The 56682-nt window shown below is 68.2% G+C and carries 57 protein-coding genes, 1 tRNA gene and 1 pseudogene (1 of these 59 running past the window's edge); 27 read left to right on the forward strand and 32 right to left on the reverse strand.

The annotated features are described in order from the left end of the window. The first annotated feature begins 67 nt into the window (after positions 1 to 67). A complete protein-coding gene (locus tag MSG_RS19500; protein WP_096442163.1) occupies positions 68 to 1267 on the forward strand; it encodes a DUF6542 domain-containing protein in 1200 nt (399 codons plus the stop codon). Here the strand turns inward: MSG_RS19500 and MSG_RS19505 are convergent. Then, on the reverse strand, positions 1264 to 2271 hold the full coding sequence (locus MSG_RS19505) for a 4-hydroxy-3-methylbut-2-enyl diphosphate reductase (RefSeq protein WP_096444682.1): 1008 nt from the start codon (positions 2269 to 2271) through the stop codon (positions 1264 to 1266). The two genes, MSG_RS19500 and MSG_RS19505, sit on opposite strands and share 4 nt — an antisense overlap. Before the next feature lie 89 nt (positions 2272 to 2360). On the opposite strand from MSG_RS19505, the gene MSG_RS19510 reads away from it, so the two are divergent. The 4 genes from MSG_RS19510 (at position 2361) to MSG_RS19525 (ending at position 5607) form a co-directional block, all read left to right on the forward strand. Then, the gene (locus MSG_RS19510; protein ID WP_096442165.1) at positions 2361 to 2954 is read left to right on the forward strand and encodes a lipid droplet-associated protein; all 594 of its coding nucleotides are present in this window, start codon (positions 2361 to 2363) and stop codon (positions 2952 to 2954) included. Next, positions 2951 to 4213 (forward strand): exodeoxyribonuclease VII large subunit, encoded by a 1263-nt coding sequence (gene xseA, locus MSG_RS19515; RefSeq protein ID WP_096442167.1) that lies wholly within the window; start codon positions 2951 to 2953, stop codon positions 4211 to 4213. Before MSG_RS19510 ends, xseA begins: the two co-directional genes overlap by 4 nt. Then, positions 4203 to 4451, forward strand: coding sequence for an exodeoxyribonuclease VII small subunit (locus tag MSG_RS19520; protein ID WP_096442169.1), 249 nt, complete (start codon positions 4203 to 4205; stop codon positions 4449 to 4451). The genes xseA and MSG_RS19520 overlap by 11 nt, the downstream gene beginning before the upstream one ends. A gap of 61 nt (positions 4452 to 4512) precedes the next feature. Then, positions 4513 to 5607, forward strand: coding sequence for a 3-beta-hydroxysteroid dehydrogenase (locus MSG_RS19525; protein WP_096442170.1), 1095 nt, complete (start codon positions 4513 to 4515; stop codon positions 5605 to 5607). Here the strand turns inward: MSG_RS19525 and MSG_RS19530 are convergent. Continuing rightward, positions 5604 to 6401: a dienelactone hydrolase family protein gene (locus MSG_RS19530; RefSeq protein ID WP_096442172.1), complete on the reverse strand. Its 798-nt coding sequence runs from the start codon at positions 6399 to 6401 to the stop codon at positions 5604 to 5606. The genes MSG_RS19525 and MSG_RS19530 overlap by 4 nt on opposite strands. Before the next feature lie 25 nt (positions 6402 to 6426). Then, on the reverse strand, positions 6427 to 7098 hold the full coding sequence (locus MSG_RS19535; protein ID WP_096442174.1) for a DUF4245 domain-containing protein: 672 nt from the start codon (positions 7096 to 7098) through the stop codon (positions 6427 to 6429). Positions 7099 to 7178: 80 nt separating this feature from the next. Here MSG_RS19535 and glpX point away from each other — a divergent pair, with 80 nt between their 5' ends. The 3 genes from glpX to MSG_RS19550 are packed head-to-tail and all read left to right on the forward strand — an operon-like array spanning position 7179 to position 10681. Beyond that, positions 7179 to 8252 (forward strand): class II fructose-bisphosphatase, encoded by a 1074-nt coding sequence (glpX, locus tag MSG_RS19540; protein ID WP_105886898.1) that lies wholly within the window; start codon positions 7179 to 7181, stop codon positions 8250 to 8252. A gap of 48 nt (positions 8253 to 8300) precedes the next feature. Then, positions 8301 to 9722: a class II fumarate hydratase gene (locus MSG_RS19545; protein ID WP_096442176.1), complete on the forward strand. Its 1422-nt coding sequence runs from the start codon at positions 8301 to 8303 to the stop codon at positions 9720 to 9722. Further along, entirely contained in the window at positions 9719 to 10681 is a 963-nt protein-coding gene (locus tag MSG_RS19550) for a hypothetical protein (RefSeq protein WP_096442178.1), read from the forward strand. Before MSG_RS19545 ends, MSG_RS19550 begins: the two co-directional genes overlap by 4 nt. 13 nt (positions 10682 to 10694) lie before the next feature. On the opposite strand, the gene MSG_RS19555 is transcribed toward MSG_RS19550, so the two are convergent. The 5 genes from MSG_RS19555 to MSG_RS19575 form a co-directional block, all read right to left on the reverse strand. Then, positions 10695 to 12218: an adenylate/guanylate cyclase domain-containing protein gene (locus MSG_RS19555; protein ID WP_096442180.1), complete on the reverse strand. Its 1524-nt coding sequence runs from the start codon at positions 12216 to 12218 to the stop codon at positions 10695 to 10697. Beyond that, the gene (locus MSG_RS19560; protein ID WP_096442182.1) at positions 12219 to 13094 is read right to left on the reverse strand and encodes a polysaccharide deacetylase family protein; all 876 of its coding nucleotides are present in this window, start codon (positions 13092 to 13094) and stop codon (positions 12219 to 12221) included. 82 nt (positions 13095 to 13176) lie between these two features. Then, positions 13177 to 14478 carry a PhoH family protein gene (locus MSG_RS19565; RefSeq protein WP_096442184.1) on the reverse strand — a complete coding sequence of 434 codons (1302 nt, stop codon included), beginning with the start codon at positions 14476 to 14478 and terminating at the stop codon, positions 13177 to 13179. Between the two features lie 227 nt (positions 14479 to 14705). After that, a complete protein-coding gene (locus MSG_RS19570; protein ID WP_096442186.1) occupies positions 14706 to 15533 on the reverse strand; it encodes an acyl-ACP desaturase in 828 nt (275 codons plus the stop codon). A 114-nt stretch (positions 15534 to 15647) separates the two neighbouring features. Continuing rightward, positions 15648 to 17117 (reverse strand): glycine hydroxymethyltransferase, encoded by a 1470-nt coding sequence (locus tag MSG_RS19575; protein ID WP_096442188.1) that lies wholly within the window; start codon positions 17115 to 17117, stop codon positions 15648 to 15650. Positions 17118 to 17256: 139 nt separating this feature from the next. On the opposite strand from MSG_RS19575, the gene coaA reads away from it, so the two are divergent. Next, entirely contained in the window at positions 17257 to 18195 is a 939-nt protein-coding gene (gene coaA / locus MSG_RS19580; RefSeq protein ID WP_096442190.1) for a type I pantothenate kinase, read from the forward strand. A gap of 72 nt (positions 18196 to 18267) precedes the next feature. Here the strand turns inward: coaA and MSG_RS19585 are convergent, their stop codons facing one another. After that, a complete protein-coding gene (locus MSG_RS19585; RefSeq protein WP_096442192.1) occupies positions 18268 to 18684 on the reverse strand; it encodes a hypothetical protein in 417 nt (138 codons plus the stop codon). 323 nt (positions 18685 to 19007) lie between these two features. Between MSG_RS19585 and ctaD the strand changes: the two genes are divergently transcribed. Then, complete coding sequence (gene ctaD, locus MSG_RS19590) at positions 19008 to 20741, forward strand: aa3-type cytochrome oxidase subunit I (RefSeq protein WP_096442194.1); 1734 nt, start codon at positions 19008 to 19010, stop codon at positions 20739 to 20741. A 16-nt stretch (positions 20742 to 20757) separates the two neighbouring features. Here the strand turns inward: ctaD and MSG_RS19595 are convergent, their stop codons facing one another. After that, positions 20758 to 21546 carry a (2Z,6E)-farnesyl diphosphate synthase gene (locus MSG_RS19595; protein ID WP_096442196.1) on the reverse strand — a complete coding sequence of 263 codons (789 nt, stop codon included), beginning with the start codon at positions 21544 to 21546 and terminating at the stop codon, positions 20758 to 20760. Between the two features lie 108 nt (positions 21547 to 21654). Here MSG_RS19595 and trhA point away from each other — a divergent pair, with 108 nt between their 5' ends. Then, positions 21655 to 22392, forward strand: a complete 738-nt coding sequence (gene trhA, locus MSG_RS19600; protein WP_096444684.1) for a PAQR family membrane homeostasis protein TrhA — start codon at positions 21655 to 21657, stop codon at positions 22390 to 22392. A 4-nt stretch (positions 22393 to 22396) separates the two neighbouring features. Here the strand turns inward: trhA and MSG_RS19605 are convergent, their stop codons facing one another. Genes MSG_RS19605 through mca form a run of 4 tightly spaced genes read right to left on the reverse strand, consistent with a single transcriptional unit; the run spans position 22397 to position 25956 of the window. Continuing rightward, entirely contained in the window at positions 22397 to 22780 is a 384-nt protein-coding gene (locus tag MSG_RS19605) for a nuclear transport factor 2 family protein (RefSeq protein ID WP_096442198.1), read from the reverse strand. Between the two features lie 14 nt (positions 22781 to 22794). Further along, positions 22795 to 24813 carry a thioredoxin domain-containing protein gene (locus MSG_RS19610; protein WP_096442200.1) on the reverse strand — a complete coding sequence of 673 codons (2019 nt, stop codon included), beginning with the start codon at positions 24811 to 24813 and terminating at the stop codon, positions 22795 to 22797. Next, positions 24800 to 25087: a hypothetical protein gene (locus MSG_RS19615; RefSeq protein ID WP_096442202.1), complete on the reverse strand. Its 288-nt coding sequence runs from the start codon at positions 25085 to 25087 to the stop codon at positions 24800 to 24802. The genes MSG_RS19610 and MSG_RS19615 overlap by 14 nt, the downstream gene beginning before the upstream one ends. Beyond that, positions 25084 to 25956 carry a mycothiol conjugate amidase Mca gene (gene mca, locus MSG_RS19620; protein ID WP_096442204.1) on the reverse strand — a complete coding sequence of 291 codons (873 nt, stop codon included), beginning with the start codon at positions 25954 to 25956 and terminating at the stop codon, positions 25084 to 25086. The genes MSG_RS19615 and mca overlap by 4 nt, the downstream gene beginning before the upstream one ends. Positions 25957 to 26083: 127 nt before the next feature. On the opposite strand from mca, the gene MSG_RS19625 reads away from it, so the two are divergent. Together MSG_RS19625 and greA are read left to right on the forward strand one after the other, a co-directional pair. After that, positions 26084 to 26518 carry a DUF4307 domain-containing protein gene (locus MSG_RS19625; RefSeq protein ID WP_096442206.1) on the forward strand — a complete coding sequence of 145 codons (435 nt, stop codon included), beginning with the start codon at positions 26084 to 26086 and terminating at the stop codon, positions 26516 to 26518. Between the two features lie 212 nt (positions 26519 to 26730). Next, positions 26731 to 27225 (forward strand): transcription elongation factor GreA, encoded by a 495-nt coding sequence (greA, locus tag MSG_RS19630; RefSeq protein ID WP_096442208.1) that lies wholly within the window; start codon positions 26731 to 26733, stop codon positions 27223 to 27225. Between the two features lie 70 nt (positions 27226 to 27295). Here the strand turns inward: greA and MSG_RS19635 are convergent, their stop codons facing one another. From MSG_RS19635 to MSG_RS19650, 4 genes are all read right to left on the reverse strand, one after another. Continuing rightward, on the reverse strand, positions 27296 to 28462 hold the full coding sequence (locus tag MSG_RS19635; RefSeq protein WP_096442210.1) for a cystathionine gamma-synthase: 1167 nt from the start codon (positions 28460 to 28462) through the stop codon (positions 27296 to 27298). A 45-nt stretch (positions 28463 to 28507) separates the two neighbouring features. Beyond that, entirely contained in the window at positions 28508 to 29182 is a 675-nt protein-coding gene (locus MSG_RS19640; protein ID WP_096442212.1) for an RDD family protein, read from the reverse strand. A gap of 90 nt (positions 29183 to 29272) precedes the next feature. After that, complete coding sequence (locus MSG_RS19645; RefSeq protein WP_096442214.1) at positions 29273 to 30679, reverse strand: cystathionine beta-synthase; 1407 nt, start codon at positions 30677 to 30679, stop codon at positions 29273 to 29275. Between the two features lie 95 nt (positions 30680 to 30774). Then, the gene (locus tag MSG_RS19650; protein WP_096442216.1) at positions 30775 to 31842 is read right to left on the reverse strand and encodes an alpha/beta hydrolase; all 1068 of its coding nucleotides are present in this window, start codon (positions 31840 to 31842) and stop codon (positions 30775 to 30777) included. A 241-nt stretch (positions 31843 to 32083) separates the two neighbouring features. Between MSG_RS19650 and MSG_RS19655 the strand changes: the two genes are divergently transcribed. Further along, complete coding sequence (locus MSG_RS19655; RefSeq protein WP_096444685.1) at positions 32084 to 33049, forward strand: SGNH/GDSL hydrolase family protein; 966 nt, start codon at positions 32084 to 32086, stop codon at positions 33047 to 33049. 92 nt (positions 33050 to 33141) lie between these two features. Then, entirely contained in the window at positions 33142 to 34359 is a 1218-nt protein-coding gene (locus MSG_RS19660; RefSeq protein ID WP_096442218.1) for an acetyl-CoA C-acetyltransferase, read from the forward strand. Positions 34360 to 34545: 186 nt separating this feature from the next. On the opposite strand, the gene MSG_RS19665 is transcribed toward MSG_RS19660, so the two are convergent. Beyond that, the gene (locus MSG_RS19665) at positions 34546 to 35394 is read right to left on the reverse strand and encodes a Bax inhibitor-1/YccA family protein (RefSeq protein WP_096442220.1); all 849 of its coding nucleotides are present in this window, start codon (positions 35392 to 35394) and stop codon (positions 34546 to 34548) included. A gap of 259 nt (positions 35395 to 35653) precedes the next feature. Between MSG_RS19665 and MSG_RS19670 the strand changes: the two genes are divergently transcribed. Genes MSG_RS19670 through MSG_RS19680 form a run of 3 tightly spaced genes read left to right on the forward strand, consistent with a single transcriptional unit; the run spans position 35654 to position 39282 of the window. Beyond that, positions 35654 to 36727 (forward strand): enoyl-CoA hydratase/isomerase family protein, encoded by a 1074-nt coding sequence (locus MSG_RS19670; RefSeq protein WP_232011087.1) that lies wholly within the window; start codon positions 35654 to 35656, stop codon positions 36725 to 36727. A gap of 14 nt (positions 36728 to 36741) precedes the next feature. After that, the gene (locus MSG_RS19675; protein WP_096442224.1) at positions 36742 to 37524 is read left to right on the forward strand and encodes an enoyl-CoA hydratase; all 783 of its coding nucleotides are present in this window, start codon (positions 36742 to 36744) and stop codon (positions 37522 to 37524) included. A gap of 9 nt (positions 37525 to 37533) precedes the next feature. Continuing rightward, positions 37534 to 39282 (forward strand): alpha/beta hydrolase, encoded by a 1749-nt coding sequence (locus MSG_RS19680; RefSeq protein ID WP_096442226.1) that lies wholly within the window; start codon positions 37534 to 37536, stop codon positions 39280 to 39282. Positions 39283 to 39288: 6 nt separating this feature from the next. On the opposite strand, the gene MSG_RS19685 is transcribed toward MSG_RS19680, so the two are convergent. Both MSG_RS19685 and MSG_RS19690 read right to left on the reverse strand, forming a co-directional pair. Further along, positions 39289 to 39717: a rhodanese-like domain-containing protein gene (locus tag MSG_RS19685; RefSeq protein ID WP_096442228.1), complete on the reverse strand. Its 429-nt coding sequence runs from the start codon at positions 39715 to 39717 to the stop codon at positions 39289 to 39291. After that, positions 39717 to 40301, reverse strand: a complete 585-nt coding sequence (locus MSG_RS19690; RefSeq protein ID WP_096442230.1) for a cupin domain-containing protein — start codon at positions 40299 to 40301, stop codon at positions 39717 to 39719. The genes MSG_RS19685 and MSG_RS19690 overlap by 1 nt, the downstream gene beginning before the upstream one ends. Before the next feature lie 152 nt (positions 40302 to 40453). Between MSG_RS19690 and lpqV the strand changes: the two genes are divergently transcribed. After that, a complete protein-coding gene (gene lpqV, locus MSG_RS19695; RefSeq protein WP_096442232.1) occupies positions 40454 to 40873 on the forward strand; it encodes a lipoprotein LpqV in 420 nt (139 codons plus the stop codon). 91 nt (positions 40874 to 40964) lie between these two features. Beyond that, positions 40965 to 42008 (forward strand): patatin-like phospholipase family protein, encoded by a 1044-nt coding sequence (locus MSG_RS19700; protein WP_232011088.1) that lies wholly within the window; start codon positions 40965 to 40967, stop codon positions 42006 to 42008. Here MSG_RS19700 and MSG_RS19705 read toward each other — a convergent pair whose 3' ends face one another. The 8 genes from MSG_RS19705 to MSG_RS19740 form a co-directional block, all read right to left on the reverse strand. Further along, positions 42009 to 42878: a patatin-like phospholipase family protein gene (locus MSG_RS19705; protein ID WP_096442236.1), complete on the reverse strand. Its 870-nt coding sequence runs from the start codon at positions 42876 to 42878 to the stop codon at positions 42009 to 42011. Position 42879: 1 nt separating this feature from the next. Beyond that, positions 42880 to 43761 (reverse strand): class II glutamine amidotransferase, encoded by an 882-nt coding sequence (locus tag MSG_RS19710; RefSeq protein ID WP_096442238.1) that lies wholly within the window; start codon positions 43759 to 43761, stop codon positions 42880 to 42882. 45 nt (positions 43762 to 43806) lie between these two features. Further along, entirely contained in the window at positions 43807 to 45438 is a 1632-nt protein-coding gene (locus tag MSG_RS19715) for a fatty acid--CoA ligase (RefSeq protein WP_096442240.1), read from the reverse strand. A gap of 144 nt (positions 45439 to 45582) precedes the next feature. Next, entirely contained in the window at positions 45583 to 46728 is a 1146-nt protein-coding gene (locus MSG_RS19720) for a YncE family protein (protein WP_096442242.1), read from the reverse strand. Between the two features lie 416 nt (positions 46729 to 47144). Further along, a complete protein-coding gene (locus tag MSG_RS19725; protein ID WP_096442244.1) occupies positions 47145 to 47927 on the reverse strand; it encodes a DUF427 domain-containing protein in 783 nt (260 codons plus the stop codon). 6 nt (positions 47928 to 47933) lie between these two features. Beyond that, positions 47934 to 48206: a DUF6295 family protein gene (locus MSG_RS19730; protein ID WP_096444686.1), complete on the reverse strand. Its 273-nt coding sequence runs from the start codon at positions 48204 to 48206 to the stop codon at positions 47934 to 47936. A 9-nt stretch (positions 48207 to 48215) separates the two neighbouring features. Next, a complete protein-coding gene (locus MSG_RS19735) occupies positions 48216 to 48971 on the reverse strand; it encodes a dienelactone hydrolase family protein (RefSeq protein WP_096442246.1) in 756 nt (251 codons plus the stop codon). Between the two features lie 104 nt (positions 48972 to 49075). After that, a complete protein-coding gene (locus tag MSG_RS19740) occupies positions 49076 to 49858 on the reverse strand; it encodes a hypothetical protein (protein ID WP_096442248.1) in 783 nt (260 codons plus the stop codon). A gap of 87 nt (positions 49859 to 49945) precedes the next feature. On the opposite strand from MSG_RS19740, the gene MSG_RS19745 reads away from it, so the two are divergent. Continuing rightward, complete coding sequence (locus MSG_RS19745) at positions 49946 to 51181, forward strand: methyltransferase domain-containing protein (RefSeq protein WP_096442250.1); 1236 nt, start codon at positions 49946 to 49948, stop codon at positions 51179 to 51181. 162 nt (positions 51182 to 51343) lie between these two features. Beyond that, a complete protein-coding gene (locus tag MSG_RS19750) occupies positions 51344 to 51679 on the forward strand; it encodes a DUF732 domain-containing protein (RefSeq protein ID WP_096442252.1) in 336 nt (111 codons plus the stop codon). Between the two features lie 86 nt (positions 51680 to 51765). Here the strand turns inward: MSG_RS19750 and MSG_RS19755 are convergent. Next, a tRNA-Leu gene (locus MSG_RS19755) sits at positions 51766 to 51839 on the reverse strand. Positions 51840 to 52200: 361 nt separating this feature from the next. On the opposite strand from MSG_RS19755, the gene MSG_RS19760 reads away from it, so the two are divergent. The 4 genes from MSG_RS19760 to MSG_RS19775 all read left to right on the forward strand — a co-directional run bounded on the left by MSG_RS19760 (position 52201) and on the right by MSG_RS19775 (position 55035). Next, entirely contained in the window at positions 52201 to 53052 is an 852-nt protein-coding gene (locus MSG_RS19760) for a PE/PPE C-terminal domain-containing protein (RefSeq protein ID WP_096442254.1), read from the forward strand. A 67-nt stretch (positions 53053 to 53119) separates the two neighbouring features. Next, entirely contained in the window at positions 53120 to 54262 is a 1143-nt protein-coding gene (locus tag MSG_RS19765) for a PPE family protein, SVP subgroup (protein ID WP_096442256.1), read from the forward strand. 141 nt (positions 54263 to 54403) lie between these two features. Then, entirely contained in the window at positions 54404 to 54700 is a 297-nt protein-coding gene (locus MSG_RS19770) for a WXG100 family type VII secretion target (protein WP_096442258.1), read from the forward strand. Between the two features lie 50 nt (positions 54701 to 54750). Continuing rightward, entirely contained in the window at positions 54751 to 55035 is a 285-nt protein-coding gene (locus MSG_RS19775) for a WXG100 family type VII secretion target (RefSeq protein ID WP_066824871.1), read from the forward strand. Here MSG_RS19775 and MSG_RS26245 read toward each other — a convergent pair. Both MSG_RS26245 and MSG_RS26250 read right to left on the reverse strand, forming a co-directional pair. Next, entirely contained in the window at positions 54942 to 55607 is a 666-nt protein-coding gene (locus MSG_RS26245) for a PPE family protein, SVP subgroup (RefSeq protein WP_308737798.1), read from the reverse strand. The two genes, MSG_RS19775 and MSG_RS26245, sit on opposite strands and share 94 nt — an antisense overlap. Before the next feature lie 418 nt (positions 55608 to 56025). Further along, positions 56026 to 56451: pseudogene (locus MSG_RS26250) on the reverse strand (PPE family protein); the annotation flags it as partial. 104 nt (positions 56452 to 56555) lie between these two features. Here MSG_RS26250 and MSG_RS19785 point away from each other — a divergent pair. Then, a protein-coding gene (locus MSG_RS19785) for a hypothetical protein (protein ID WP_096442260.1) crosses the window boundary here: on the forward strand, positions 56556 to 56682 show its 5' portion. Its footprint extends 98 nt past the window's final position; only the first 127 of its 225 coding nucleotides appear in the window; its start codon is at positions 56556 to 56558; its stop codon lies beyond the right edge, outside the window.

The raw sequence follows: 56682 nt of genomic DNA on the forward strand, positions 1-56682 counted from the left end.
GTGGCACGCACGGTGTCTTGACAAGCTATTTACGAGCGTTTGGCCGCATTCCCGGTACGGTCTACATGTGTCAGCACAGCGGGGAAGCTCGGCAGTAGAAGCTGCCCATCGCTCGATCTACCCGAACATCGCGGGTGTGCCGTGGTGGACGGCTCTGCTCATCGCCGTCACCACCACCGCCATCGGGTACGGCATCGACGCGGGATCCGGCCACAAGCAGCTGACCAGCGTCTTCGCCGGGTTCTATATAGCCGGCTGCGTGGTGGCGGTGCTGGCCGTGCGCCAGGAGGGGCTGTTCACCGCGATCATCCAGCCGCCGCTGATCCTGTTCTGCGCGGTCCCGGGCGCCTACTGGCTGTTCCACGGCGGCCAGCTCGGCGGCCTGAAAGACCTACTGATCAACTGCGGCTACCCGCTGATCGAACGTTTCCCGCTGATGCTTGGCACCGCCGGCGGCATCCTGCTGATCGGCCTGGTGAGGTGGTACTTCGGGAAGTCCTACCGCCCGGGCGCCGCCGAAGGCACGGCCGACGCGACCGCCCACCCGGCGGGCGCGAAGTCCTTCTTCCTCAGCGGCGTCGGCGAAAAATTGAACTCCCTGCTCGGCGTCGCCGCGCCGTCGCACGAGGGCGCAGACGACGACGGCGAGGCTTCGGCCGACGCGAAGCGGGACCGTTCGACGCGCACCTCGCAGCGACGGGCTCCCGCCACCGGCCGGGGGACAGGCAACGGGCGGGCCGGCACCCGCTCCGCCCGCGCCGGCTCCCGGCACACCCGCCCGTCGCTGGACGACGACCAGGACCCCGCGGCCGAGCCCCGGCGCCGCCGGCGCCCGGCGCCACCCCGCGATTTCGATCCCGCCGACGACCCGCGCCGGTCGCGCCGGCGGCCAAGGCCGCAGGATGATTCGGACCCGCGCGGCCAGTCGCCACGCCAGGGCCGCGAGCGCGGCTACCGCGAACCTTACGAGCGCTCCGCGCCGCGCAGCGGCCGCTTCGACGGCTACAACAGGTACGAGTCCGGAGGGGCGAGGCGGTTCGCCCCGTACGAGGGATACGACCCCTACGACGCGCCTTCGGAGCCGCGCCGCCGTCGGCCCACACCGAACGGGACCAACGGCTCGGGCCCGACGCACCACCCGATCTCGCAGGTTCGGTACCGCGGTTCGGGCCCGGACGAGGAGCGCACGGAACGCCCCAGCCGGCCGCGGGCACACGGCCGCTCGCAGAGCCCGTCGCGGGCGGATTCCAGGGAATACGACGTCTAGCTGGATTCCAACAGCGATCGGATCTCGCGGGGCAGCGCGAATACCAGCGTCTCCTGCGCCGTCGTGACCGGCTGCACCACGCCGTAGCCGTGTTCGGCGAGCCGCTCCAGCACCCCGCGCACCAGCACCTCGGGCACGGACGCCCCCGACGTCACACCGATCGTCGTGACGCCCGCCAACCATGCCGGGTCGATGTCGTCGGCCCAGTCGACCAGGTACGCCGCCTGCGCTCCGCCGCCCAACGCCACCTCGACCAGCCGCACCGAGTTCGACGAATTGCGCGACCCCACGACGATGACCAGCTGGCACTCGGGGGCCATTGCCTTGACCGCGACCTGCCGGTTCTGCGTGGCGTAGCAGATGTCGTCGCTGGGCGGGTCCTGCAGCTTGGGGAACCGCTGCCGCAGCCGCTCGACGATCTCCATGGTCTCGTCGACCGACAGCGTGGTCTGCGACAGCCAGACCACCTTGTTCTCGTCCCGGACGGTCACGTCGTCCACCGACGCGACGCCGTCGACCAGCTGCACATGGTCGGGTGCCTCCCCCGCCGTGCCGATGACCTCCTCGTGACCCTCGTGGCCGATCAACAGGATGTCGTAATCGTTGCGGGCGAAACGCCGGGCCTCGTTGTGCACCTTGGTGACCAGCGGGCAGGTGGCATCGATGGTGTGCAGGTTGCGCGCGGCGGCCGCGGCGTGCACCGTCGGCGCCACGCCGTGCGCGGAGAACACCACGATGGCACCCTCGGGGACCTCGTCGGTCTCCTCGACGAACACCGCGCCCGCCTTTTCCAGCGTGCCGACCACGTGCCGGTTGTGCACGATTTCGTGCCGCACGTAGACGGGGGCGCCGTGCTTCTGCAGGGCGCGCTCCACCGTCTCGACGGCACGGTCCACCCCCGCGCAGTAACCGCGCGGCTCCGCCAGCAACACCCGCTTACCGATCGGATCGTTGGCTACCGAGCTGGACGCGCCGGGAATCCCCATGTCGACTGTCGGCGGCATGACGTCCAGCGTACTTTCCACCGACACGGGCCCGCCAGCTCGCGCCGGTGGGCTTGGCGTTAGCCGCGGCTTAAGGCAATCTTGGACCCATGGCTACGGCACCGTATGGAGTTCGGCTACTGGTCGGGGCGGCTGCGGTCGCCGTCGAGGAGACGATCAGGCTGCCGAAGACGATCCTGATGTACCCGATGACGTTAGCCAGTCAGGCGGCCCACATCGTGATGCGGTTTCAGCAGAATCTGGCGGAGCTGGTGATCAAGGGCGACAGCACCTTGGAGTCCATCTTCCCGCCCAGGGACGAGAAGCCGGAATGGGCGACGTTCGACGAGGACCTGGACGACGCGATCGACGGGGCCGCCGCCATCCCCGCGGAGCTGCCCGACGGCGCCGGCGGCGATCGCCGGGCCGAGGGGCGGTTCGCCCTGTACTCCGTGGCCGACGCCGCACAGGACGCCGGCGCGCCGGCCAAGCCGCCACGGCAAGCCAAGGAGTCGGTGCCCGAGCCCCCGGTGGCGGCCGAGCTCGACTATCCGACGCTGACGCTGGCGCAGCTGCGGGCCCGCCTGCAATCGCTGGGTGTCGACGAGCTCGAGGCCCTGCTCGCCTACGAGCAGGCCACCAGGGCCCGCGCTCCGTTCGAGACGCTGCTGGCCAACAGGATCACCCGCGCGACCGCGAAGTGACCCGACCGGCGAACTCGGAGGCGAACTCGGCCGAGAACCCCTATCCGGTTCGCGCAGTGGCGATCCGGGTCGCCGGCTGGATCGACAAACTGGGCACCGTGTGGGTGGAGGGGCAGCTGGCCCAGATCAACCTGCGGCCCGACTCCAAGACCGTGTTCATGGTGCTGCGTGACCCGGCCGCCGACATGTCGCTGACCGTGACCTGTCCGCGTGACTTGGTGCTGAGCGCCCCGGTGAAGTTGACCGAGGGTACCCAGGTCGTCGTCTGCGGCAAGCCGTCGTTCTACACCGGCCGCGGCACGTTCTCGTTGCGCCTGTCCGAGATTCGTGCCGTCGGCATGGGCGAGCTGCTGGCGCGCATCGAGCGGCTGCGCCGCCTGCTGGACGCCGAAGGACTCTTCGACCCTCGGTTGAAGCGACCAATCCCGTTCCTGCCCAACATGATCGGCCTGATCACCGGTCGCGCCAGCGCAGCCGAGCGCGACGTGACGACGGTCGCCGCCGCGCGCTGGCCCGCGGTGCGGTTCGCCGTGCGCAACACCGTCGTGCAGGGACCCAACGCGGTCGTGCAGATCGTCGAGGCGCTGCGCGAACTCGACCGCCACCCGCACGTCGACGTGATCGTGGTGGCCCGAGGGGGCGGCAGCGTCGAGGATCTGCTGCCGTTTTCCGACGAGACGCTGTGCCGGGCCATCGCGGCCTGCCGCACCCCGGTGATCAGCGCCGTCGGCCACGAGCCCGACAACCCGCTGTGCGACCTGGTGGCCGACCTGCGCGCGGCCACCCCCACCGACGCCGCCAAGAAGATGGTGCCGGACACCGCCGCCGAGCAGCGGATGGTTGCCGACCTGCGCCGGCGCAGCGCCCAGGCGCTGCGCAACTGGGTCTCCCGCGAGCAACGAGCCCTCACCCAACTGCGCAGCCGCCCGGTGCTCGCCGAACCTCTGAGCGCCCTGAGCGCCCGGGCCGACGAGATCCACCGGGCGCGCTCGGCGGCCCGCCGCGACATCACCCGGCTGATCGCGGCCGAGACCGAGCGGGTGGGCCATCTGGGCGCCCGGCTGGCCACCCTGGGCCCGGCCGCCACCTTGGCCCGCGGCTACGCTGTCGTGCAGGCGGTCGCCGCGGGCGACGGCACCGCCGAATCGCTGCGGGTGCTGCGCTCGGTGCACGAGGCACCCGCCGGCGCCCGGCTGCGGGTGCGGGTTTCCGACGGCGCCGTCGCCGCGGTGAGCGAAGGACTGACCGATGGTCACTGACGACGAGGACGGCGCGGCCCGACAGGTGACGCCCATTAGTCAATTGGGGTACGAGGCCTGCCGCGACGAGCTGATCGATGTCGTGCGGCAGCTCGAGCAGGGCGGCCTGGATCTCGATGCCTCGCTAAAGCTGTGGGAAAGAGGCGAAGAGCTGGCGAAACGGTGCGAGGAGCACTTGGCCGGCGCCCGCCAGCGAGTCGAGGACGCACTGGCGGCCGGGCAGTCCGAGGGCGGCTGAATGACGTTGTCCCGCCCCGTACGACAGCAGACGTTTTATCGAATTGGAACACGTTTCAGTTATGCTTCCAGCCATGGGTGATTCATCTCTGACGACCGAATTGGGTCGCGTCCTGGTCACCGGGGGTTCGGGGTTTGTCGGCGCCAACCTGGTGACCACGTTGCTCGACCGCGGACATCGGGTGCGTGCCTTCGACCGTGCCCCCTCCCCGGTGCCGCCGCATCCGCAGCTGGAGGTGTTGCAGGGCGACATCACCGACGCGGCGGTCTGTGCCACGGCGGCGGACGGCATCGACACGGTCTTCCACACCGCGGCGATCATCGAGCTGATGGGTGGCGCATCGGTGACCGACGAATACCGCCAGCGCAGCTTCGCGATCAACGTCGGCGGCACCGAAAACCTCGTTCGCGCCGGGCAGGCCGCGGGCGTGCAGCGATTCGTCTACACCTCGTCCAACAGCGTGGTGATGGGCGGGCAGAACATTGCGGGCGGCAACGAGACGCTGCCCTACACCACTCGGTTCAACGATCTCTATACCGAGACCAAGGTCGTCGCCGAACGATTCGTGTTGTCCGAGAACGGTGTTGGCGGCATGCTGACGTGCGCGATCCGTCCCAGCGGTATCTGGGGCCGCGGCGACCAGACGATGTTTCGCAAGCTGTTCGAGAGCGTGATCGCCGGGCATGTCAAGGTGCTGGTCGGCCGCAAGTCCGCCCGGCTGGACAACTCCTATGTGCACAACCTGATTCACGGTTTCATCCTGGCCGCGCAGCATCTGGTGCCCGGCGGCACCGCACCCGGTCAGGCGTATTTCATCAACGATGACGATCCGATCAACATGTTCGAATTCGCCCGGCCGGTCGTCGAGGCCTGCGGCGTGAACTGGCCGCGGGTGCGGGTCAACGGGCCCTTGGTTCACGCGGCCATGACGGCCTGGCAGCGATTGCACTTCCGGTTCGGGATACCGGCGCCGCTGCTCGAACCGCTCGCCGTCGAACGACTGTATCTGGACAACTACTTCTCGATAGCCAAGGCGACGCGAGACTTGGGCTATCGGCCCCTGTTCACCACCAAGCAGGCCCTCGACGAGTGCCTGCCCTACTACTTGGACATGTTCGCGCAGATGAAGCGACAGCTCGAGCCGGCGGTGCGTTAAGTCAGTCGCGCGGTGAGGAATTCGACGACCCGCTTGCGGGCTTCGTAGGCGGGGTGGCCGTCCACCTCGCGAACCTCGGTGGTCAGCACCGAATGTGCCGCCTTGGTGAAGCCGTGCGCGTTGCCCGGGCTCGAGTCGATCTCGATCACCTCGAACGCGTCGCCCAGCCGCTCCTTGAGCACCGCGAACCGTTCGGCCGGCACCACCGGATCCTCGCTGAACCGTAAACCCATGGCGCACAAGCCTTGACCGGTCGCGCGATCGGCAACGGTGGCCAGCTCCGCCTCGCTCAGGCCCGGGTCGCGCCGGCGGGCGCGCCCCAGCGGCAGCGGCACCGACGGCTGGGAAAGCACCGGGGCCAGCACGCTGTCGTCCACGGCGGCGGCCAGCGCGAAGCCGCCGGTGAAGCACTGTCCGATCACGCCGACGCCCTTGCCGGGTGTGGACGCGTTGAGGTCGCGGGCCAGCGCGCGCAGGAACAGCGACACCGGCCGTTGTTTGTTGGTCGCGAAGGCCGCGAATTCCCTTGCCACACATGCCCGTGTCAGGCTGGCCGCGATGGAGCTGGTCGTCTTGGCCCGGCCCGGCTCGCCAAACAGCGAGGGTATGGCGACGGTGAAGCCGTTGTCCACCAGGTGATTACCCAGGCCCAGCACGCCGGGGTGAATGCCCGGTATCTCGGGAATCAGCAGCACTCCCGGGCCGGTGCCCTTGCGGTAGACGTCGTGGGTGTATCCGCCGCCGGCGAACGGGGCCACGGCCCAGCCGGACAGGTCTGCTTCGGGTGCAGTCACGCGAGTCCCCGCTTTCGGTGGTCGGCTACCGGGATGCTAGCGGGCGCTGCGACTGGGTCGCCAGCGCCAGCGTACGAAACTGCTCAGTGTTTCCGGCGCCGGTGATCGCGATCTGGGTGGCGCCGGATGCCGCAGAGAGCCGCGCGGTCCACACCGGTTCGGTATCGGCGCCGCTTTGGCCGGCACCGCGGTACACCACCCAGGCGATGCCCGCGACGTCCACCGTCCCCGTGGGATACGCCGACGGGTGAATCGATCCGACCAGCTTGTCCTCGTCGGCGTTGCTCTGAGTCAGGCTCAGGTACATCCCGGTCGGGCTGATGTATCCCACATTCGAGGTGGTCGCGGTGACCCGCTGGCCGTCGGCCGTCCGCCCGTTCTGGATGCTGCCGCGGCCGCCGGAGTTGGCCTGCCAGCCGCCGGGCAATTCGGGCAGCCGGATCGGAAAGCCCAGCACCTGGGCGTCCGCCTGCAGCGCGGCGGGGGCGTCATAGGACGGGATGGTGCCGTGGGTCGAGCCGCCGGGCTCAAACGAGCACATCCCGACCAGGCCGGCCAGCACGACGCAGCCGATCAGCAACGGCACCAGCGACCAGAACATGTCGCGGCCGTCCTGCAACAGCCGGGATTTGGCGGGTCTGGCGACGGGAGTCGGCTCGCCGGCTGCATCGGCGTTCGGCTGCGGCTCCTCGGTCACCCCCTAAGTATCCCAGCCCGCGATCCGCAGCCGCAGCCCAGCTCCAGCGCACCGATCTGACTCTGGGACAATCAGCAACCATGACAGCTGAAGGCCAGGGCTCGTTGGGAGCCGGTTCGCCGGCCGCGGTGCGTCCGCGTCGAGAAGCACCCGACCGCAACCTCGCCTTGGAATTGGTGCGGGTCACCGAGGCCGGCGCCATGGCCGCAGGTCGCTGGGTCGGCCGCGGCGACAAGGAGGGCGGTGACGGCGCCGCGGTCGACGCGATCCGGGAGCTGGTGAGTTCCGTCTCGATGCGCGGCGTGGTCGTGATCGGCGAGGGCGAAAAGGACGAGGCGCCGATGCTGTTCAACGGCGAGGAGGTCGGCAACGGCGACGGCCCGGAGTGCGACTTCGCGGTCGACCCCGTCGACGGCACCACGCTGATGAGCAAGGGCATGCCCAACGCCATCTCGGTGCTGGCCGTGGCCGATCGCGGCGCCATGTTCGACCCGTCGGCGGTGTTCTACATGAACAAGATCGCCGTCGGCCCCGAGGCCGCCCACGTGCTGGACATCACGGCGCCGATCGCCGACAACGTCCGGGCGGTCGCGCGGGTCAAGGAGTTGTCGGTGCGCGACATGACGGTGTGCATCCTCGACCGGCCGCGGCACGCGCAGCTGATCGAGGACGTGCGCGCCACCGGGGCGCGCATCCGGTTGATCACCGACGGTGACGTCGCGGGCGCCATCTCGGCCTGCCGGCCGCATTCGGGCACCGACATGCTGGCCGGTATCGGCGGCACCCCGGAGGGCATCATCGCCGCCGCGGCGATCCGCTGCATGGGCGGGGCGATCCAGGCACAGCTGGCGCCCCGCGACGAACCCGAACGCCGCAAGGCCCTGGACGCCGGCTACGACCTGGACCAGATCCTGACCACCGAAGACCTGGTGTCCGGTGAGAACGTGTTCTTCTGCGCCACCGGTGTCACCGACGGCGACCTGCTCAAGGGCGTCCGGTACTACCCGGGCGGCTGCACCACGCAGTCGATCGTGATGCGTTCGAAGTCGGGCACCGTGCGCATGATCGAGGCCTACCATCGGCTGTCGAAACTCAACGAGTACTCCGCCATCGACTTCACCGGCGACAGTTCCGCCGCCTATCCCCTGCCCTAAACCCCGCCTCCCAAAAGCTAAGCACACCCCGACGAAGAGGACTAATTCATGGCCGTGGCCGCACAAGACGCCGAATACCGCATCGAGCACGACACCATGGGCGAGGTCCGGGTACCCGCGAAAGCGTTGTGGCGGGCGCAAACCCAGCGCGCAGTGGAGAACTTCCCGATCTCGGGACGCGGACTGGAGCGCACTCAGATTCGCGCGTTGGGCTTGTTGAAGGGCGCCTGCGCGCAGGTGAACAAGGATCTCGGCCTGCTGGCACCGGAGAAGGCCGACGCGATCATCGCCGCGGCCGCCGAGATCGCCGACGGCAAGCACGACGACCAGTTCCCCATCGACGTGTTCCAAACCGGTTCCGGCACCAGCTCCAACATGAACACCAACGAGGTGATCGCCAGTATCGCTGCGGCCAACGGGGTTACGGTGCATCCCAACGACGACGTCAACATGTCGCAGTCATCCAACGACACCTTCCCGACCGCCACCCACATCGCGGCCACCGAGGCCGCGGCGCGGCATCTCATCCCGGCGCTCGAGGTGCTGCACGAGGCGCTGGCGGCCAAGGCGATCGAGTGGCACACCGTCGTCAAATCGGGCCGCACGCACCTGATGGACGCCGTTCCGGTGACGCTCGGCCAGGAGTTCAGCGGCTACGCCCGCCAGATCGAGGCCGGCATCGAGCGGGTGCGCGCCACCCTGCCGCGGCTGGGTGAGCTGGCGATCGGCGGCACCGCGGTGGGCACCGGGCTCAACGCGCCCGAGGGATTCGGCGCCAAAGTCGTTGAGACGCTGGTCAACTGGACCGGGCTGAGCGAGCTGCGGCCTGCGGCGAACTCGTTCGAGGCGCAGGCCGCGCGTGACGGCCTGGTGGAGGCCTCCGGCGCGCTGCGCACCATCGCGGTCTCGCTGACCAAGATCGCCAACGACATCCGCTGGATGGGCTCCGGGCCACTGACCGGCCTGGCCGAGATCGCGCTGCCGGACCTGCAGCCGGGCAGCTCGATCATGCCAGGCAAGGTGAACCCCGTTCTGCCCGAGGCGGTTACGCAAGTGGCGGCGCAGGTGATCGGCAACGACGCCGCCGTCACCGTCGGCGGCCTGTCCGGCGCGTTCGAGCTCAACGTCTACATCCCGGTGATGGCCCGCAACGTCCTGGAGTCGTTCAAGCTGCTGACCAACGTGTCGAAGCTGTTCGCCGAGCGCTGCATCGTCGGGCTGAAGGCGAATGAGGAGCACCTGCGCGAACTCGCCGAGTCCTCGCCGTCGATCGTGACGCCGTTGAACTCGGCCATCGGCTACGAAGAGGCCGCCGCGGTGGCCAAGCAGGCGCTCAAGGAGAAGAAGACGATCCGCCAGACCGTCATCGACCGCGGCCTGATCGGCGACAAGTTGTCGATCGAGGAGCTGGACCGCAGGCTCGACGTGCTGGCGATGGCCCGGGTGAAGGAAGAGGTGAAGCCGTCATGACGGCACCCCCCGGCGGTCCGCAAGATCAGGGTCCCTACGGAGTGAATCCGTATGGGCAGCAACCACAATGGGGTTCCCCGCCGCAGGGGGGCCAGCCGCAGGGCAACCCTTACGCACCGCCCACCGGCCCCTACCCGTACCCGCCGCCGGGCGGGCCGTACCCGACCGGCGGCTATCCCCCACCGCAGTATCCCCAGGGCGGACAGCAGTTTCCCCCCGGGCCCTACCCGCCCGGGCCTCCCCCGGGTGGCTCGAGTTCGAAGCTGCCCTGGCTGATAGTCGGCGGCCTGATCCTGCTGGGCGTCGTCGCGCTGGTGGCTACCCTGATGGTGGTGCTGGGCCGCAACGACACCAAGTCACCGAGCGCAGCGCCGTCGCCGACGACCAGCTCGGCGGTGTCACAGCCGAACAACTCCGCGCAAACGGCCACCGATTGCACCCCGAACGTGTCCGCCGGTGCGCCGCCGACGGGCGACACCATCGCGGCCGGCAAGCTGTCGTTCCCCGCCAGCGCGGCGCCTGGCTGGACGCCGGGGGCGGACAACCAGAACCCGAACCTGATCGATGCCGTGGGTATCAGCCAACTCGTGCCCAACACCACCAACTGGGAGATGGCGGCCGAGGTCGCCGTGACCAATTTCGTGCCCAGCATGGACGTCAGCACGCAGGCGTCGAAGTTGCTGCAGTGCATCGCCAACGGTCCGGCCTACTCCTCGGCCTCGCCGACGCTCGGCCAGATCCGGACGTCGTCGATCACCATCGACGGGACCAAGGCCGCCCGGGCTGACGCGGACATCACCATCGCCGACCCCAGTATCAAGTCGAAGGGCGACTCTGTCACCGTCATCGCGGTCGACACCAAGCCGGTCACCATCTTCTGGGCCGCAACCCCGATCGGCGACACGGCTTCGGCGGCCGTCATCACGAAGGTGATCGGGGCGCTGAAAGTCAGCAAATGACAGGGCTTTTCGGTCAGCCCGGACCCGTGGGCGCCGAGATGTGGGTGGCCTCCGAACGCCCACGCAGCACGGTGGAATAGCACTCCGTCCAATGCCCTCGCTCGGCCTCGCCGGCTCCCTCGATGGCCGCCGCCGAGCACAGAATTCGCCGGTCTGACGTCTTGGCCAGGTCGGCCAGCCGCGCGGCCTCGTTGACCGCGTCGCCGATAACCGTATACTCATACCGGTTTTCGGCGCCGATGTTGCCGGCGAAGACACGGCCGGCCGAGACGCCGATGCCGAAGTCGACCACCGGCAGCCGGCGCAGCTGGATGCTCAGGGTGCGCGCCGTGGCCAGGGCCGCCGAGGCCGGCTCGCTCGTTCGCACCGGCGCCCCGAACACGGCCAGCGCGGCGTCGCCCGCGAATTTGTTGATCAGCCCGTCGTGTTCGTCGACGGCCTCGACGACGATGCGGAAGAAGTCGTTGAGCACGTCGGCAACCTCTTGCGGCGGGCGGCTTTCCGCGAGCCGTGTGGACCCGACCAGGTCGATGAAAAGCACCGCCGCCTCGACCACATCGCCGGACAGCGACGCGCCTTCTTCGATCGCGCGCTGGGCCACGTGAGTCCCGACGTGGCGGCCGAACAGGTCGCGCAGTCGATCGCGTTCGGCCAGCCCGGCCACCATCCGGTTGAATCCCGTTTGCAGACGGCCGATTTGAGAGCGCTCGTAGGCACTGACGTAGGTGCCGATGTGACCGTGCTCGACCTCCGACATCGCGGCGACGACCTCGCCGATCGGATCCGAGATGGAGCGCGACGTCAAAATCATCGTGGGCAACCCGAGCAGCAGGGTCGCCAGCGACACCACCAGGATCGGCACGTCCAGCGACGCGGACTTCTCGATCAGCCATCCGTACGAGCGCAGCACGACCAGCGTCGCGATCACCGCGATGGGCAGTGCGCTGCTCAGGAACCACAGCATCACCATGCGGGCGAACACACTCGGAACCGCCAGTCGCGGTTCGAGCCCCAGCGTCGCGGCGCCCATGATGGGGCGCAGGGTGCGCTGCGCCAGCAGCATCCCGGTGCCGGCGGCCGCGGGCGCGCCCAGCGCCACGCCGAGCGTCATCGGCAGCAGCCACGCCGCCCCGTCGTGACTGTTGAGCAACATCAGGATCGCCGCGGACAAACCCCAGGCCGCCAACAGGATCGCGGTTTGGCGGCCGGCGAGCTTCAGCGCGGCTTCGCGCTGTGCGGTGGTCGGCTCCTGGCCGGCGGCATACCAGCGCGCCGTGGAACGCAGGCTCAACGCGCCGGCGACCGCAACGCCGAGGACGGCCAGCGTGACGAGCACCAGAAACCGTGCCGTGTTCTGCTGCGCGAAGTCGACGCTCGCCGGATCGGAAGTGCGGGCGCGCAGCGGGACCAGGATGGCGGCCGCATCGACGACGGCGATCAGGTAGGACAGGGCGAGCGCGATCGCGTATTCGATCGCGAGCCTGCGCGCCGACTTTCGCCGCCCGCCGCCCCTACCACGGCTTGGCGCGGCCGCCATTCAGGCGCCGTTGTTCGGGCCACCGGAGTTCTGGCCCGGGATGTCGGTGATCGGGAAGTTGGGCATCGGCTTGGGCGAGGGCGTATTGGGCAGCGTCGGGATCTCCGCGGCCGGGATGTCGTGCAGGTCGTTGGCCGGCGGCCCGTTGTCCCGGCTGCCGTAACTGCTGCCCGGCGCCCGGGGCCCCAGCAGTTCGCTGACCGTCACCAGCCGGTAGCCGTTGGCCTTGAGCACTGGGATGAATTGGTAGACCAGATCGACGGTGCTCGAGTAGGTGTTGTGGAACAGCACCACCGAGCCCGGCTTGATGTAGGTCATCAACATGTATCGCGTCGCGGCGGTGTTCGAATCGTTGGCCCAGTCGAAAGGGATTACATCCCAGAGTATTTCGGCCAGCCCGTAGCGCGCGGCGGTCTGGCGCACCTCGGGAGTGGACAGCCCGCCGGCGGGCCGGTAGAGCGTTGGGGCCCGCCCGGTCGCCGCGCTGATCGCGTCGTTGGCCTTGCCGAACTGCCCGGCGATGTCCTCCGGCGGGATCGTCGCCATGTTGGGGTGTTCCCACGTGTGGCTGCCGATCTCCATGCCGGCGTCGGCGATGCGCTCGGCTCCGGCTGGGTTGGCCGCCACTTTGTTGCCGATCAGAAAGAAGGTGGCCTTGGCGTCGTCGTTCTTCAGGATCTGCAGCAGCCTGTCGTCGAACGGGCCCGGCCCGTCGTCGAAGGTCAGCGCCACACACTTGACCACCGCGCAGCTGGCGTTGTCGGCCCGCGTCACGTGCCCGGTGAGGCCGCCGATGACCAGCACCGCCCCGGCGGCGACGACACCGAACACGGTCCGCCAGTAGCGCCAGGCCTGGCTGTCGGGTCGTTTCGGCACGTAGAAAGCCTACCGCCGTCGGGTGTGCGGCCTCGGCGTCGCGGTGCGCCGGTGACTGTTGCGGTGCGCCCGGCAAGCACCCTCAGCGCGGCCCGGCGATCTCCTCGAGCATCTCGGTGACCAGGGCCGCGATCGGGGAGCGCTCGCTGCGCAGCAGGGTGATGTGCGCGAACAGCGGGTGGCCCTTTAGCTTCTCGATGACCGCCGCGACGCCGTCATGGCGCCCGACGCGCAGGTTGTCGCGCTGGGCGATGTCGTGGGTGAGCACCACCCGCGAACCGGTGCCCAGCCGCGACAACACCGTCAGCAGCACGTTGCGTTCCAGGGACTGCGCCTCGTCGACGATCACGAACGAGTCGTGCAGCGAGCGACCCCTGATGTGGGTCAGCGGCAAGACTTCCAGCATGCCGCGCGACAGCACTTCTTCCAGCACCGCCGGGCTGGCCAGCCCCTCGAGGGTGTCGAAGACGGCCTGCGCCCAGGGGCCCATCTTCTCGCTCTCGCTGCCGGGCAGGTAGCCCAGTTCCTGACCGCCGACGGCGTACAGCGGGCGGAACACCACCACCTTGCGCTGGGTGCGCCGTTCCAGCACTGCCTCGAGACCCGCGCACAACGCCAGCGCCGATTTGCCGGTGCCGGCCTTGCCGCCCAGCGACACGATGCCCACCGACTCGTCCAGCAGCAGGTCCAGCGCGACGCGCTGTTCAGCGGACCGCCCGCGCAGCCCGAACACCTCGCGGTCGCCGCGCACCAGCTGGACGCGCTTGTCGGCGTTGACCCGGCCCAGCGCATGCGAGCTGCCCCCCAGCAGCCGAATACCGGTGTGGCAGGGCAGGTCCCGGGCGTCGGTGAGGTCGATCTCGCCCTCGGCGAACAACATGTCGATTTCGTCGGCGGCGACCTCGATCTCCTGCATCCCCGACCAGCCGGACGCCACGACGTCCTGGGCGTGGTACTCGTCGGCGGCCAACCCGACCGCGGCGGCCTTCACGCGCAGCGGGATGTCCTTGCTGACCAACGTCACCCGCTTGCCTTCGGCGGCGAGGTTGGCCGCGCAGCTCAGGATCCGCGAGTCGTTGCTGTCGGTGCGGAAACCGGCCGGCAACACCGTCGGGTCGGTGTGGTTGAGCTCAACGTGCAGCGTACCGCCTTGCGCCCCAACAGGAATGGGCTGATCAAGTCGTCCGTGTTCCAGCCGCAGGTCGTCGAATAGACGCAACGCCTGGCGGGCAAACCAGCCCAGCTCGTGATGATGGCGTTTGGCCTCCAGCTCGCTGATCACCACCAGCGGGACCACTACCTCGTGCTCGGCAAACCGGCTGCACGCCCAGGGGTCGGACAGCAGCACGGAGGTGTCGATCACATAGGTCCGGATTTCGGTCACGAAGCGCTCCTCGTGCGGGGTAGGCCCGCGCGGACCCGCGCGTGCATGTCGGCGGGAACTGCGACACGAGGACCGGGGCCGGTCCTTCCCCTGCGATGACGGGAGGTGCCGCCCTGGCTGCAAAACATGACGCTAGCCATCGAGAACGACGCTACTCTCGTCGACGCTGCGCTGCCGCGCAGGCGCGCCGGTCGTGCGTTGCACCGGCACCCGGAAAAGGGCCCGGGTCAGCCGACGACGAACTGCTTCAGTTGCGGTTCGTCTGCCACTTCCCAGGCGACGATGCGGTCCGAGATCGCCTGGCGCAGCTCCGCCTCACCGAAAATGCCGGAGTCGGCGACGTTTTGCACCTTGTCCTGATAAGCCTGGATGTCGGCGCCGACAACCTTGAGTTCGGCCGCCCGGGCGGCGATCGCGGCGATCGTCTCGTCGCGGGTGTACCGCAGGCAGTGCGCGACGAGGTTGGAGAACACCAGCTCATGGCGCACCTCGTCGCGGGCGATCCGGTCGACGAGGCCGGCCAAGATGGGCTCCTCGAGCTTGGCGGCCAGGTTCTGGCAGTACACGGCGTGGGTGCGTTCGGTGAACGCCATGTACACCAGCGTCTCGACCTGGCTGTAGTGGTCGGCGCGGTAGCCCTGCATCAGGTACTGGATGCGGGCCTCTTCGTTCGCGGTCGGGTCGACCTCGCGGGTCACCACCAGGTATTCGCGCAGCGCGATGGCGTGCAGGTGTTCCTCGGCGGTCCACCGGCCGAGCCAGCGGCCCCACCAGTCCTCGAGGATGAAGTGCTCGACGAGCTCGCGGTGGTGGGCGGCCAGGTCGTCCTTGAGCAGCAGCAGGATCTCGCAGGCGTCGGTGTGGGCCCGCGGCAGCGTCATGCTGGACGGGTCCCAGTCGCGTCCGCCGAGGAAGGCGTAGTTTTCGCCCCGGTCGAACGGCACGTAGTCGTGTGCGAACCAGATGTCGTCGGTCTCGATATGGCGGTGCATTTCCGCCTCGACGACGGGCTCGAGTTCCAGGGTCAGCGCGTTAGCGACAGGTTTCTGTGCCATGCAGTAACTGTAACCCGTATACACAGGTTAAATAAAGTCGGCCCCGCCGTGCCGCGGTCTCGCTTCGGTAACGGTCGACCAGGCCCCGCACCCGTGCCCGTCGTACGGCGGGAACTAGACCGTCAGGCCCGGGTACAGGGGGTTGGCGGCGAGTAGCTCCGCGGCGGCCGCGTCGACCCGTTCGGCGGTGCCCGCGGCCAGCGAGTACTTGGCCTTGGAGGTGCCTTCGGGAGCCGTGTTGGCCAGCACGTCGATCATCAGCTCGGCCACCCGGTCGAATTCGGCGGGACCGAACCCGCGGGTGGTCAGCGCCGGGCTGCCGAGCCGGATCCCGCTGGTGTACCAGGCGCCGTTCGGGTCGGCCGGGATGGCGTTGCGGTTGGTCACGATGCCGGCGTCCAGCAAGGCCGACTCGGCTTGGCGTCCGGTCAACCCGAACGACGTGACGTCGAGCAGCACCAGGTGGTTGTCGGTGCCCCCGGTGACCAGCTGGGCGTCGCGCTTGAGGAAGCCGTCGGCCAGGGCCTGGGCGTTATCGGCGACCCGCTGCGCGTAAGCCTGGAACGAGGGCTGCCGCGCCTCGGCGAGTGCGACGGCCTTGGCCGCCATGACATGCGACAGCGGTCCGCCCAGCACCATCGGGCAGCCCTTGTCGACGGCGTCGGTGTATTCCGGCTGGCACAGGATGAGGCCGCCCCGCGGACCGCGCAGCGACTTGTGCGTGGTCGTCGTCGTGACATGGGCGTACGGCACCGGATCCTCGTCGCCGGTGAACACCTTGCCCGCCACCAGGCCGGCGAAATGTGCCATGTCCACCATCAGGGTGGCGCCCACCTCGTCGGCGATCTCCCGCATCGTCGCGAAATTGATCCGGCGGGGGTAGGCGGAATAGCCGGCCACCAGGATCAGCGGCTTGAACTCCCGCGCGGCGGCCGCGACGGCGCCGTAGTCGATGAACCCGGTATCGGGATCGGTGCCGTAACTGCGCTGATGAAACATCTTGCCCGAGATGTTCGGCCGGAAGCCGTGGGTAAGGTGGCCGCCGGCATCCAGTGACATGCCCAGCAGCCGCTGGTTGCCCAGTTTGGCGCGCAGCTTCTCCCAGTCCGCCTCGGACAGGTCGTTGACGTGCTTGACGCCGGCATCGGCCAGATCCGGCGCCTCGACCCGGGTAGCCAGGATCGCCCAATACGCAACGAGGTTGGCGTCGATACCCGAGTGCGGCTGCACGTAGGCATGCGGCGCGCCGAACAGCTCGCGGGCATGCTCGGCGGCGATGCTTTCCACGGTGTCCACGTTTTGACAACCCGCGTAGAAGCGGTGCCCGATGGTGCCCTCGGCGTACTTGTCCGACAGCCAGGTCCCCATGGTGAGCAGCACCGCGGGCGACGCGTAGTTCTCGCTGGCGATCAGCTTCAGCGAATCACGTTGGTCGGCGAGTTCTTTGCGCGTCGCCGAGGCGATGCGAGGTTCGACGGACTCGACCACCTGCAGTGCCGCTCGGTAGGCAGCGGTCGCGGTGTCGGCGTATTCGGCGCCCGGTGACGTGGTGGAGATGGCGGTGTGGGACGAGTCGGCTGACATGCGAACGAGACTAGTCGGCCAGCAACGATGACGTGATCAGCGGCCGGTCCGGCGGCGGCACGACCCGTCAGCCGCCCGCGCGACGCAGTTAGCCAGCCCAGCCGTCGGACGCGTCGCCGTTGCTGCCACACTGGGCACTATGCCGCGGCCGAGCGAGCCGAGCCCTTATGTGGAGTTCGACCGGAAGCAATGGCGTGCGCTCCGTATGTCGACGCCACTGGCCCTCACCGAGGAGGAACTGGTCGGGCTGCGTGGCCTCGGCGAGCAAATCGACCTGCTGGAGGTCGAAGAGGTCTACCTGCCGCTGGCCCGGCTCATCCACCTTCAGGTCGCCGCCCGGCAGCGCTTGTTCGCCGCGACGGCGGAATTCCTCGGCGAACCGCAGCAGAATCCGGACCGGCCGGTGCCGTTCATCATCGGCGTCGCCGGCAGCGTAGCCGTCGGGAAGTCGACCACCGCCCGGGTGCTGCAGGCGTTGCTGGCGCGTTGGGATCACCATCCCCGCGTCGACCTGGTCACCACCGACGGCTTCCTATATCCCAACGCCGAGCTGGAACGGCGAAACCTGATGCACCGCAAGGGTTTTCCCGAAAGCTATAACCGCAGGGCGCTGATGCGGTTCGTGACCTCGGTCAAATCCGGTTCCGACTACGCGTGTGCCCCGGTGTATTCACACCTGCGCTACGACGTCCTGGCCGGAGCCAAGCACGTCGTCCGGCATCCCGACATCCTGATCCTGGAGGGCCTCAACGTCCTGCAGACCGGCCCGACCCTGATGGTGTCGGACCTCTTCGACTTCTCGCTGTACGTGGACGCCCGGATCGAAGACATCGAGCAGTGGTACGTGTCGCGCTTCTTGGCCATGCGCAGTACGGCGTTCGCCGACCCGCAGTCACACTTCCACCACTACTCGGCGCTCAACGACACCAAAGCCGTCGCCGCCGCCCGCGAGATCTGGCGCTCGATCAACAGGCCCAATCTGGTGGAGAACATTCTGCCGACCCGGCCCCGCGCCACTCTGGTGCTGCGCAAGGACGCCGACCACTCCATCAACCGGCTGCGCCTGCGCAAGCTGTGACGCCGTAATGGCCGGCGCGGGGCGGCACTCCGCAGGGGGTCGCGGAGGCGCCCCGCACCGGCAGGCGGGGAGTTACGCCGTTTCGAGCCGGCGCAATCCCAGGTACTGCAATGTCGCGAAGACCGCGGTGTACAGCGCGCTGACCAACGAGGCGGCCACCCCGCTCGCGGTCAGCTGCGCCGCTTCGGCGACGACGACGGCGGCCAGGGTAAACGCGATGTTGGCCGCGACGACGACGATCCCGACGCGACGCAGGTCGGGCACCGCCCCGAAGCCGTAGACGACCAGCCCGTACACGAGGAAGAACCCGGCTAGGCCGTATTCCACGGCCGGGGACAGGCCGGTCAGCGACGCCAGCGAGTCGCCCACCAGCGCGACGGCCAACCCGCACACCCCCGTGATCGTGGCGTCGGCTCGCACGGCGAAGCGCAGCAGTGAGTCGGCCGAATCGTAGAGGTACCGGGTCGGCATTCCGGATACAGCGTTCATCTGATTACTCCTTGAATGGCGGTGGGGGGTCGAACAACGTCCGCCACGAAAGCAACGACGAGCGGGTTCGCCGGTGTATTCCCGATCGCCGATGACAGTTTGGGAACGAAATCGCGACGGCCCGCGGCGGACCGGTCGGGCGCACGCAACGTATTCGCCGCAGCTGGCCGGCCGGACGGGGCCCGCGCGTCTTGACAACCGGCGTTGTCAACGGTCACCGCAATGTGGGCCATTGAGGACAAACGGCCCTATTCGGACTCGGTGCTGGCCCGGAATACTTGGGCGCTCGGAACATTGACCACCTGAACCTGCGGAGATGCCGAATGACCGCTGAAGCCCAGCAAATCAGCGAACTAGAGGCGCGCCGGCCGTTTCCGGCGCGCCAGGGACCGAAGGGCAACCTGATCTACAAGGTCATCAGCACCACCGACCACAAGATGATCGGCATCATGTACATGGTCGCCTGCTTCATCTTCTTTTTCATCGGCGGCTCGATGGCCCTGTTCATGCGCCTCGAACTCGCGGCGCCCGGCCTGCAATTCTTGTCCAACGAGCAGTACAACCAGCTGTTCACCATGCACGGCACGGCCATGCTGCTGTTCTATGCGACGCCGGTCGTCTTCGGGTTCGCCAACCTAGTGCTGCCCCTGCAGATCGGCGCACCCGACGTCGCCTTCCCGCGGCTCAATGCGTTGTCGTTCTGGCTGTTCGTGTTCGGGGCACTGATTGCCTTGAGCGGATTCATCGTCCCCGGCGGTGCGGCCGACTTCGGGTGGACCGCATACACGCCGCTGTCGAACGCGATCCACTCGCCGGGCCCGGGCGGTGACCTGTGGATCCTGGGTCTCGGCGTCGGCGGTCTGGGCACCATACTCGGAGCGGTCAACATGATCACGACCGTGGTCTGCCTACGCGCCCCGGGCATGACAATGTTTCGGATGCCGATCTTCACCTGGAACATCCTGATCACCAGCGTGCTGGTCCTGATCGTCTTCCCGCTGCTGACCGCCGCTTTGTTCGGGTTGGCCGCCGACCGCCACCTCGGCGCCCACGTCTACGACCCGGCCAACGGCGGGGTGATCCTCTTCCAGCATCTGTTCTGGTTCTTCGGGCATCCCGAGGTGTACGTCATCGCGCTGCCGTTCTTCGGCATCATCTCCGAGATTCTTCCGGTCTTCTCCCGCAAACCGATCTTCGGCTACACCACGCTGGTCTACGCGACGCTGTCCATCGCGGCGTTGTCGGTCGCGGTGTGGGCCCATCACATGTATGCCACCGGAGCCGTACTGCTGCCGTTCTTTTCGTTCATGACATTCCTGATCGCGGTGCCGACGGGCATCAAATTCTTCAACTGGATCGGGACGATGTGGGGCGGGCAGCTGACGTTCGAGTCGCCAATGCTGTTCTCGTTCGGCTTTTTGGTCACCTTCTTGCTCGGTGGCCTGTCGGGCGTGCTGCTGGCCAGCCCGCCGCTCGACTTTCACATCAGCGACACCTATTTCGTGGTCGCGCACTTCCACTACACGCTGTTCGGCACCATCGTGTTCGCCACCTACGCGGGCATCTACTTCTGGTTCCCCAAGATGACCGGCCGCCTGCTCGACGAGCGCCTGGCTAAGCTGCACTTCTGGCTGACGTTCATCGGTTTCCACACCACGTTTTTGGTCCAGCACTGGCTGGGCAATTCGGGGATGCCCCGCCGCTATGCCGACTACCTGCCCACCGACGGATGGCAGACACTCAACGTGGTCTCGACGATCGGTTCTTTCATTCTGGCGGTCTCGGTTCTGCCGTTTGTGTGGAATGTGTTTAAGAGCTGGCGCTTCGGCGAACCCGTATTGGTCGACGATCCCTGGGGCCACGGCAACTCGCTGGAATGGGCCACGAGCTGCCCGCCGCCGCGGCACAACTTCACCGAGTTGCCCCGCATCCGCTCCGAGCGCCCTGCCTTCGAGCTGCACTACCCGCACATGGTGGAGCGGTTGCACGCCGAGGCTCACGTCGGAGGCCACCGCGCCGAAAAGTCGGAAGTGCAGACCACGGCAGCCTCATCGTGACGGCCGCCGCGGGCGATTACTTGCCGTGCCGGCGGTGTCGCTGGCTGTAGTCACGCAGGGCACGCAGGAAGTCGACCCGGCGGAATGCGGGCCAGTGCGCTTCGCAGAACCACATCTCCGAGTACGCGCTCTGCCACAGCAGGAAGCCGGACAGCCGCTGCTCCCCCGAGGTGCGGATCACCAGATCCGGATCGGGTTGCCCCGAGGTGTACAGGTTTTCGGAGATGCCCTCGACGGTCACCGCCTCGACGAGCTCCTCACCCGTCGCGCCGTTGGCAAGTTGCTTGCTGAGCAAGGCGCGCACCGCGTCGACGATCTCGCGGCGCCCGCCGTAGGCGACCGCGACGTTGACGTGGAACGGGGCCACCCCCGGCGTCGACTCCACCGCGTCGCGCAGCCGGCGCGCCGGTTCCTCGCCGAGTAGTTCGAGGTCGCCGACGGTGCGCACGCTCCAGCGGTTCGCCGGCGCGCAGATCTCCTCGACGACGTCGGTGATGATCTCGATGAGCGCGGCCAGCTCGTCGGGGTCGCGCTGCAGGTTTTCGGTCGACAGCAGGTAGATGGTGGTCATCTCGATGCCGGCCTGCTCGCACCAGCGCAGCATCTCGGCGATCTTCGCCGCGCCCATGCGGTAGCCGTAGCTGACGTCGACGTAGCCCGCATCGCGCGCCCAGCGCCGGTTGCCATCGCACAGCACCGCGATGTGCCGGGGCAGCTCGGACTTCGAGGCGGCCAGCCCCTGCCGCAGCCGCATCTCGTAGACGCGGTACAACGGCTCCTTGAGCCGTGGCGGGATAACGTCCACGAGGATCCACCCTACTGTGGGCGGCAACAAATTCCGGCGTCCATTGCCCGCAAAATCACGGGCAGTTCGGCGCTGGACCCGAACTCCCGCGCACTAGTGTTGGGCGATATGAGCGGCCAAACCACTACGGCCAGCACCGCGGAATCCGAACCGAAGGGGCTGGCAGCCAACGCCACGCAGCAGTTGGTCGAGGGCGTCGCCCGGGTGCTGACCAAGCCGCGATTCCGCGGCTGGATTCACGTCTACTCGGCCGGCACCGCCGTATTCGCGGGGGCATCGCTGGTGGCGGTGTCGTGGGCGGTGGGCTCCACCCGGGCGGGCCTGGCGACCCTGCTTTACACCTTCGCCACCATCGTCATGTTCACCGTCAGCGCCACGTACCACCGCGTGCACTGGAAGTCCGCGACGGCCCAGAAGTGGATGAAGCGGGCCGACCACTCGATGATCTTCGTGTTCATCGCCGGCAGCTACACCCCGTTCGCCCTGCTCGCTTTGTCGCCCGCCGACGGACACGTCGTGCTGTGGATCGTGTGGGGCGGCGCGGCGGCCGGGATCCTGCTGAAGATGCTGTGGCCGTCGGCGCCGCGCTGGGTCGGGGTGCCGCTCTACATCCTGCTGGGGTGGGTGGCCGTCTGGTACACCGGGGAGATCCTGCACAACGCGGGGGTGGCCGCGATGGTGCTGCTGTTCGTCGGCGGCGCGCTGTACAGCATCGGCGGCATCCTCTACGCGCTGCGCTGGCCCGACCCGTGGCCGACGACATTCGGCTACCACGAGTTCTTCCACGCCTGCACCGCGGTAGCGGCGATCTGCCACTACATCGCGATGTGGTTCGTGGTGTTCTAGCGCACTACAGCTGCGTGACGTCGGCCGCCGACCAGTACGCTTTCATGGCGCTGATCTTGCCGCGGCCGTCGAACACCATCACGTCGATCGGCTCGATCCGCATCTTTTGCTCGCCGGCCGTGATGGTCAACCGGAAGTGGAACGCCGCCTCGTTGCCGGCGACGCGCAGCGACACCAGCTCGGCCTGCCGGTCCACATTCGCGACGGCGGAGTAGAAGCCCTTGATCGCCTGGCTGCCGATGTGGACCTCGCCGCCGACCGGGTCCTCGACCGTGGCGTCGTCGGCGTACAGGCTGACCAATCCGTCCACATCGCCGTCGCCGAGGAGCGCGATATAGCGGTTGACCGTGTCGGTGATCACTTGGACCTTGTCGTCGGCAGTCGGCATGGAAGGCGACGTTACTACCCCGGTACCCCAAGGGCGGCAGCCAGTTCCGCCGGGCGGGTGACGGGAAGGTCGCAGACCCGGCCGCGGCACACGTAGGCGGCGTCGGCCGCGCCGATGCGGTTGCGGCCGGCCAGCAGGGCCGACGAATCGATCTCACCGCCGACGACGATCGCACCGCCGGGCGCCAGCCGGCGCGCGGCGGCCAGCAGCTCCGAGCGCGGCGGGTCGCAGGCGACGGCGATCTGCAGCGGTCCGCGCACCGTGGCCTCGGCGACGGCCAGCCAATGCCCGGCCGACCGCGGTGCCCGCGCCAGCAGCACTGAATGCGCACGCAGCGCGGCGGCCGCGGCGCGCAGATATCGTTGCGCGCGGTCCCCGTCGACCAGGTGGGCCGCGGTCAGCAGCGCCTCGGTGATGCTGGAGGCGCCCGACGGCGCCGCGCCGTCGACCGCGTCGGCGGGCCGCATCATCAGCTGCTCGGCATCGTCGGCCGTGTCATACCAGCGGCCGGGCCGGTGTGGGTCCGCGAAGTGCGCCAGCGCGGTGTCCAGCAACTCGACCGCGGTGCTCAGCCAGATTCCCTCGGCGGTGAGCTGATACAGCGCGAGCAGCCCGGTGGCCAGCATCGCGTGGTCCTCCAGGATGGCCGCGCTGGCGCCGACCAACCCCCCGAGGCTGGCGCGCCGCAGCCGGCCGTCGACGATGTGGCTGTCGCGCAACGCCGTCGCGCACCGCACCGCGGCGCGGGCGAATGCGGGTTCGTCCAGGGCCACACTGGCCTCGGCCAGCGCGGTGATGGCCAGCCCGTTCCACGAGGTGATCACCTTGTCGTCACGCCCGGGCTGCGGCCGCGAGCGCCGGGCAGCCAGCAGCTCGGCCCGGATGCGTTGCAGCCGCTGTTCATCGGGATCGCCGGGTCGTTGCAGCACCGACGCGCCGTGCTCGAAGGTGCCGTCGCGGGTAACGGCGAAAACCTCTGCGGCCCAACGTCCGTCGTGCTCACCGAGCACCTCGGTCAGCTGCTGAGGCGTCCAGACGTAGGTCAGACCCTCACGGCCGTCGGTGTCGGCGTCCAGCGACGAGATGAACAGGTCGCCGTCGGTCAGGCCGTGCAGCAGAAACCGCGCGGTTTCGCCCGCCACCCGGCGAGCCAGCGGATCTGCGGTCCGCCGGGCCCAGTGCGCGTAGGCGCGCAGCAGGAGCGCGTTGTCGTACAGCATCTTCTCGAAATGCGGTACCAACCAAGCCTTGTCGACGCTGTAGCGGGCGAAACCACCGGCCAGCTGGTCGTAGATGCCGCCGCGGGCCATCGCGCTGCCGGTGTGCTCGACGGCCTGCAGCGCGGCGGCCGACCCGGTGCGTTCGTAGTTGCGCAGCAGCGCCTCGAGCAACGCCGACGGCGGGAATTTGGGCGCGCCGCCGAAGCCGCCGTGCACCGTGTCCTGGTCGGCCAGCACGGCGGCGACGGCGTGGTCGCACAGCTCCGGAACGATGTCGAGCCCACCGCCCGGCAGTCCGGACGACATGGTGCGCAGCTCGCCGGCGATGCGGTCCGACGCCTCCTCGACTTCGCCGCGGCGGTCTTGCCACGTCTGGGTGACAGCCGAAAACAGTTGCAGGAATTCATCTTTCGGGTAGTACGTGCCGCAGAAGAAGGGCCGTCCGTCGGGTGTCAGGAAACACGTCATCGGCCAGCCGCCCTGCCCGGTCAGCGCGACAGTGGCGTTCATGTAGACCGCGTCGATATCGGGCCGTTCCTCGCGGTCGACTTTGATGCAGACGAATCCCGCGTTCATCGCGGCGGCCACGTCGGCGTCGGAGAACGATTCGTGGGCCATGACGTGACACCAATGGCACGCGGCGTAGCCGATCGACAGCAGGATCGGCACATCGCGCGCCGCGGCCTCCGCCAACGCCTGCGGCGTCCACTGCTGCCAGTGCACCGGATTGTCGGCGTGCTGGCGCAGGTACGGGCTGGTGGCCACCCCGAGGGTGTTGGTCGGCGACGGATCGATCGGCTCAGCCGGGCTCATCGCCGCGCCCCGGCGGCCGTTTCGGCCCGTCCGTCTGCTCCGGGGCCTCGTCGACGAAGTCGGTGCCCTCGTCGGCGGCCTGGTCGGGCTCGGGGTGCTGGGGGTCGAACGATTCGGGCACCTTCTTCAGTTGCCGGTTCATCGACCGCAGCAGGAACAACGTGGCGATCAGCAGCAGCACGATCACCAGCAACCCGATCGGGCTGGCCTTGCCGAAATCCGGACCGTTGTTGTGCGGCCCGTCAGCAATCACCGTGAACAAAAGGGGGTTCACCTGTCATCCTCGATTCCGGCGAACAGGTCGTCCTCGGGCAGCCGGACGGGCACGCGCGAGCGCGCCAACTCGAATTCCTCGGTCGGCCAGAGCCGTTGCTGCCAGGCGATCGGGGCGGCGAAGAAGTCCGCGTTCGGGTCGATCTGGGTGGCGTGCGCGCGCAGCGCATCGTCGCGCTGGCTGAAGTACTCCGAGCACTGCACGCGCGTCGTCACCCGCGACTCGAACGGGTCGTGCTTCGGGTCCCACGCCTCGAGCCACTTCCTGAACGGAGGCTCGTGCCCGTGCTTGACGGCCTCGTCGTGCAATAGCTGTATGCGCGCGCGCAGGAAGCCGTGGTTGTAGTACAGCTTGGACGCGGCCCACGGCTCGCCCGCGTCCGGGAAGCGCGCGAAGTCGGCGGCCGCCTCGTAGGCGCCCACCGAAACCTGGTGGCAGCGAATGTGATCGGGGTGCGGGTAGCCGCCGTTCTCGTCGTAGGTGGTCATCACGTGCGGGCGGAACTCGCGGATCACGCGCACCAGCGCCTCGACGGAGACGTCGAGCGGCACCAGCGCGAAGCTGTCGTCGGGCAGCGGCGGCGGCGGATCTCCCGAGGGCAACCCGGAGTCGATGAAGCCGAGCCAGCGGTGTTCCACGCCGAGGATCTCGGCAGCCTTGGCCATCTCGTCGCGGCGGATCTCGGCGATGTGTTGCTGCACGTCGGGCAAGTCCATCGCCGGGTTGAGGATGTCGCCGCGCTCGCCGCCGGTCAGCGTCACGACCAGGACCCGGTGGCCCTCGTCGGCATACCGGGCGAGAGTGGCCGCGCCCTTGCTGGATTCGTCGTCGGGGTGGGCGTGCACCGCCATCAACCGAAGCTCGCTCACGTGCCCCCTCGCTGGTCTGCCGGTTGCGCTCGAAAACCTAGAGCGTGACCCTATAATTCCAGTTCCCGATCATTACCACGCTGTCGGCCGGGGTCCGGCAGCCGACAAGTGCAGTTGTGACACAGCCATGAGCCAGACTTCCATCCCGCGTCCCGAGGCCCGCTATGGGCGTACCCGACTTTCGCGCCTTGCGCGGCGTCGGGCGGCGATCGCGCTCGGTGTGCTGGTCGTCGGCGCGGGCATCACCCTCGCCGTCGTCGGCTACCAGCGGCTGGGTACCAGCGACGTCTCCGGTTCGCTGGCCGGCTACCGGGTGATCGACGCCGAGACCGCGTCAGTGACAATCAGCGTGACCCGATCCGACCCGTCGCGCCCGGTCGACTGCATCGTGCGGGTCCGCGCCAAGGACGGCGGCGAAACCGGCAGGCGCGAGGTTCTGGTCCCCCCGTCGCAGGCGACTACGGTGCAGGTCACCACCACCGTGAAATCGTCTCGACCACCGGCGATGGCCGACATCTACGGCTGCGGCGCCGACGTCCCCGACTACCTGCGCGCGGCGTGACCGCAGAACACGAGCGATCCGCGAATGGCGTCATCATCTGTTTCCACAGTGGTAACATGGGTGAATGCACGGTTCCTCCTGGGACCGTGTATTGCTGCATTAAAGGCCGTGGGCGGGCGGATGGCAGCACCGGCTGAGACCCGGAAACCCCGGACAACGGGGCTCAGATACTTACGCGAATACGCGGATCCAGAGACGAGGAGCACGACGAGATGACCGACACTCAGGTGACCTGGCTGACCCAGGAATCACATGACCGTCTCAAGGCCGAACTCGACCAGCTGATCGCCAACCGTCCGGTCATCGCCGCGGAAATCAACGATCGCCGCGAAGAGGGCGACCTGCGCGAGAACGGCGGTTACCACGCCGCTCGCGAGGAGCAGGGCCAGCAAGAGGCCCGCATCCGTCAGCTGCAGGACCTGCTGAACAACGCGAAGGTCGGCGAGGCGCCCAAGCAGTCCGGCGTCGCGCTGCCGGGGTCGGTGGTGAAGGTCTACTACAACGGCGACAAGTCGGACACCGAGACGTTCCTGATCGCCACCCGCCAAGAGGGTGTCAACGAGGGCAAGCTCGAGGTGTACTCGCCGAACTCACCGCTGGGCGGCGCCCTGATCGACGCCAAGGTCGGCGACACCCGCAGCTACACCGTGCCCAACGGCAACACCGTCGAGGTCACGTTGGTCAGCGCTGAGCCCTACCACTCCTAGGTTTTCCGCGAGTGTGAACCCTGCGACGCTTGGCCGGCGAGTCACGTCGTCAGATTCACAGTCGGCATAGCTAGGCGAGCGCCTGCTCGAGATCGGCGAGCAGGTCGGCGATGTCCTCGATCCCGACCGACAGCCGTACCAAATCGTCGGGCACTTCCAATTGCGAGCCGGCCGTGGACGCGTGCGTCATGGCGCTCGGATGCTCGATCAGCGACTCCACCCCGCCCAGCGACTCGGCCAGGATGAACACCCGGGTGCCGGCGCAAAGTTCTTCGGCGGCCGCCCGGCCCCCGCGCATGCGCACCGACACCATGCCGCCGAAGCCGGACATCTGCCGCGCGGCGACCTCGTGGCCCGGGTGATCCGGCAGGCCCGGGTAGAGCACCGTGTCGACCGAGGCGTGCCCGGCGAGGAATTCGGCTACGGCCGAAGCGTTTTCGCTATGCCGCTGCATCCGCAGCACCAGGGTCTTCAGGCCGCGCATCGTCAGGTAGGCGTCGAACGGGCCCGGCACCGCGCCCGCCCCGTTCTGTAGGAAGCCGAAGGCGTCGTCCAGCTCCCTGTCGTTGGTGACCAGGGCGCCGCCGACGACGTCGGAGTGGCCGCCGATGTACTTGGTGGTCGAATGCAGCACGATGTCGGCCCCCAGCGCCAACGGCTGCTGCAGCGCGGGAGAGGCAAAGGTGTTGTCCACCAACACCTTTGCCCCTCGTGTGCCACCAATCTGTGCGATGGCGGTGATGTCGGCGATGGAAAGCAGCGGATTGGTCGGCGTCTCGACCCAGATCAGCCGGGTCTTCGGGGTGACCGCGGCGGCGACTGCGTCCAGATCCGACAGTGCTACCGGGGTGTGTTCGACATTCCACTTGGTGAAGACCTTGTCGATAAGCCGGAAGGTGCCGCCGTAGGCGTCGTTGGGAATGACGATGTGATCGCCGGGGCGCAAGATGGCCCGTAGTGCACAGTCGGTGGCCGCCATCCCGGAACTGAACGCCCGCCCGTAGGCGCCGCCCTCCACGGCGGCCAGCGAGGCCTCCAGCGCCGCCCGCGTCGGGTTGCCGGTGCGCGCGTATTCGAATCCGCCGCGCAGGCCGCCGACGCCGTCCTGGGCGAAGGTGCTGCTGGCGTAGATCGGGGCGTTCACCGCCCCCGTCGCCGGATCCGGCCGGTAGCCGGCATGAATGGCCTTGGTGGCCAGGCCGGTGATGCGGTGGTCCGTATTACCGTGTGCGTTCATCGACGCCCAGCTTAGTGACCGTCAGCTGCGCGGCGGTCCAAACCGTTAGGCGATCGGCAGGACCACCGTGGTCATGATCTTGTCGGCCAGGGTTTGCCGTTTGGCGTCCCACAGCGGGAACAGGAAACCGATGTAGCAGATGATCGCGTCGACGATGTGGGCCAGTTGGCGCACGATCGACAGCCCGAAACCGATCGGCTGCCCGGTGTTCTCGCTGACCACCTTGATCTTGACCACCGACTTACCCAGGCTGGACCCGGTCGTGCCCTGGCGGTAGCCGAAGTTCCAGATGCCGTAGGCGAGGACCACCAGCCAGGCCAGCCCCTTGGTGAACAGGCCGATGACCGAATCCGTGGCGTAGCAATACTGGCTGACGTCGTACTGACTGACGTTGGCGACGCACGACGACTGTTGGGTGAGCAGCGCGATCACCCACGCGATGCCGTAGACGACCGCGATCGGGATGTTGTCGATTAGGGCCGCCAACACCCGCGTCAGCCACGGCGTGTAGGCCTCGGTCGGCAGGGCGCGGATCGCCGGTCCGGGCGGCGGCGGCACGTATCCGCCCGCCGGCGGGGGCGGCGGCGGGTAGGAGCCCCCGCCCGGCAGCGGAGGTGGTGGTGGCGGCGGCTCGTACCCGCCGGCGGGCGGCTCGTATCCGCCGGAAAAACCGGGGTCAGATGGCGGGTGCGGCCCACCGGGCGGCGGTTGATCGGTCATGGGACAACCTTCCACGCGAGTTAGCTGAGATCGCCGCATAACAGTACCTGAGCGACCGCGGCCACCGGGGCATGGAGCCGGTGGGAACGGTCAGCGCCGCCGCGGCGGGTCGGAGAGGAATCCCAGCAGATCATACCGGGTGATGACACCGACCGGCTTGCCCTGCTCGACGACCATCAACGCGTCCCAGTCCCGCAGCTCCTTTCCTGCGGCGCTCACCAGTTCGCCGGCGCCGATCAACCGCAGCGGCGGGCTCATGTGTTGGGACACGGCGTCGGCTAACTTGGCCCGGCCCTCGAACACGGCCGAGAGCAGCTCGCGTTCGGAGACACTGCCGGCGACTTCGCCGGCCATCACCGGCGGCTCGGCTCCGACGACCGGCATCTGGGACACCCCGTATTCGCGCAGGATGCCGATCGCGTCGCGCACGGTCTCGGACGGGTGGGTGTGCACCAGGTCGGGCAGCGCGCCGGACTTGCCGCGCAGCACGTCACCGACCGTCGGTTGCTCGGTCGAGCCGTCGAGTCGGCTGCGGAAGAACCCGTAGGACGACATCCACGCGTCGTTGAAGATCTTCGACAGATAGCCCCGACCGCCGTCGGGCAGCAACACGACCACGAGGGCGTCGGGCCCGGCTTCCTCGGCCACCTTGGCGGCCGCCACCACCGCCATGCCGCACGAGCCGCCCACCAGCATCGCTTCCTCGCGGGCCAGCCGCCGGGTCATGTCGAACGAGTCGGAATCGGAGACGGCGATGATCTGGTCGGGGACGCTCGGGTCGTAGGCCGCGGGCCAGAAATCCTCGCCGACGCCCTCGACCAGGTAGGGCCGGCCGGTGCCGCCCGAATAGACCGAACCCTCGGGGTCGGCGCCGATGATGCGGACGGGTCCTTCTGGTCGGCCGCGGGACACCTCCTTGAGGTAGCGACCCGCGCCGGTGATCGTCCCGCCGGTGCCGATGCCGGCGACGAAGTGGGTGACCTTGCCGTCCGTGTCGGCCCAGATCTCGGGACCGGTGGTTTCGTAGTGGCTGGCCGGGCCCTGCGGGTTGGCGTACTGATCGGGCTTCCAGGCGCCGTCGATCTCGCGCACCAACCGGTCGGAGACGCTGTAGTAGCTGTCCGGGTGCTCGGGCGGCACGGCCGTCGGGCACACCACCACCTCGGCGCCGTAGGCGCGCAGCACGTTCTGCTTGTCTTCGCTGACTTTGTCCGGGCAGACGAAAATGCACTTGTAGCCGCGGGGTTGGGCGACCAACGCAAGACCGACGCCGGTGTTGCCCGAGGTGGGTTCGACGATGGTGCCACCGGGCTTCAGCTGGCCGCTGGCCTCGGCAGCATCGATCATCTTCGTCGCGATCCGATCTTTGGCGCTGCCGCCCGGGCTGAGGTATTCGACCTTTGCCGCCACCGTGCCGGCGCCGGCGGGAATGACGGAGTTCAATCGGACCAACGGCGTACCGCCGATCAGATCGCTGATGTGCTGCGCAATTCGCATGCCTTCATCGTCTCAGGCGATTTCGGGCCGTGCACATCCGCTCCCGGCAGCGCCGGGCCGGCGCCCGCCGCCGAGGGCATGCCGCGGGGAAACCGTCAGCCGGTGGCCTCGCGGATGTACTCCCCGATCTGGCGCAGCGACCGTTCCGCCTCCGGCACCAACGGCGCCGCCAACTGGAAGTCGTGCATCTGGCCGGGCCAGACGCGCACCTCGGCCGGAACCCCAACGGCGGCAAGCTTGCTGGCCGCCAATTGCGCATCGTGCAGCAGCACTTCGGACCCGGACACATGAATCAGGGTGCGCGGTAGTCCGGGCTCGATGTGGTCCAGGGGTTCGTAGATTGCTTCGGGTTTACCGTCCACTATGTTCTTCTCGGCGGCGATGGCAACCAGCTTGACCAGCGCGTCGAAAGCGTTGGCCGGGAACATCGCGTCGGTCTTGATGTTGGGATGCGCCTGCTTGCATTCCTTCGCCAGTTGCAGCAGCGGCGAGATCGCCACCAGCGCCGCGGGCTGTTCGCCCTCCTGCTGCAGCCGCTGCGCGAGGGCCAGCGCCAGATACCCGCCCGCGGAGTCGCCGGCCAGCACGATCTGGTCGGCCGGATACCCGTGCAGCTTCACCCACCGATAGCCGTCGTAGCAGTCGTCGAGCGCCATCCCGATCGAATGTTTGGGCAGCAGACGGTAATTGACGACCAGCACTGGCGAATCCGCGAATTTCGAGATGGCCTCGACGATGCGGCCATGCGAGTTCGCGCCGCAGGTGAGGAAAGCCCCGCCGTGGAGGTAGACGACCATCCGCCGCGTGCCGTCGGCCGGCAGCACACCGGGCGCGCGCACCAGCTGCGCCGAGGCGTGGGGCAGCTCCACGGTTTCGCGCACCGTCGCGGTCACCGGAAGCAGTACCTTGGCCGCCAGATCCAGGACGCCCCACGGCCACGGCAGGGTGGGGGCGTTGCTGCCGACCGCCAGAATCGGCCGCAGAGTCACCCGCGCCGCCAGGCTGGCGACCCGGGCGGCGACACTGGGCCCGGACTCGAGTACCTCGACCGGCGCGCCGTCGCTGCTGGCGTATTTGCGTGCCCGCGCCTTACCTGCCTTGAGGACATCGCGCGGGCGCACGACTTCTCTGGGCGAGCCGGAAACCCAACTGGGTGCGCTCATGCTCAACACTTCCTACGTCGTTGTAGTCCGATACAGCATGTGGAGGTCGGCTGAGCGTCCGTCGATTCCCGTCGCCGAGTGGTTCAGCCCTTCCCGTAAACTTAGCTTCGCAGGCATTTTCGGGTGCAACGTTTGAAGAGTCTGATTTGATACCACATTTGATTCACAACGTGATCACATTGTTTGCCAGCCGCCCGCGCAAACCCTGTCGCGGTTCTAAACTGATCCCGTGACCATGCGGTTGCCGCGTCGTTCGACCATCGCTCTGGCCACAGCGGGTGCGCTCGCCTCTACGGGTACCGCCTATCTGGGGGCACGCAATCTGCTTGTCGGCCAGGCCACTCACGCGCGCACCGTGATCCCCAAGGCGTGGGACATCCCGCCCCGCGCCGACGGCGTCTACCTGCCCGGCGGCGGACCCGTGGAACGGTGGCAGCGCGGCATGTCGGTGGACCTGCACCTGATGATCTTCGGGGATTCGACCGCCACGGGTTACGGCTGCATGAGCGCCGAGGAAGTACCCGGTGTGCTCGTCGCGCGCGGGCTCGCCGATCAGACGGGCAAACGTATCCGGTTGAGCACCAAGGCAATTGTCGGCGCCACCTCCAAAGGCGTGTCCGGTCAGGTCGATGCGATGTTCGTGGCCGGACCGCCGCCGGACGCCGCCGTGATGATGATCGGCGCCAACGACGTCACCGCGCTGAACGGGATTAGTCAGTCCGCGCGGCGGCTCGGCAAGACGGTGACGAAGTTGCGCGCCCGCGGCGCGGTGGTGGTCGTCGGCACCTGCCCGGATCTCGGTGTCATCTCCGCCATCCCGCAGCCGCTGCGCTCCCTGGCGCACGCCCGGACGTCGCGATTGGCCCGCGCTCAGGCCGCCGCCGTGCGATCGGCCGGCGGTACGCCGGTGCCGCTGGCGAACCTGCTGGCGCCCCAATTCCGCGCGACGCCGGAACTGATGTTCTCCGCGGACGGCTACCACCCGTCGCCGACGGCCTACGCGCTGGCGGCGGCCCAGCTGCTGGTGGCGTTGTGCGACGCGTTGGGCCAGGAGGTGCACAGCCCTGTGCTCAACGTGGCGTCGAGGTCCGGTGCATCCGAGCTCGGTGCCGCCAACACGCGGTTGAGCGCCATGGCGCGGCTGTGGCGACGCCCGGAGCCCAGTTCGGCCGCCCCGTCGTCCTACCAGGAAACCGGCAGCGACTAGATTCACCTAGGACTTGTTGAGCACGTCTACTGGTTTGCCACCCGATCGTGCGGCGAGCCCGTATCCACTGAAAGGGATCGAAGGGAACCGTCATGCCCGAAGCCGTCATCGTCTCCGCCGCGCGCTCGCCGATCGGACGCGCCATGAAGGGATCGCTGGTCAGCATGCGGCCCGACGACCTGACCGTGCAGATCGTCCGCGCGGCGCTCGACAAGGTGCCGGCGCTGAACCCGCACCAGATCGACGACCTGATCCTGGGCTGCGGCCAGCCGGCCGGCGAGTCGGGCTACAACCTGGCGCGCGTCATCGCCGTCGAGCTCGGCTACGACTTCCTACCGGGCACCACCGTGAACCGGTACTGCTCCTCGTCGCTGCAGACCAGCCGGATGGCGTTCCACGCGATCAAGGCGGGCGAGGGTGACGCGTTCATCTCCGCTGGTGTGGAAACCGTGTCGCGGTTCGCCAAGGGCAGCGCCGACTCCTGGCCGGACACCAAGAACGAGCTGTTCGGCGAGGCCCAGGCGCGCTCCGCCGCGGCGGCCGAGGGCGCCAAGGAATGGCACGACCCACGCGCCGACGGCAACGTCCCCGACGTCTACATCGCCATGGGCCAGACGGCGGAGAACGTCGCACTGCTGACGGGAATCAGCCGCGAGGACCAGGACCATTGGGGCGTGCGCAGCCAGAACCGCGCCGAGGAGGCGATCAAGAGCGGGTTCTTCGAGCGCGAGATCACTCCGGTCATCCTCCCCGACGGGACGACGGTCAGCACCGACGACGGGCCTCGTCCGGGTACCACCTACGAGAAGATCAGCGGGCTCAAGCCGGTGTTCCGGCCCAACGGCACCGTGACCGCCGGCAACGCCTGCCCGCTGAACGACGGCGCGGCCGCGCTGGTGATCACCAGCGACACCAAGGCCAAGGAACTGGGCCTGACCCCGCTGGCCCGCATCGTGTCCACCGGCGTGAGCGGCCTGTCCCCGGAGATCATGGGCCTCGGACCCATCGAGGCGTCCAAGAAGGCGCTGCAGCGGGCCGGCCTGTCGGTCAACGACATCGACCTGTTCGAGATCAACGAGGCCTTCGCGGTGCAGGTGCTGGGCTCGGCCCGCGAGCTGGGTATCGACGAGGACAAGCTGAACGTGTCCGGCGGCGCGATCGCCCTGGGCCACCCGTTCGGCATGACGGGCGCACGCATCGCGACCACGCTGCTCAACAACTTGCAGACCTACGACAAGACCTTCGGGCTGGAGACGATGTGCGTCGGCGGCGGCCAGGGCATGGCGATGGTGTTCGAACGGCTCAGCTAGACGGGCGCGGCCTCGTCGCGCCGTTTGGGGTGCGCTCACGGCGGCGACACGCCAGTCGACCCCGCCGCCGTTGCACACCAAAAACCGTCACCGCACACCCGACACCGTCACCGCCGACCCAACGCGCTCAGCGCACAAAGAAGCCGGCACGCCGCTGCGGCGTGCCGGCTTCTCCCGTCGAGCAGGCTAATCGTTTTGCAGATAACTGAGCAGACGCAGGATTTCGAGATACAGCCAGACCAGCGTCACGGTCAGGCCGAGTGCGATGCCCCACGCCGCCCTTTCGGGCGCTCCGGCGCGGATCATCTGGTCCGCCGCGTCGAAGTCGATCAGGAAGCTGAAGGCCGCGATGCCGATCATCACCAGCGAGAACAGGATGGCGATGGGTCCGCCGCTGCGCAACCCCAGGCCCGTCCCGCCGCCGACGCCGAACAGGGCAAGCACGAAGTTGCCCAGCATCAGGGCCAGCGCGCCGAACAGCGCGCCGACGACCCAGCGGGTGAACTTCGGCGTGACCCGGATGGCGCCGGTCTTGTACACGACGAGCATGCCGAAGAACACCCCGAAGGTGCCCAGGACGGCCTGCAGGATCAGCGCGCCGGCGCTGACGTTGGAGACCTGGGTGTAGGCGAAGACGAACGACACGGCGCCCAGGAACAGGCCCTCGAGCACCGCGTAGCTCAGCACCAGCGGCGGACTGTCCTGCTTGCGGCCGAAGGTGGCGACCAGCACCAGCGCCAAGCCGCCGAACGCGCCGATCAGGGTCAGCGGCAGGGCCAGCGCACCCTTCGACGTCTCGACCAGGTAGAAGGAAACGATCGCGGCGACCGTCAGCACGCCCAGCGTGATGCCGGTCTTGGTGACGACATCGTCGATGGTCACCGGGCGGGAGGTCTTGGCCTCCCGGTAGGGCGCCGCATAGGGGTCGGCCTGATAGTAGCCCTGCTGCGTCGGGGCCGCGCCAGTGCCGAATTGCGCGTATCCGCCGCTCTGCTTGGGCAGCGAACGAAATACCGGGTTGCTTGTCTCCCGCACCGTCGGATCCTCTCTCAAGACTGTGGTTCGAGCTCTGCGAACACTTGCTCAACGAGCGGCCGTCGTCCCGGGTTCCCAGCGGAGCTGGGTTTTGTGACGTCTTTCCGGGCTCCGATGCTGTCGTCGGCTTAAAGATAATCCTTACCCGCGGGTATCGCTGCAGTTGTCACGTTCTAGATTGCTGGTCGAGCCCCGGGCGGCCACGACGGCCAGGACGTCGAAGCCCCGGGCACCAATTCCGGCGATGGGAGGCCAGCGAGTGACCGACGGCGCGACAGCGGAATCCGGCCCCGAAACCAACCCCGAAACCGCAGAGGTCTTGACCCGGGTCGACAACGGCGTCGGATTGATCACGCTGAACCGCCCCAAGGCGATCAACTCGCTGAATCAGACCATGGTCGACGCGTTGGGGCCGTTGCTCACCCGGTGGGCGGCCGACGACGCCGTGCACGCGGTGGTGCTCTCCGGGGCCGGCGAACGCGGGCTGTGCGCAGGCGGCGATGTGGTCGCCGTCTATCACAGCGCCCGCAAGGACGGCGTCGAGGTGCGCAAGTTCTGGCGCGACGAGTATCTGCTCAACGGCCAGATCGGCCGGTTCCCCAAGCCGTATGTGGCACTGATGGACGGCATCGTGATGGGTGGCGGGGTCGGCGTCAGCGCGCACGGCAACGTCCGGGTCGTGACCGAAACCTCAAAGGTGGCAATGCCCGAGGTCGGCATAGGGTTTGTCCCCGACGTCGGCGGGGCGTTCATCTTGTCCCGCGCGCCCGGCGCGCTTGGCCTGTACGCCGCGCTGAGCGGCGCGACGCTGTCCGGATCCGACGCCATCACACTGGGATTGGCGGATCACTACCTGCCGCACAGCGAACTCGCGGCGTTCACCGCGGCGATCGTCTCGGACGGCGTCGAGTCCGCGGTCGCCGCCCATGTCACCGAGCCGCCGCCCAGTCAGCTTGCCGCACAACGTGAGTGGATCGACGAATGTTTCGCCGGTGAGACCGTCGTGGACATCGTCGCGGCGCTGCGGGACCACGCGGCCGGACCGGCCAACGACGCGGCCAAGCTGATCTCCAGCCGCTCGCCCATCGCGGTCTCGGTCACGCTGCAGGCGATGCGCCGCGCCGCGAAGCTCGATACGCTGGAAGATGTTCTGGTCCAGGACTATCGGGTGTCGTCGGTCGCGGCCCGCTCACACGATCTGGTGGAGGGCATCCGGGCGCAGATCATCGACAAAGACCGCAACCCGAAGTGGTCCCCGGCCTCGCTGGACCAGGTGACGGCGGCCGCCGTCGACGCCTACTTCGTACCGGTCGACGACGACCTACGTTTCTAGAAAGGCGATGTGCAATGACACCCAACAGCTACGAGACCATCCTGATCGAGCGCGAGGAACGCGTCGGGATCATCACGCTGAACCGGCCGCAGGCGCTCAACGCGCTCAATAGCCAGGTCATGCACGAAGTCACCAGTGCGGCAACCGAATTCGATCACGATCCCGGCGTGGGCGCGATCATCATCACCGGCTCGGCCAAGGCGTTCGCCGCCGGCGCCGATATCAAGGAAATGGCTGGGCTGTCGTTCGCCGACGCGTTCGCCGCCGACTTCTTCGCCCCATGGGGCAAGCTGGCCGCCGTCCGGACCCCCACGATCGCCGCGGTGGCCGGGCACGCGCTCGGCGGCGGGTGCGAGCTCGCGATGATGTGCGACCTGCTGATCGCCGCCGACACCGCCAAATTCGGCCAGCCGGAGATCAAGCTCGGCGTGCTGCCCGGCATGGGTGGTTCGCAACGGCTCACCCGCGCCATCGGCAAGGCCAAGGCGATGGACCTGATCCTGACCGGGCGCACCATCGGCGCCGAAGAGGCCGAGCGCAGCGGCCTGGTCTCGCGGGTGGTGCCGGCCGACGACCTGCTGACCGAGGCCAAGGCCGTGGCCACCACCATTTCGCAGATGTCCCTCTCGGCGGCCCGAATGGCCAAGGAGGCCGTCAACCGCGCCTTCGAATCGACCCTGACCGAGGGGCTGCTGTACGAACGCCGGCTGTTCCATTCGACTTTCGCGACCGACGACCAGTCCGAAGGCATGCAGGCCTTCATCGAGAAGCGCGCTCCCCACTTCACCCACCGGTAGGACACGCCCATGAGCGAGACGGGGTCCGCGACCCACACCGATGCCGGCGACGACTCCGTCATCGACTCTGACGCCGCGCCGGACGCCACCGCCCACGGCACCGCGAAAGTCCCAAAATCCATCCGGAATCCCTGGTGGATAAGGCATTACACATTCACCGGCACCACGGTCGGCCTGATCTTCGTCTGGCTTTCCCTGACGCCGTCGCTGCTGCCCCGCGGCCCGCTGTTCCAGGGGCTGGTCAGCGGGTTCTCCGGTGCCATCGGCTATGGGCTGGGCGTCTTTTCGGTATGGCTGGTGCGCTACATGCGGGAATCGAAGTCCAGCCCCCCACCGCCGCGCTGGGCGTGGAAGGTGCTGATCCCGATCGCCGTGGTGGTCCAGGTCCTGATGGCGATCTGGTTTCACGTCTGGCAGGACGACGTGCGCGACCTGATGGGCGTGCCACACCTGCAGTGGTACGACTACCCGATCGCGGCGGGGCTGTCGGTGATCGTGTTGTTCGCGCTGGTCGAAATCGGCCAGTTCATCCGCTGGCTGGTCAGATTCTTGGTCGGGGAGGTCGACCGGATCGCATCCTTCCGCCTGTCGGTGACCATCGTGGTGGTCGCGCTGGTGACGCTGACCATCACCCTGCTCAATGGTGTGGTGATCAAGCACACGATGCGGATCCTGAACAACACGTTCGCCTCCGCAAACAACGAGATGAACCCGGAAACCGCGCCGCCGAGAACCCCACTGCGGTCGGGCGGACCGCAATCCCTGGTGTCGTGGGAGTCGCTGGGCCGCGAGGGGCGCATCTTCGTCGGGGGCGGACCCAAAGCCGACGAGCTGGCCGGCTTCAACGGCGCCCCGCCGGTCGAACCCATCCGCGCCTATGCCGGACTGAATTCCGCCGACGGCATCACCGCGACCGCCGAGCTGGCGGCGCGCGAGCTGCAACGCACCGGCGGCCTGCAACGCCAGGTCGTCGCGGTCGCGACGACCACCGGGACCGGCTGGATCAACGAGGCCGAGGCGTCGGCGCTGGAGTACATGTACAACGGCAACACCGCGATCGTGAGCATGCAATATTCGTTCCTGCCCAGCTGGCTGTCCTTCCTGGTGGACAAGGAGAACGCGCGCCGCGCCGGGCAGGCCCTGTTTGAGGCGGTGGACCGCCTGATCCGGCAGATGCCCGAGGGACAACGGCCCAAGCTCGTCGTGTTCGGTGAGAGCCTCGGCTCGTTCGGCGGCGAGGCACCGTTCATGAGCCTGAACAACGTGCTGGCCCGCACCGACGGCGCCTTGTTCAGCGGACCGACCTTCAACAACACCATCTGGACGGACCTGACATCGACCCGCGACGCGGGTTCGCCGCAGTGGTTACCGGTCTACAACGACGGCCGCAACGTCCGATTCGTCTCTCGTGCAAAGGATTTGGACCGTCCGAATTCCGCCTGGGAGCATCCGCGGGTGGTCTATCTGCAGCACGCGTCCGACCCGATCGCCTGGTGGACGCCCGACCTGCTGTTCAGCGAGCCGGACTGGCTGCGCGAACCGCGGGGCTACGACGTGCTTCCCGAGACGCGATGGATTCCGGTCGTGACCTTCCTGCAAGTCTCGGCCGACATGGCCGTCGCGGTCGACGTGCCGGACGGCCACGGGCACCATTACGTCGCCGACATCGCCGACGGCTGGGCCGCGGTGCTGTCACCACCGGGGTGGACACCGGAGAAGACGGCGCGGCTGCGGCCGTTGCTGCATTCCAACGGGTAACCAGAGTCAGCGGCGCGCGGCGGTCCCGCTCAACGCCGCCGAGGCGGTCGGCTCCCGGCCCAGCTCGGCCAGCACGCCGGCGTCGGCCAGCGCGTGATAGCCGCCGATCACGTCGGTGGCGCGGAGCAGGCCGATGTCCAGCAGCGCCGCCGCGGCCAGGCTGGATGTGTAACCCTCCGAGCACAGGATCACCCACTCGACGTCGTCGCCGACGGCCTCGGGCAGCCGGGCGTCGCTGGTGGGGTCGCACCGCCATTCCAGGACGTTGCGCTCGATGATCAACGCACCCGGCACCTCGCCCTCGTGCAACCGCTGGGCCTGCGGCCGGATGTCGACCAATACGGCCCCCCGGCGCAGCGCATCGGGGACCTCGGCGGCGGGCAGGCGACGGTACCGGCGCCGCGCCGCTCTCAGGACCAGGTCGATACGGCTCATCACGTCCCTTCCGGTTGGTCGGTCAGTTCGGTGCGCTGGCGACGCAGCGTGTGACGCTGGGTGATGTCGTAGTAGGACATGGCGGTCAGCGGCGGCGAGTAGGCGTGCACGCTCAGGGTCGGTGCGACCGGCCCGTTCAGCGCGATCACGGGCCCCGGCGACGGCCGCGGCGCCCACACCACGTCATGGACCCAGCCCAGCGGAAACCCGGCCTGGTCACCGGCATCCAGCCGGCGCCTCCGTAATCCCTTTCCGTCCCAACGATATTCGTGGAGCGACCCGGACAGCACCGTCAGCGCCCCCAGTGATCCGCCGTGGTCGTGCAGTTCGGTGGCATGGCCCCGCACCCAGCTGATCAACCAGATGTCCAGCTCGTCGTCGCCCTGGATTCGGGTGAACCATCGTTTCGACTGCGGGACGCCGCCCGCGGGCAGCAGGTGATCGCAGCGTCCGCTGAGGACATCGTCGGCGGCGCGGTCGGTGGCATGCAACAGGTCGGAAACCCGCAGCCGCGTCGGACCGGCGGGCGGGGCGGCTGGGGTTCGCGGGCGCGGCGCGACGGGACTGACGGCAGGCAAAGACATCGGTGAGAGCTCCAGGGAGAATGGATTTTGGGCAAGCGGCGGCTGGTCAGGGCCGACAACACTCGCAAAATCCGAGGCGCTCCATCACGGCCGCAAGTGTTGCATAGATTGACACTGTGCGTCGGTCTTGTCGTCGGCTCCCTGGGCGGGGCGTGGTCGTGGTGGCCGCCGGGTTGGCCGGCCTGCTCGGGCTCACTGCGTGCGGGCACGGCACCCCCGGCGGCCCCGCCACGTCCTCGGCGGCGCGGCCGTCAACCGTTGCGCGCGCGCCGAGTCAGGCGCCGCCGGGTATGGTGGGGCTCTCGCCCGCCGGCGTGACGACCCGGGTCGACGTCCCCGCAGAGTCGACCGAAGAGGAGTACTACCAGGCGTGTCACGCCGCGAAGGTGTGGATGGATGCCCAGCCCAAGGCCGGCGGTCAGTCGCTGTTGGAGCCGTATCTGGCGATGGTCCAGGCGGCGCCGTCGGGCACCCCGGGCAGCTGGAATGCCCGGTGGGTGGAGCTGACGCCAGCGCGGCAGGCGGCCGTGATCACCGCCGCGCGCGCCGCGGCCGGCGACGAATGCGGCTAACCGCCTCCAACTGCTGCGCAATTGTGATCACACGGGAAAAAAGTGCCGTCCCGACCCGGCGCCGGTGCACCGCGCGACGCAAAATGAACAGGTGCCCGGCGAAGTCGCGCGTTCATCGTCCCCGCCGCGGGTGGCACTGGCCCTGGGCAGCGGCGGCGCCCGCGGCTATGCCCACATCGGAGTGATCGACGCGCTGACCGCGCGGGGCTACGAGATCGTGGGGGTCACCGGCTCGTCGATGGGCGCGATCGTCGGCGGCCTGCAAGCGGCCGGGCACCTCGACGAGTTCGCCGACTGGGCGAAATCCTTGACGCAGCGGACCATCCTGTGGCTGCTGGACCCGTCGATCAGCGCGGCCGGTGTGCTGCGCGCCGAGAAGATCTTGGACGCGGTGCGCGAGATCCTGGGCCCGGTCGCCATCGAGGACCTGCCGATCCCCTACACCGCGGTGGCCACCGATCTGCTGGCGGGGAAGTCGGTGTGGTTCCAGCGTGGCCCCCTCGACGCGGCGATCCGCGCCTCCATCGCGATCCCCGGTCTGATCGCCCCGCACGAAGTCGACGGCCGGCTGCTGGCCGACGGCGGGATCCTCGATCCACTGCCGATGGCCCCGCTCGCGGCGGTCAACGCCGACCTGACGATCGCCGTGGCCGTCAGCGGCAGCGAGGTGATCGACAAGCGCGAGCCGGAACCCGCAGCGACGACCGAGTGGTTGAATCGCATGGTGCGTAGCACTTCTGCGCTACTGGACACCAGCGCCGTCCGCTCGCTGCTGGACCGGCCGACCGCGCGCGCGGTGTTGGGCCGATTAGGCGCGGACACCTTCTCGGAGGGATCAGACGACGGACCGACCGAGAACGAACACGAACTCGAGGCTGCGCTCGAGGTTCCGAAACTGGGCAGCTTCGACGTGGTCTACCGGGCGTTCGACATCGCGCAGTCGGCGTTGACGCGGCATACCCTGTCGGGCTATCCGCCCGATCTGCTGATCGAGGTGCCACGCTCGACGTGCCGCAGCCTCGACTTCCACCGCGCCGCAGAGGTTATCGACGCCGGCCGCGCACTCGCCGAGCAGGCGCTCGATTCCCGCGAGCGGCCGACGGAAACGCCCGCACCGCCCGCCACCGAGGACTGATCACACGCCCAGGAACCGCGCGACGGCCGAGGCCTCGCGGCGGCCCTGCTCGCGACCGGCCAGCGCCGAGCCGATCCGGCAACGCGGGTCTAACGGGTTGGGCCCGAAGGCTTTCAGCGAGCCGTCATCGGCGAAGACCGCGAAGGCGGGGCCGTCGAACGCCGCAATCTCGGCGGCAGGCCCGGCGCCGAACGGCGAGGGCGCGTCGGGCGCCGAGGGCACCAGCACCACGGCCGCGTCGCAGTCGCCGGCCACGCCGAGATTCACCGAGCTCGCGATCCCGCCGTCCATGTACCGCCGACCCCCGACCGTCACCGGCGGCCACGCGCCCGGCACCGCGCAGCTCGATGCCACCGCATCGACAAGTTCGACTCCCGATGCGGCATCGAAGACCGCCAAATCGCCGGTGGCCGTGTCGATCGCCGTGATGCGCAGCACCCGCCGGGGCCAATCGTGCGACGGCAGGCGTTGCGCGATCACCCGGCGGCGGACCGGCTCGGCCACGGTACCGGTGCTCAGCGCCACGGCCCCGATCCGCTGCATCTGCTGACGCGTCCTGGGCAGCGATTCGTCGTACGGCTCGCCCAGAGCGGTCAGGAACAGTTCGGTGATGGTCTCGACGTCGACGCCGGAATCGATCTCGGCCGACACCTCGGCGACCTGCCGGTCGAACAGCGTCGCCAGGGCGGTCCCGCCGCCGATTTGCGCGGCAACCGCTGAACCCGCCGACGTCCCGACCAACACGTCGGAGTCCAGCAGCAGCCGCGCGGACGCCGGCGACTCGTCGGCAATTCCTTGCAAAATACCCGTCTCCCAGGCGATTCCGGCTATGCCCCCACCGGCCAGCACCAGTGCGCGCTTGGTCGTCATGTCACAACTTCCGGGTGTTGGGCAGCGCGTGCTGCGCGTCTTCGACGGGCCTGCTGAGTTCCTCGCGCCGCAGCAGCTGCCGCGGCGGATCGGGCAGGATCATCGTCCGGTCGATCTGCAGGGAGCCGTCAACGTGCACCAGCTCGCCGGGGTGCAGCAGCTGCCAGCGCGGGTCGTCGTCCATCGGCTCCGTCGCCAGCACCACCGACGACCGCGTGCGCAACTCCTCGGACTGCGCGTGAATTCGTATGGTGCGCAAGTCGAATGCCGGCGGGAGAGCATCGTCGCGCCGGTCCAGCAGACAGAGCTGGTGGGTCTCGGGATAGCGCAGTGCCCACATGTCCGTGGCCGTGCTCAGCAGAATGTTGACCGCGTAGATCGGTACGTTCGCCGCGAGCCAGGTCATCGCGTCGGCGATGCCGGCGCAGATGTCGCCGCCGGCGGCGCGGATCGAGGCAGTGATCAACGCGAACACCCGCTCCGAATCGGTTTGGCCCAGAATCAGATCGGCGGTACCGACCGCACGCAGCCGTTCGTCGAGAATCTCGAGCCCCTCGAGGACGCCGTTGTGCGCGAAGATGCGGCCGTCCTGCAGGAACGGGCGGGTGTTGCGGACGTCCAGCGAGCCCGTCGTCGCGTAGCGCACGTGGGCGATGAACGTCGTCCCGGTCTTGCGGAGCGCCTCGGTGGCGAAGTCGGCGTCCTGCCACGCCGCGATCGGCTGCTTGTACAGCCTCGGCCGGCCGTCGGCTTCGAAGACGCCCAGACCCGTGCCGTCCGGGTTGCGCCTGCTCTGCGCGGACAGGCTGTCCGGCGCGTCCAGCAGCCAGAAGGTCGCCGCGCGGGCGCGCGTCCCGGCATGCAGGCCGAAGAGTCGACACATGGGCTCGACGGTACCGAACGCGGGCGCGGGGCCAGCGCCTCAGTGTCAGTCGCGCGTCTCGATGACCAGGTAGAAGTCCTCGGCGTAGCGGGACCGGATGGTCTTCTTGTCGTACTTGCCCACGCTGGTGCGCGGAATCTCGTCGGCGAACGCCCAACGCTCGGGCAGCCACCACCGAACGACCTTGTCCGCGAGGAACATTCGCAGTTCATCCGCGCTGACCGAGGCGCCCTCGTTCAGCACGATGACGGCCAACGGCCGTTCCTGCCAGCGTTCGTCGGGGACTGCGACGACCGCGGCCTCGAGCACCTCGGAATGCCCGGCCAGGTGATTCTCCAGTTCTACCGAGGAGATCCACTCGCCGCCGGACTTGATCACGTCCTTGGACCGGTCGGTCAGCGTGACGAAGCCCTCGTCGTCGATGCGGCCGACATCGCCGGTGCGCAGCCAGCCCGAATCGAACTTCGATTCGTCGCGCCCGAGGTAGTAGGAACCGGCGACCCACGGGCCGCGCACCTCGACCTCACCCACGGCGTCGCCGTCGTTGGGCAGCACCTGGCCGTCGTCGTCGACGATCCGCATTTCCACGCCGCACACCGGCTGGCCCGCGGTCCCGCGGTAGGCCCAGTGCCGGTCGTCCGGGGTGCCCGGCGGTGGCCACGCCATGGTGGCCAGGGGGGAGGTTTCCGTCATGCCCCACAGCTGCTTGATCCGCACACCGTACTTGTCCTCGAAGGCGCGCATCAGCGACACCGGCACGGCCGAGCCACCGCAGGCCACCAGGCGCAGCGACGACAAGTCGTGATAAGGCTCCTTTTCCAGGTAATGCAGCACGTCGTTCCAGATCGTCGGCACCGCGCCGGTCACGGTGGGCCGCAGCTTCTCGATCATGTCGAGCAGCGCCGGCGCCTGCAGGTGGCGATCGGGCAACACCAAGTCGGCGCCGGCCGCCAGCGCCGCATACGGCAGCCCCCAGGCGTTGGCGTGAAACATCGGCACGATCGGCAGCACCCGGTCGCTGGATCCCACCCCGATGCCGTTGGCGCTGCAGGCGCCCATGGTGTGCAGGAAGCTCGAACGATGGCTGTAGACGACGCCTTTGGGGTGGCCGGTGGTGCCGCTGGTGTAACACATCGCGGCCGCGGACCTCTCGTCGATGTCCGGCCAGTCAAATTCGGTCGACTCGCCCTCGAGCAACTGGTGGTAACGCAGCACGGTCTTGCCCGACTCCTCCAGCGCGGCCGTGTCGCCGCTGCCGACCGCGATCACGGTGTGCACGGTTTCGAGTTCGGGCAACACCGGCGCGAGGAGTTTGGCCAGCGACAAGTCGACCAGCACGACCCGGTCCTCGGCTTCGTTGGCGACGTAGGCGATCTGCTCCGGGAACAGCCGGATGTTGAGGGTGTGCAGCACCGCGCCCATCGACGGCGCGGCCAGGTAGACCGCCAGGTGCTCGGCGTTGTTCCACATGAAAGTCGCGACGCGTTCGTCGCCGGTGATGCCGAGGCCGCGCAACGCGTTGGCCAGCTGCGCGGCCTGCCGGCCCAGTTCCCGATAGCTGGTGTGCCGGTAGCCGTCGCCGGTGGCGGTGGTCACCGTACGGGCGCCGTGGACGCCGCAGCCGTGCCGCATGATCGCGGTGATGGTCAACGGGAAGTCCTGCATCGTGCTGTCCATCGACTACCGCCCTGGTCTCGGGGCCGGCCCCGCCAGCCGGTCGGGCGACATGGTATCGCTGCCGGCGTTGCTGGGGAATGGGTTCCCCGACATGGCACGTCGTGTCGGGGAACGGTGAGCGGTGCGCGCCGGACCAGGGCGGAACTAGGTGAGCGCCGGCTCGTAGGCCATGAACTCGGGCACAGCCCACGCCGTCGGGACGTCGCCGCAGGGCACGTCGTCCTCGACGTCACACCGGTCGGACCAGTCGACCGGTGTGACGGTGACCGCGCCGGCGTAGTCGGCGACGTAAAGGCGTGTTCCATCCGGGCTTTCTGCGGCGCACGACGGCTGGGCCGGGACCCGTAGCGTGCCGAGGACATCCTCGGTGAGCGTGCACAGCACGGTCACGCGGTCGTCGCTGACCAGATAGGCGCGATCGCCGTCGGCGCTGAGCGTGAATCCGGTGAGAATGCCGCTGAGCTCGCCGAGCTTGCAGGTGCTGGCGATCTTGCGGGTGCGGGTGTCGACCGCATCGACCACCACGCCCAATTCGGGATCACAGCTGGCAACGTAGACCAGGGCGCCGGTAGGACTGAGCGCGACGCCGCGCACGGGTAAGCCGATTTCCACCGAGCCGACCACACGCAAGCCGGTGCGCCCGTCGCGTGCACCCGATCGGGTGGACGGCTGCGGGCGCGCCGCTTCGTCCGGCTGGGCTGCCTCGATCATGACGAGCCGGCCACCGGACGGCCCGTTGACGCCGACGTACGCGCGATCACCGTCGGGGCTCGCGCCGACGCAGTCGGCCGTGATCCCCGGCCCCCGCACGCCGAGGTCGACCGTCTCGATCCGGCCGGTCGCGGTGTCCAGGACGGCCACGTCGGCGATCCGGGTGCCGTTTCGGCTGGCATACACCCGCTCGCCGCGCGGGGCGACCGCCAAGTCGCTCACGGACAGCGCGAGCGGATGCCTCGCGACGACGGTGTTGGTGGACGTGTCGATCACCGCGATGGCGTCGTAGGCGGGCGACACGGTGCTGACATACGCGCGATCGGCCCCGGGGCCGCCCATGGCAAGGGCGAACGGCTCGTCGAGGCCATCGATGGTCTCGACAACCCGGCAGTGGTCGGTGTCGATGATCGACACGCTGCCGGTGCCGTAGTTGGACACGATCAACCGGGTGCCGTCGCTGCTGGTGGCCAAGCCGCTGATGGGCCCGTCGCCGACGGCGATCTCGACGAAGACGCGGCCGATCGGCGCGGCGTCGAGGGTTGCACGGGCGGCCTCCCGGCCTCTGCTGTCGCTCATGGTGGGCACCGCCTTCGCTGTTGTGGTTCGGCTCTACCGCGATCGGGTCGACCATCCCTGCGCGATCCGTGGTCCTCGGCCGAGCGGATCCCAGCTCGTATTGCTGAGTTGTCGGTTAATTCTAGCCATCCGATTTTCCGCCTCCGACGCTAAATAAACTCCTGTTATCCATGTCACGTTATCCGCGTAAGCAGGCCACGCACTCCATTAGTCGAATTTGCGGGACGCCGGTACCGCGGCAAAGCCTATTACCACGTTGAACTAGTAATATGACTATTATCGCTAACCCATCGCGGGTTCGCAATGGATTGACTCGCAATAAGAAATTCTCAGCATTGTAGGGCAAAAGGAGGTTAACGTCACATTTCGCAGATCGATGTCAGCGGCGGAATTATTTTCGCGAGGGCCGTAATCGGTCAGCTGAAGTGGGTGTTCGGCCGTGGCAGGGCGACGCCGTCGACCGCGATGTCGAGCTTCTCGTTGTAGAACGCCACCAGACCGGCGATCTGCCCGACCGCCGGCACGGGGTAGTGGTAGGTCCAGGCAAGGTCGGCATGCACCGCCTGATTGCCGGGCGGGCCCACCCGCACCGACCAGTAGCCGGACGTCGCGCCCTTGTACGGGCACATCGTCTGGGTCGCACTGGGTTCCAGATGTTCGAAGGCGACATCGGTCGGGTCGATGTAATACCTTGTGGGCAAGCCGGTTTCGAACAACAGCACCGGGGACTCGGTGTCGGCGAGCACGACACCGTCGAGCTCGACCCGAACGTGGCGATGCGAGCGCAGGGCGTCGACCCGCGTGTAGGGGCTGCGCGGGTGGACGTAGATGGGTTCGTCTTCTTCGAACCACTGCAGCGCATCCCACTCGAAGCGCACGGTCCCCGCCACCGGGCTGTCGGTGCCGGGGTCGAATACGCGTGCGGCCGACGGGTGCGTCTGACCGCTCGCGACCAAAGAGTGCAATCGCGACGCACCGAACTGCACCCTTTGCGGATGATCCTCGTCGCGCAGAAACTCCGTGCGCACGTCGGCCAGCGGCACGTAATAGGCTGGGTAGTAAGGGATTTCCCATACGTAGCGGGCCGCGGTGGTGTCGAATATCAGCTCGGAACCCAGGTACCCACGGACCCGCCGGGGCGCGGGCTCCACCCTGCCGCGCTCGGTGGCCGTCTGCGGATAGTCACGGTCGGTGGTCATCACGCCCTACTGGTTCTTGGACGCCAGGCCAGCCGGCGCGTGCGAAATGGCTTTGTGGATGGCGTCGGCCAGCGCCAGCGCGCTTTCCTCGGTGAGTTCGAGCGCGACACGCGCCGCCGGACCCAACTGCGGGTTGATCACGTCGATGTTGACGGTGTGCCCGTAGGGCGCGTGGACGGGATGGTCCACGTAGACCGTCGCGCGGTCGGCACCGAACCAACCCGTGGCGCCCTTGCCGCTGCCCTCGATCTCGACGTGTTCGGTGAGGTAAGTGCACATCCGCCGCACCTAGCCTTTCAAGTGGATGGCGAAGAACTCATCGATGCGGCGCCAGCCGTCTACGGCGGCCTCCGGCCGATACGCCGGCCGATCGACGGAGAAGAACGAGTGACCCGCGCCCTGGTAGGAGTGAAACTCGTGTTCCTTGCCCAGCGTGGTCAGCTCGGCGTCCAGCGTCGCCACCGCAGGCGGCGCCGGGAACCTGTCGTCGGCCCCGAACAGGCCCAGCAGCGGGCAGCTCAGCTGGGGGGCCAGGCCCAGGATCGGCTTCATGGCCTTGGGCATGCCTTCGGGCGGATCCTCGACGATGAAGGCGCCGTAGCAGTCCACCGCGGCGTCGAACGGCAGCGAGCACGCTGCCAGGTAGGCATGCCGGCCGCCGGAGCAGTGCCCGATGACGCCAAACTTTCCGTTGGCGCCCGGCAGCGACCCCAGGTGTGCCACCGCGCCGGCCACATCGCCGACCAAGCGCTCGTCGGGCACCCCACCCGCCGCCCGCGCGGCCGCCGCGGCGTCATCAGGCGCGGCGCCTGGCGCCTCGCGCGAGTACAGGTTCGGGGCGAGGGCGTGGTGGCCGCTGACCGCAAGTCGTCGCACGAATTCCTTGGTTTCCCGGTCGTAGCCCGGCATGTGGTGGATCCAGACGATCCCGCCGCGCGATCCGTCGGCCAGCGGTGTCGCGCGGTAGGCCTCGATCTCGTCGCCGCCGTGCCCGACGATCGTGATCGTCTCCGCGCGAATGGCATCTGGGCTGAACGCGTTCATCGCGTGCTCCTTGGTGGTTGGGTGCGCCCGTCGAAACCAACGTATCCAAAAGCGGTGCCGGCGGCCGGGCCGCAGGTCGCGCCACGCAAGCGCAGCGCCGGCCGCTAGCGCCGCCGGTCGCGGACTTTGTAGGTGGAGGGCCACGATTTTCTGGACTCGTCTCCAGTCAGCGGCGTGCCCATCCCCCCAACCTTGACGTTGTACGCCTCCTTGCCCGGGCCCACCTCGCGGTTCGCGTGTTCCTGGGCGAGGTAGTACAGCTCGTCGATCGTCGCCTCGTCGTAGGCGACGAACGACGTCTCCCGCTCGAGGTCGTCGATGCCGACCAACATCCGGTCCGGCAGCCAGCGCGACGCCAGCGCCGCCAGGCCCAACAGCGAGAACGGGATCACCCAATAGCAGACGAACGACAGCGGTGTCTTCGTGTCCAGGATCGTGGCATCACCCTGCACGGTCGGCGGGATCGCCGACGACACCGTCATGCCGGCGAAGGCCGCGACCCAGACCCAGGTCAACACGGTGGCGACCCGGCCGAACAGCTCGGTCTTGACGATGTCGGGGGGCTGCTCGGCCGCGGCGAACTCCCGCACGAACGGCTTGCCGACCAGCAGGCCGATCAGCGCCACCAAGAAGATGCCGGCGTTGCTCAGCGGCTGGATCCACCGCTGCATGAACGAATCGCTGAGGGTGAAGGTCAGAACCGCCAGCAGCACGAACGTTGCGACGGCGCCGATTTCCAGTGTGCGTCCCGGCTTGCCTAATGCGCGGCTGACGACGAATGCGGCGATCGCGATCGCCAACGCGACCAGGACTGCGGTGGTGAAGGGGACGTTACCGACCAGGACCCAGTAGACGACCCACGGCGCAAACCCGAACAGCATGCCCACGATGCGTCAGTGTATGAGTGGCGGTTGCGGGCGTGCCGACCGCAGGCATCCTGCGGCAGCCGGGCCAACCCATTAGATTGCCTCGTAGTGACCGACGATCCCCGCAACGACGTTGTCTCCCGGCAATACGATCGCTGGCAGTACCCGCCGCCGATCTCCGATCTCGAGGCTTACTCGACCAACAACTGGGAGTGGTTCGACCCGTTTCGGGCACACCGGGTGCTGTGGCCGGACCGCGGATACCAGCCGGATCTCGACATTCTGATCGCGGGCTGCGGCGCCAACCAGGCGGCGGTCTTCGCCTTCACCAACCGGGCCGCCAAAGTCGTGGCGGTCGACGTCAGTCAATCGGCGCTGGACCATCAGCGGTATCTCCAGCACAAGCACGGGCTGGACAATCTGGAATTGCACCTGCTGCCGATCGAGGAATTGCCTGCGCTGCAAAGGGATTTCGACTTGATCGTGTCCACCGGCGTGCTGCACCACATGGCCGATCCGCGGACGGGTATGCGGGCGCTGGCGGGGTGCCTGCGCCGCGACGGCGTCATCGGGCTGATGCTCTACGCCAAGTACGGTCGGGCCGGCGTCGAATTGCTCGAGTCGGTCTTCCGCGACCTGGGACTGGCCCAGGACGAGGCGTCGGTGCAACTGGTCAAGGACACCATCGCGGTCCTGCCCACCGATCATCCCGTCCGCAGTTACCTGGGGATCGCACGCGATCTGCAGACCGACGGCGCGCTGGTCGACACGTTCCTGCATGGTCGCGCACGCAGCTACACGGTGCCGGAGTGCGTCGACCTGGTCGCCTCTGCCGGCCTGGCATTCCAGGGTTGGTTTCACCGCAGCCCCTACTACCCGCACGACTTCCGCAAGCCGCCCAGCGGGCTACAGGCGGCGCTCGCGGCACTGCCCGACGACGTCGAGCTGTGGTCGGTGATGGAGCGGCTGCAACCGGCGAATGCCACTCACTTCTTCATGGCCTGCCGCCCCGAGCGCCCCAAAGAGCAGTACACGATCGACTTCTCGACACCCGGGTCGCTCGACTACGTTCCGCTGGCCCGCACGGCGTGCACACTGTCCGGCGCCGACCTGGTCGGACCCGGCACGCGGCTGAGGCTCGACCTGACTCAGCTGGCCTTCGCTCAGCTGGTCGACGGCCACCGCAGCATTCGCGAGATCGCCGCGATCGCGGCCCGGCGCGACGACGGCGCAGTCCCGCGAGATGCGGGCGCCGCGCAGGACGTCGCCCGCACGCTCTTCCAACGGCTGTGGCGGCTGGATTTCCTGGCGATGGCCATCGACGGCTGCGATAGCGGGACGTAACATATTGGGGGGCAGGGGATTTCATCTTTGCGGCTCGGTTTGGTACCAGCTGCCGACGGCCCGTCGCCCGAATCTGGCAAATTCCGCCGCCGCGACATAGTCTCGACAGATCGTTAGGATTCGGGTCCTACGCAAGCATGATCCACATCGAGGAGTCGACGCATGAAGAGCACGGCACGGTTGGCCGGCCCCCTCGCTGCCGTCGTGTCCGGTCTCGTTGCGCTGGCCGCCGCACCGGTTGCGAGCGCCGACCCGGCGGATGACCAGTACCTGCAAACGCTGCAGCAGCGGGGATTGAGCTGGGCCAGCGGTCAGGACGGAACGATGATCAACGTCGGGCACGCGGTGTGCGCGGACTTCGACGGCGGCGACACGATGGCTCAGACAGTCGGCGACGTGAAGAAATCGCTCGGAGTGAGCAACAACGGCGCCGGCAGCATCGTGGGCGCCGCGATTGCGGCCTACTGCCCGCAAAACCGGGCCAAGATGTCGGGTTGAGGCCCGCCCCCGACCGCAACCGGCCTGGCGGCTGAGCCATGGCTCATACGAAACTCATGTGTAGGGGTAACCGGGCCAAACTGTAGTGCCCCCAGTCGGACTCGAACCGACACTGGGCGGATTTTAAGTCCGCTGCCTCTGCCAATTGGGCTATGGGGGCCCCGGCGGCGAATCTAGCGTGCCGGCCCCGGATCTCCGACACCGCATCCCGCCCGAATCGGGCCAATGTCCGGGGGTGCGCGCGATTGATTCCTCGCGTACGATCCCGCGCCGCCCGTCTTCTTCCTGCTCCGCGGCCACACGCCAGATGACACAGCTATGTCAGCCGCGAGGAGCTTGTTAAAACGGACCGCGTGGGCGTTAACAAGCCGTAAACGCCTCTCACCCGGGCGCTTTCGGTCGGGAACTTGGGAAGCGGGGAAATTAGCCTTACGGGCAGTACACAGGGGCTCGTACGTCAACACTCAGATTCGACCCAAGAATTTTGGATCGACATGTTTCGAACACCAGAGGAGCATTAGATGGCACCAACATTCACCTTAGGGCCGGGAGTACTGCAGGCCGCCGTAACGGCGTTGACCAACGCCGACACTGCTTTGGCGCCAGACATCGCCGCGGTCGCGACGGTCGCCGCGACAGTGCCCCCCGGAGCTGACTCGGTGTCGATAGCGCAGGTTGCGGCACTCGACGCCTGGGCCAGCACGCTACAGACGGCCCTCGCCAACGGCCAGTCCTATGCAACCCAGTTCATCGCCAACCTGAGCAACGCGAGCGACACCTACACCTTCACCGAGGCCGCCAACGCGGCCGACGCGACGGTCACTGGCCCCGTCAGCGACATCATCACCCAGATCGCCACGCTCCTTGGTGGTCCCGTCAGCAGCGTCAACCCACTCAGCGTTTCGAGCAACGCCGCCAACCTGGTCAACATTGGTGGCGGTAACTGGGCTTCGGCCATGTCCGACCTGCTCGGTATGGCCGGTGGCGGATTGTTGCCTGCCGGTTCCGACACCATCGGCGACGCCGGTGTTGCGGCGGCGCTGGCCAGCGAGACGACGCCCGTCGGCGCCGGCGTGGGCGGGATGGGCGGCTTGGGCGCGATGCCGATGGGCGCGATGGGCGGGGGCACCCTGGTCGGAAACCTGTCCGCGCCCCCCAGTTGGGGCGGGACGGTCACGCCGGTGGCGGGCACGGCCACGTCTCCGCTGCGGACCGTGGGTTGGACTGCGGCCGCGCCAGAGGCCGCGTCGGGGTCGTTCATTCCCGGCATGCCCGGAATGGTCACGGGCGGCGCCGGGCGCAGTACCGCCGGATTCGGTGCGCCGCGCTACGGCGTCAAGCCCATCGTCATGCCGAAACCGGCGACCGTCTAGGCGGCCACGGGCGCGCTCGTACTGATTAATCCAAAGCGGAATTAGATCTAGAAGGATTGGGGCACAAATGAGTTTCACAGCGGTAATCCCCGAGGTCATCGCGGCGCAAATCATTGCCGGCGACCAAGGGGCGTCACTAAGCGCCGCTTCGGTCGCTTTGAGCAACCTGGCCGCCCAACTGCAGGCAACAGCAACCGCTTGGTCTGACACATTCGGGACTTTGGTCAATGACTCGGGCTGGACCGGCGCCGGGGCAACCGCCGCCCTGGCCGCGGCCAACCAGTACATCAGCTGGCTGACCGCCACGCAGGCCGAGGTCGAGGCGGCGCAGAGCGCCGTCGCGGCGTCCCTGACGGCATACCATACGGCGGCCACCGGAGTGGTGAACCTGGCGACGGTCACTGCGAATCGGACTGCCTACTACGCAGCACTAGGGGCGGTTCCTTTCAGCTTGCCCACCGTGACAGCGCTGGAAACCGCATACGCGGGGTTCGAGACCACCGACCTCGCGGTCATGAACGCGTACCAAGTGGCGGACACCGCGGCGCTTCCCGCGTTCACGACACCGCCCGTGGACGTGACGGGGGCCATCCTGCCCATCACGCCAGCCGCGGATGCCAGCTCCGCCGCCGGTGCGACAGCGGACGCGACATCGAGTCTCGGCAGCACGCTGTCGGATCTCTACGGCTCGATCGATGGACTCCTCGGCACGCCCGTGGTGGCCAACACCATCAACGGTGCCGTCAACACCGCGGCATGGTTCGTCGGTAACACCATCCCGACCGCCGTGTCGCTGGGCCACACGCTTGCCGGCGCCGCGGTGCCGGCGGCGGCGGTCGGCGACGTGGTGCCCGACGGCACTGCGGCCGGCGTGGTCGAAGGAACCGTGGTGAACTCGGTGCGGCCAATGGCCGGCGCAGGAGCCTGGGCCGGCATGGGGGCGTCGGCCGGCGTCGGCGAAGCCACCACCGTCGGCAAGCTCTCGGTGCCGGCCAGCTGGGCGGGGGCCGCCCAGACCGAGGCGTCGTTGGCCTCGTCCGTCGCCCCGCTCGAGGGCTCCGGCTGGACCGTCGCCGCCGAGGAAGCCGGCGCAAACCCGGCCATGGGCATGCCTGGAATGGTCACCGGCGCAGGCAAGGGTGCCGGCGCCTACGCCGGACCGCGGTACGGCTTCAAGCCGATCGTCATGCCCAAGCAGGTGGTCGTCTGATCAGAGAAGGGGGGGTCTGTAACTCAGATGAGGTTAGCCGTTAACCGCTAGGCCGCGATCTGTTCCGCAAGCGGCTACCAACACGCTCATACCAGCTGAAAGACTTCGAATTCCGAAGCTTGCAACCAAAGGAGAAGACAAATGGCAACACGTTTCATGACCGACCCGCACGCGATGCGCTCGATGGCAGGTCGCTTCGAGATGCACGCCCAGACGGTGTCGGACGAGGCCCGCAAAATGTGGGCATCGTCGATGAACATCGCCGGCGCGGGCTGGAGCGGCCAGGCCCAGGCGACGTCCTACGACACCATGGGACAGATGAACCAGGCGTTCACCAACATCGTCAACATGCTCCACAGCGTGCGTGACGGGCTGATCCGCGACGCCAACAACTACGAGACGCAAGAGCAGGCCTCGCAGCAGGCCCTGAGCCACTAGTCCGGCAAATCCCACTACTCCAATACTTTTCCCGTAGGAGGAACTAGAACATGAGCATTAACTACCAGTTCGGAGATGTCGACGCCCACGGCGCGCTCATCCGCGCGCAGGCCGCCTCGCTGGAGGCCGAGCACCAGGCCATCGTTCGTGATGTGCTTGCTGCCGGTGACTTCTGGGGTGGCGCCGGTTCGGTGGCTTGCCAGGAGTTCATCACCCAGTTGGGTCGCAACTTCCAGGTGATCTACGAGCAGGCCAACCAGCACGGCCAGAAGGTGCAGTCCGCCGGCAACAACATGGCGAGCACCGACAGCGCCGTCGGATCCAGCTGGGCCTGACGCACACGCTCTCCTTCGGGGCCGCACACCGACAGGTGTGCGGCCCCGTTGTTTGCGACCTTCGCGTTATCCAGCCGCGGGCGAACGCGGAAGCATAGAGTGCCGGAAGCCAATTCGCTGGACCGAACCGTCGGAATCGCGCCCGACCATCCCGCCCAACGGCAGCTTCGAGATGCCGTTGCCGGATGCCGACGACGGCATCGCCCCCATCCCCCCGGCGCGAAGCCGGCGTCCGGGACGGGCGTCGGCGCGGCCGCCCCGAGCGCGTCCGCCCAACTCGGCGGCACCGACAGCGTGCCCAGGCCGTCGGCTTGACCCAGGCCCGCGACGGCTCCCCCGGCGTGGCCCAGGCTTCCCACGCCGGGGATATCTCCGAGGCCGCCCATGCCGGGAAAACCTCCGCTTCCTTCGGCCCCGACAATCGAACCCGCACCCGCCAGGTCGAGCTGAAGACTCGTACACGTCCATGCCGATGCCACCGCCATCGGCACCCAAGCCGCCACCATCGGCGCCCAGGCCGGCCATGTCGGACTCCAAACCGATGATGTCCGAGCCCAAGCCGAGCACGTCATAGATGTTGCCGCTGCCTAACCCGGATGCAGTGCCGGTGAGCAGGCTGGTCGCGTTACCCGTGGCGACGCTGGTGCTCTCGGTCACGCCCTTGCTCGACGCGCTGGAAAGTTTCGACAGCGCACTGAGCGGCGTGGTGGCGCTCGACGTCCCCACCCCTGTCGCCGTTCCCACCGCCGCCGACGATCCGGGGGTGGACAGCGCTTGCAGCGTTTGCGGTACGGACGAAACGACTTGTGTCGCCGCCTTTTGCGAACCGCTGCCGGCTTGGTCGGCGGCGGCCTGCCCCATCAAGCGAGCCTGCTGGGCAGCCCCGGTTGAATCGGTTGTCTGCGGCGGTGAGGTGAACGGCGAAAGGACCGACGCGGAAGCCGAATTCGCCGCGTAGCCGTACATCGCCGCGGCGTCCAGGGCCCACATTTCGCTGTACTCCGTCTCGGTGGCCATGATCGCCGGGGTGTTCTGACCGAAGATGTTGGTCGTGATCAGCGTCATCAGCCGAACGCGATTCGCAGCGACCATCGGCGGCGGCACGGTCATCGCGAAGGCCGTCTCGTAGGCGCCGGCCGCGGCGGTGGCGTTGGTGGCCGCCTCCTCGCATTGGGCAGCGATGCCCCGCATCCACATCACGAAGGGGACGACCGCGGCCAGCATCGACATCGATGAGAGACCCATCCACGATTCGTCGACAAGCCCCGAGATCACCGAGTAGTAGCCGCCGGCCGCGGTCTGCAGCTCGGCGGCCAGCCCATCCCAGCCGGCCGAGGCGGTGAGCAGGCTCGCGGGGCCGGGGCCGGAATACATCCGGCCGGAGTTGATCTCTGGTGGTAAGGCTCCGAAATCCATCGCCCGCTCCTATCTTCTCGTTTGCTGAACCGGTCACCGACGGCCGGCGGAAGCGATCGGGGGCGCTGCGGTTTGCTCGGCTGACTGAACTGCAGCCACGCATCGTGACAGGGGCCCGGCGGTTTCCCACCGGCCCGGTCCGGCAGACCCGCGAACGTGCGTTCGACGCCGCCGGAAACGGCAATCCGGACACATTCACCGCCCTGCCGACAACAACAGAATCGGCGATCC

The sequence above is a fragment of the Mycobacterium shigaense genome (genome assembly GCF_002356315.1).
Classification (GTDB): Bacteria; Actinomycetota; Actinomycetes; order Mycobacteriales; family Mycobacteriaceae; genus Mycobacterium; species Mycobacterium shigaense.

Coding starts and splice junctions, on each gene's coding strand:
- MSG_RS19760 (WP_096442254.1), top strand. CDS start 52,201: ATGGCACCAACATTCACCTTAGGGCCGGGAGTACTGCAGGCCGCCGTA.
- greA (WP_096442208.1), top strand. CDS start 26,731: ATGACCGACACTCAGGTGACCTGGCTGACCCAGGAATCACATGACCGT.
- MSG_RS19605 (WP_096442198.1), bottom strand. CDS start 22,780: ATGCCGACTGCCGACGACAAGGTCCAAGTGATCACCGACACGGTCAAC.
- MSG_RS19505 (WP_096444682.1), bottom strand. CDS start 2,271: ATGCCGCCGACAGTCGACATGGGGATTCCCGGCGCGTCCAGCTCGGTA.
- MSG_RS19735 (WP_096442246.1), bottom strand. CDS start 48,971: ATGAACGCGTTCAGCCCAGATGCCATTCGCGCGGAGACGATCACGATC.
- MSG_RS19675 (WP_096442224.1), top strand. CDS start 36,742: ATGACACCCAACAGCTACGAGACCATCCTGATCGAGCGCGAGGAACGC.
- MSG_RS19720 (WP_096442242.1), bottom strand. CDS start 46,728: ATGAGCGACAGCAGAGGCCGGGAGGCCGCCCGTGCAACCCTCGACGCC.
- coaA (WP_096442190.1), top strand. CDS start 17,257: ATGCCGCGGCCGAGCGAGCCGAGCCCTTATGTGGAGTTCGACCGGAAG.
- MSG_RS19635 (WP_096442210.1), bottom strand. CDS start 28,462: ATGAACGCACACGGTAATACGGACCACCGCATCACCGGCCTGGCCACC.
- MSG_RS19510 (WP_096442165.1), top strand. CDS start 2,361: ATGGCTACGGCACCGTATGGAGTTCGGCTACTGGTCGGGGCGGCTGCG.
- MSG_RS19765 (WP_096442256.1), top strand. CDS start 53,120: ATGAGTTTCACAGCGGTAATCCCCGAGGTCATCGCGGCGCAAATCATT.
- MSG_RS19775 (WP_066824871.1), top strand. CDS start 54,751: ATGAGCATTAACTACCAGTTCGGAGATGTCGACGCCCACGGCGCGCTC.
- MSG_RS19705 (WP_096442236.1), bottom strand. CDS start 42,878: ATGACGACCAAGCGCGCACTGGTGCTGGCCGGTGGGGGCATAGCCGGA.
- trhA (WP_096444684.1), top strand. CDS start 21,655: ATGAGCGGCCAAACCACTACGGCCAGCACCGCGGAATCCGAACCGAAG.
- MSG_RS19640 (WP_096442212.1), bottom strand. CDS start 29,182: ATGACCGATCAACCGCCGCCCGGTGGGCCGCACCCGCCATCTGACCCC.
- ctaD (WP_096442194.1), top strand. CDS start 19,008: ATGACCGCTGAAGCCCAGCAAATCAGCGAACTAGAGGCGCGCCGGCCG.
- MSG_RS19555 (WP_096442180.1), bottom strand. CDS start 12,218: ATGGCGGCCGCGCCAAGCCGTGGTAGGGGCGGCGGGCGGCGAAAGTCG.
- MSG_RS19570 (WP_096442186.1), bottom strand. CDS start 15,533: ATGGCACAGAAACCTGTCGCTAACGCGCTGACCCTGGAACTCGAGCCC.
- MSG_RS19725 (WP_096442244.1), bottom strand. CDS start 47,927: ATGACCACCGACCGTGACTATCCGCAGACGGCCACCGAGCGCGGCAGG.
- MSG_RS19625 (WP_096442206.1), top strand. CDS start 26,084: ATGAGCCAGACTTCCATCCCGCGTCCCGAGGCCCGCTATGGGCGTACC.
- MSG_RS19715 (WP_096442240.1), bottom strand. CDS start 45,438: ATGGACAGCACGATGCAGGACTTCCCGTTGACCATCACCGCGATCATG.
- MSG_RS19660 (WP_096442218.1), top strand. CDS start 33,142: ATGCCCGAAGCCGTCATCGTCTCCGCCGCGCGCTCGCCGATCGGACGC.
- MSG_RS19645 (WP_096442214.1), bottom strand. CDS start 30,679: ATGCGAATTGCGCAGCACATCAGCGATCTGATCGGCGGTACGCCGTTG.
- MSG_RS19680 (WP_096442226.1), top strand. CDS start 37,534: ATGAGCGAGACGGGGTCCGCGACCCACACCGATGCCGGCGACGACTCC.
- MSG_RS19520 (WP_096442169.1), top strand. CDS start 4,203: ATGGTCACTGACGACGAGGACGGCGCGGCCCGACAGGTGACGCCCATT.
- MSG_RS19585 (WP_096442192.1), bottom strand. CDS start 18,684: ATGAACGCTGTATCCGGAATGCCGACCCGGTACCTCTACGATTCGGCC.
- MSG_RS19730 (WP_096444686.1), bottom strand. CDS start 48,206: ATGTGCACTTACCTCACCGAACACGTCGAGATCGAGGGCAGCGGCAAG.
- MSG_RS19685 (WP_096442228.1), bottom strand. CDS start 39,717: ATGAGCCGTATCGACCTGGTCCTGAGAGCGGCGCGGCGCCGGTACCGT.
- MSG_RS19690 (WP_096442230.1), bottom strand. CDS start 40,301: ATGTCTTTGCCTGCCGTCAGTCCCGTCGCGCCGCGCCCGCGAACCCCA.
- MSG_RS19550 (WP_096442178.1), top strand. CDS start 9,719: ATGACGGCACCCCCCGGCGGTCCGCAAGATCAGGGTCCCTACGGAGTG.
- MSG_RS19545 (WP_096442176.1), top strand. CDS start 8,301: ATGGCCGTGGCCGCACAAGACGCCGAATACCGCATCGAGCACGACACC.
- MSG_RS19650 (WP_096442216.1), bottom strand. CDS start 31,842: ATGAGCGCACCCAGTTGGGTTTCCGGCTCGCCCAGAGAAGTCGTGCGC.
- MSG_RS19770 (WP_096442258.1), top strand. CDS start 54,404: ATGGCAACACGTTTCATGACCGACCCGCACGCGATGCGCTCGATGGCA.
- MSG_RS19750 (WP_096442252.1), top strand. CDS start 51,344: ATGAAGAGCACGGCACGGTTGGCCGGCCCCCTCGCTGCCGTCGTGTCC.
- MSG_RS19610 (WP_096442200.1), bottom strand. CDS start 24,813: ATGAGCCCGGCTGAGCCGATCGATCCGTCGCCGACCAACACCCTCGGG.
- MSG_RS19525 (WP_096442170.1), top strand. CDS start 4,513: ATGCTTCCAGCCATGGGTGATTCATCTCTGACGACCGAATTGGGTCGC.
- MSG_RS26245 (WP_308737798.1), bottom strand. CDS start 55,607: ATGACGTGCTCGGCTTGGGCTCGGACATCATCGGTTTGGAGTCCGACA.
- MSG_RS19710 (WP_096442238.1), bottom strand. CDS start 43,761: ATGTGTCGACTCTTCGGCCTGCATGCCGGGACGCGCGCCCGCGCGGCG.
- glpX (WP_105886898.1), top strand. CDS start 7,179: ATGACAGCTGAAGGCCAGGGCTCGTTGGGAGCCGGTTCGCCGGCCGCG.
- MSG_RS19575 (WP_096442188.1), bottom strand. CDS start 17,117: ATGTCAGCCGACTCGTCCCACACCGCCATCTCCACCACGTCACCGGGC.